At 54.8% G+C, this 55,928-nt stretch carries 54 protein-coding genes and 1 tRNA gene (2 of these 55 only partly in view); 25 read left to right on the top strand and 30 right to left on the bottom strand.

The window, feature by feature from the left end:
- Nucleotides 1-1,144 carry the 3' portion of an MFS transporter gene (locus ACIP6T_RS16620; protein ID WP_400458142.1) on the top strand. The gene continues 68 nt to the left of window position 1, outside the view, so only the last 1,144 of its 1,212 coding nucleotides appear in the window; its start codon lies off the left edge, out of view; it ends in the stop codon at nt 1,142-1,144.
- Nucleotides 1,145-1,286: 142 nt separating this feature from the next.
- On the opposite strand, the gene ACIP6T_RS16615 is transcribed toward ACIP6T_RS16620, so the two are convergent.
- Nucleotides 1,287-3,677, bottom strand: coding sequence for a glucose/quinate/shikimate family membrane-bound PQQ-dependent dehydrogenase (locus ACIP6T_RS16615; protein ID WP_400458199.1), 2,391 nt, complete (start codon nt 3,675-3,677; stop codon nt 1,287-1,289).
- 285 nt (nt 3,678-3,962) lie between these two features.
- Nucleotides 3,963-4,562, bottom strand: coding sequence for a hypothetical protein (locus ACIP6T_RS16610; protein ID WP_400458141.1), 600 nt, complete (start codon nt 4,560-4,562; stop codon nt 3,963-3,965).
- Nucleotides 4,563-4,980: 418 nt separating this feature from the next.
- Between ACIP6T_RS16610 and ACIP6T_RS16605 the strand changes: the two genes are divergently transcribed.
- A complete protein-coding gene (locus ACIP6T_RS16605) occupies nt 4,981-6,207 on the top strand; it encodes an MFS transporter (RefSeq protein WP_097095166.1) in 1,227 nt (408 codons plus the stop codon).
- A gap of 146 nt (nt 6,208-6,353) precedes the next feature.
- Here the strand turns inward: ACIP6T_RS16605 and ACIP6T_RS16600 are convergent, their stop codons facing one another.
- Nucleotides 6,354-8,309 (bottom strand): sigma-54-dependent Fis family transcriptional regulator, encoded by a 1,956-nt coding sequence (locus ACIP6T_RS16600; RefSeq protein WP_400458139.1) that lies wholly within the window; start codon nt 8,307-8,309, stop codon nt 6,354-6,356.
- A gap of 197 nt (nt 8,310-8,506) precedes the next feature.
- Here ACIP6T_RS16600 and ACIP6T_RS16595 point away from each other — a divergent pair, with 197 nt between their 5' ends.
- The 5 genes from ACIP6T_RS16595 to ACIP6T_RS16575 all read left to right on the top strand — a co-directional run bounded on the left by ACIP6T_RS16595 (nt 8,507) and on the right by ACIP6T_RS16575 (nt 13,557).
- Nucleotides 8,507-9,526 carry a Gfo/Idh/MocA family oxidoreductase gene (locus tag ACIP6T_RS16595; RefSeq protein WP_400458138.1) on the top strand — a complete coding sequence of 340 codons (1,020 nt, stop codon included), beginning with the start codon at nt 8,507-8,509 and terminating at the stop codon, nt 9,524-9,526.
- Complete coding sequence (locus ACIP6T_RS16590) at nt 9,526-10,305, top strand: TIM barrel protein (protein WP_400458137.1); 780 nt, start codon at nt 9,526-9,528, stop codon at nt 10,303-10,305. The genes ACIP6T_RS16595 and ACIP6T_RS16590 overlap by 1 nt, the downstream gene beginning before the upstream one ends.
- A gap of 89 nt (nt 10,306-10,394) precedes the next feature.
- A complete protein-coding gene (locus tag ACIP6T_RS16585) occupies nt 10,395-11,309 on the top strand; it encodes a substrate-binding domain-containing protein (RefSeq protein WP_400458136.1) in 915 nt (304 codons plus the stop codon).
- A gap of 232 nt (nt 11,310-11,541) precedes the next feature.
- Nucleotides 11,542-12,306 carry a glycosyltransferase family 25 protein gene (locus ACIP6T_RS16580; protein WP_400458135.1) on the top strand — a complete coding sequence of 255 codons (765 nt, stop codon included), beginning with the start codon at nt 11,542-11,544 and terminating at the stop codon, nt 12,304-12,306.
- 9 nt (nt 12,307-12,315) lie between these two features.
- Entirely contained in the window at nt 12,316-13,557 is a 1,242-nt protein-coding gene (locus tag ACIP6T_RS16575; protein WP_400458134.1) for an O-antigen ligase family protein, read from the top strand.
- Between the two features lie 38 nt (nt 13,558-13,595).
- Here the strand turns inward: ACIP6T_RS16575 and ACIP6T_RS16570 are convergent, their stop codons facing one another.
- A complete protein-coding gene (locus tag ACIP6T_RS16570; protein ID WP_400458133.1) occupies nt 13,596-14,522 on the bottom strand; it encodes a glycosyltransferase family 2 protein in 927 nt (308 codons plus the stop codon).
- A gap of 241 nt (nt 14,523-14,763) precedes the next feature.
- On the opposite strand from ACIP6T_RS16570, the gene ACIP6T_RS16565 reads away from it, so the two are divergent.
- On the top strand, nt 14,764-16,215 hold the full coding sequence (locus ACIP6T_RS16565) for a methyl-accepting chemotaxis protein (RefSeq protein ID WP_400458132.1): 1,452 nt from the start codon (nt 14,764-14,766) through the stop codon (nt 16,213-16,215).
- A 90-nt stretch (nt 16,216-16,305) separates the two neighbouring features.
- On the opposite strand, the gene ACIP6T_RS16560 is transcribed toward ACIP6T_RS16565, so the two are convergent.
- The 3 genes from ACIP6T_RS16560 to ACIP6T_RS16550 form a co-directional block, all read right to left on the bottom strand.
- Complete coding sequence (locus ACIP6T_RS16560) at nt 16,306-16,596, bottom strand: DUF1330 domain-containing protein (protein WP_097095157.1); 291 nt, start codon at nt 16,594-16,596, stop codon at nt 16,306-16,308.
- On the bottom strand, nt 16,596-17,477 hold the full coding sequence (gene yghU / locus ACIP6T_RS16555) for a glutathione-dependent disulfide-bond oxidoreductase (RefSeq protein WP_400458131.1): 882 nt from the start codon (nt 17,475-17,477) through the stop codon (nt 16,596-16,598). The genes ACIP6T_RS16560 and yghU overlap by 1 nt, the downstream gene beginning before the upstream one ends.
- A gap of 150 nt (nt 17,478-17,627) precedes the next feature.
- Complete coding sequence (locus ACIP6T_RS16550; RefSeq protein ID WP_345827393.1) at nt 17,628-18,521, bottom strand: sugar phosphate isomerase/epimerase; 894 nt, start codon at nt 18,519-18,521, stop codon at nt 17,628-17,630.
- Nucleotides 18,522-18,780: 259 nt separating this feature from the next.
- Between ACIP6T_RS16550 and ACIP6T_RS16545 the strand changes: the two genes are divergently transcribed.
- From ACIP6T_RS16545 to ACIP6T_RS16535, 3 genes are all read left to right on the top strand, one after another.
- The gene (locus tag ACIP6T_RS16545) at nt 18,781-19,809 is read left to right on the top strand and encodes a LacI family DNA-binding transcriptional regulator (RefSeq protein WP_400458130.1); all 1,029 of its coding nucleotides are present in this window, start codon (nt 18,781-18,783) and stop codon (nt 19,807-19,809) included.
- Between the two features lie 147 nt (nt 19,810-19,956).
- On the top strand, nt 19,957-20,880 hold the full coding sequence (locus ACIP6T_RS16540) for a TIM barrel protein (RefSeq protein WP_097095153.1): 924 nt from the start codon (nt 19,957-19,959) through the stop codon (nt 20,878-20,880).
- A 10-nt stretch (nt 20,881-20,890) separates the two neighbouring features.
- Nucleotides 20,891-22,060, top strand: a complete 1,170-nt coding sequence (locus ACIP6T_RS16535; protein WP_400458129.1) for a Gfo/Idh/MocA family protein — start codon at nt 20,891-20,893, stop codon at nt 22,058-22,060.
- Between the two features lie 64 nt (nt 22,061-22,124).
- Here the strand turns inward: ACIP6T_RS16535 and ACIP6T_RS16530 are convergent, their stop codons facing one another.
- From ACIP6T_RS16530 to nac, 6 genes are all read right to left on the bottom strand, one after another.
- Complete coding sequence (locus ACIP6T_RS16530) at nt 22,125-22,862, bottom strand: amino acid ABC transporter ATP-binding protein (protein WP_345827390.1); 738 nt, start codon at nt 22,860-22,862, stop codon at nt 22,125-22,127.
- 9 nt (nt 22,863-22,871) lie between these two features.
- Nucleotides 22,872-23,627, bottom strand: a complete 756-nt coding sequence (locus tag ACIP6T_RS16525; protein ID WP_097095150.1) for an amino acid ABC transporter permease — start codon at nt 23,625-23,627, stop codon at nt 22,872-22,874.
- 5 nt (nt 23,628-23,632) lie between these two features.
- A complete protein-coding gene (locus ACIP6T_RS16520) occupies nt 23,633-24,328 on the bottom strand; it encodes an amino acid ABC transporter permease (RefSeq protein ID WP_400458128.1) in 696 nt (231 codons plus the stop codon).
- Nucleotides 24,329-24,350: 22 nt separating this feature from the next.
- A complete protein-coding gene (locus tag ACIP6T_RS16515; RefSeq protein WP_097095148.1) occupies nt 24,351-25,103 on the bottom strand; it encodes an SDR family oxidoreductase in 753 nt (250 codons plus the stop codon).
- Nucleotides 25,104-25,256: 153 nt separating this feature from the next.
- Nucleotides 25,257-25,688, bottom strand: a complete 432-nt coding sequence (locus tag ACIP6T_RS16510; protein WP_400458127.1) for an acetyl-CoA carboxylase biotin carboxyl carrier protein — start codon at nt 25,686-25,688, stop codon at nt 25,257-25,259.
- Nucleotides 25,689-25,796: 108 nt separating this feature from the next.
- On the bottom strand, nt 25,797-26,720 hold the full coding sequence (nac, locus tag ACIP6T_RS16505; protein WP_097095146.1) for a nitrogen assimilation transcriptional regulator NAC: 924 nt from the start codon (nt 26,718-26,720) through the stop codon (nt 25,797-25,799).
- A 486-nt stretch (nt 26,721-27,206) separates the two neighbouring features.
- On the opposite strand from nac, the gene ACIP6T_RS16500 reads away from it, so the two are divergent.
- Nucleotides 27,207-28,409 carry a pyridoxal phosphate-dependent aminotransferase gene (locus tag ACIP6T_RS16500; protein WP_400458126.1) on the top strand — a complete coding sequence of 401 codons (1,203 nt, stop codon included), beginning with the start codon at nt 27,207-27,209 and terminating at the stop codon, nt 28,407-28,409.
- 113 nt (nt 28,410-28,522) lie between these two features.
- On the opposite strand, the gene ACIP6T_RS16495 is transcribed toward ACIP6T_RS16500, so the two are convergent.
- The 4 genes from ACIP6T_RS16495 to ACIP6T_RS16480 are packed head-to-tail and all read right to left on the bottom strand — an operon-like array spanning nt 28,523 to nt 31,850.
- On the bottom strand, nt 28,523-29,293 hold the full coding sequence (locus tag ACIP6T_RS16495; RefSeq protein WP_400458124.1) for a 5-oxoprolinase subunit PxpA: 771 nt from the start codon (nt 29,291-29,293) through the stop codon (nt 28,523-28,525).
- A gap of 21 nt (nt 29,294-29,314) precedes the next feature.
- Nucleotides 29,315-30,301, bottom strand: coding sequence for a biotin-dependent carboxyltransferase family protein (locus ACIP6T_RS16490; RefSeq protein WP_400458123.1), 987 nt, complete (start codon nt 30,299-30,301; stop codon nt 29,315-29,317).
- Nucleotides 30,298-31,008, bottom strand: a complete 711-nt coding sequence (gene pxpB, locus ACIP6T_RS16485; RefSeq protein WP_400458122.1) for a 5-oxoprolinase subunit PxpB — start codon at nt 31,006-31,008, stop codon at nt 30,298-30,300. The genes ACIP6T_RS16490 and pxpB overlap by 4 nt, the downstream gene beginning before the upstream one ends.
- Nucleotides 31,009-31,010: 2 nt before the next feature.
- Nucleotides 31,011-31,850, bottom strand: coding sequence for a transporter substrate-binding domain-containing protein (locus ACIP6T_RS16480; protein WP_097095141.1), 840 nt, complete (start codon nt 31,848-31,850; stop codon nt 31,011-31,013).
- Nucleotides 31,851-32,118: 268 nt separating this feature from the next.
- On the opposite strand from ACIP6T_RS16480, the gene ACIP6T_RS16475 reads away from it, so the two are divergent.
- Nucleotides 32,119-33,039, top strand: coding sequence for a DMT family transporter (locus ACIP6T_RS16475; RefSeq protein ID WP_345827384.1), 921 nt, complete (start codon nt 32,119-32,121; stop codon nt 33,037-33,039).
- Nucleotides 33,040-33,106: 67 nt separating this feature from the next.
- Here ACIP6T_RS16475 and ACIP6T_RS16470 read toward each other — a convergent pair whose 3' ends face one another.
- The 6 genes from ACIP6T_RS16470 to aspA form a co-directional block, all read right to left on the bottom strand.
- On the bottom strand, nt 33,107-33,802 hold the full coding sequence (locus tag ACIP6T_RS16470) for an RraA family protein (RefSeq protein ID WP_345827383.1): 696 nt from the start codon (nt 33,800-33,802) through the stop codon (nt 33,107-33,109).
- Between the two features lie 406 nt (nt 33,803-34,208).
- Nucleotides 34,209-34,284: transfer RNA gene (locus ACIP6T_RS16465), tRNA-Phe, on the bottom strand.
- Between the two features lie 108 nt (nt 34,285-34,392).
- Nucleotides 34,393-34,971, bottom strand: coding sequence for a transcriptional regulator (locus tag ACIP6T_RS16460; protein WP_097095136.1), 579 nt, complete (start codon nt 34,969-34,971; stop codon nt 34,393-34,395).
- A gap of 66 nt (nt 34,972-35,037) precedes the next feature.
- Nucleotides 35,038-36,738, bottom strand: a complete 1,701-nt coding sequence (locus ACIP6T_RS16455) for a protein-disulfide reductase DsbD (RefSeq protein WP_345827381.1) — start codon at nt 36,736-36,738, stop codon at nt 35,038-35,040.
- Nucleotides 36,739-36,821: 83 nt separating this feature from the next.
- Complete coding sequence (locus tag ACIP6T_RS16450) at nt 36,822-38,123, bottom strand: anaerobic C4-dicarboxylate transporter (RefSeq protein WP_400458121.1); 1,302 nt, start codon at nt 38,121-38,123, stop codon at nt 36,822-36,824.
- A gap of 107 nt (nt 38,124-38,230) precedes the next feature.
- On the bottom strand, nt 38,231-39,667 hold the full coding sequence (gene aspA / locus ACIP6T_RS16445) for an aspartate ammonia-lyase (protein ID WP_097095133.1): 1,437 nt from the start codon (nt 39,665-39,667) through the stop codon (nt 38,231-38,233).
- A gap of 375 nt (nt 39,668-40,042) precedes the next feature.
- Between aspA and ACIP6T_RS16440 the strand changes: the two genes are divergently transcribed.
- From ACIP6T_RS16440 to ACIP6T_RS16425, 4 genes are all read left to right on the top strand, one after another.
- The gene (locus ACIP6T_RS16440; RefSeq protein ID WP_176519199.1) at nt 40,043-40,495 is read left to right on the top strand and encodes an FxsA family protein; all 453 of its coding nucleotides are present in this window, start codon (nt 40,043-40,045) and stop codon (nt 40,493-40,495) included.
- A 193-nt stretch (nt 40,496-40,688) separates the two neighbouring features.
- A complete protein-coding gene (locus ACIP6T_RS16435) occupies nt 40,689-40,982 on the top strand; it encodes a co-chaperone GroES (RefSeq protein ID WP_008104420.1) in 294 nt (97 codons plus the stop codon).
- Between the two features lie 46 nt (nt 40,983-41,028).
- Nucleotides 41,029-42,681 (top strand): chaperonin GroEL, encoded by a 1,653-nt coding sequence (groL, locus tag ACIP6T_RS16430; protein ID WP_097095131.1) that lies wholly within the window; start codon nt 41,029-41,031, stop codon nt 42,679-42,681.
- Nucleotides 42,682-42,878: 197 nt separating this feature from the next.
- Nucleotides 42,879-43,226 (top strand): DUF4156 domain-containing protein, encoded by a 348-nt coding sequence (locus ACIP6T_RS16425; protein ID WP_097095130.1) that lies wholly within the window; start codon nt 42,879-42,881, stop codon nt 43,224-43,226.
- Between the two features lie 37 nt (nt 43,227-43,263).
- Here the strand turns inward: ACIP6T_RS16425 and epmB are convergent, their stop codons facing one another.
- Nucleotides 43,264-44,292 (bottom strand): EF-P beta-lysylation protein EpmB, encoded by a 1,029-nt coding sequence (gene epmB / locus ACIP6T_RS16420; RefSeq protein ID WP_097095129.1) that lies wholly within the window; start codon nt 44,290-44,292, stop codon nt 43,264-43,266.
- A gap of 42 nt (nt 44,293-44,334) precedes the next feature.
- Between epmB and efp the strand changes: the two genes are divergently transcribed.
- Together efp and ACIP6T_RS16410 are read left to right on the top strand one after the other, a co-directional pair.
- Nucleotides 44,335-44,901 carry an elongation factor P gene (gene efp / locus ACIP6T_RS16415; RefSeq protein ID WP_034826669.1) on the top strand — a complete coding sequence of 189 codons (567 nt, stop codon included), beginning with the start codon at nt 44,335-44,337 and terminating at the stop codon, nt 44,899-44,901.
- 146 nt (nt 44,902-45,047) lie between these two features.
- The gene (locus tag ACIP6T_RS16410) at nt 45,048-45,182 is read left to right on the top strand and encodes an entericidin A/B family lipoprotein (protein ID WP_007886592.1); all 135 of its coding nucleotides are present in this window, start codon (nt 45,048-45,050) and stop codon (nt 45,180-45,182) included.
- A 37-nt stretch (nt 45,183-45,219) separates the two neighbouring features.
- On the opposite strand, the gene ACIP6T_RS16405 is transcribed toward ACIP6T_RS16410, so the two are convergent.
- Entirely contained in the window at nt 45,220-45,744 is a 525-nt protein-coding gene (locus ACIP6T_RS16405) for a lipocalin family protein (RefSeq protein ID WP_097095128.1), read from the bottom strand.
- 147 nt (nt 45,745-45,891) lie between these two features.
- Between ACIP6T_RS16405 and epmA the strand changes: the two genes are divergently transcribed.
- Nucleotides 45,892-46,869, top strand: a complete 978-nt coding sequence (gene epmA / locus ACIP6T_RS16400; RefSeq protein WP_400458120.1) for an elongation factor P--(R)-beta-lysine ligase — start codon at nt 45,892-45,894, stop codon at nt 46,867-46,869.
- Nucleotides 46,870-46,892: 23 nt separating this feature from the next.
- On the opposite strand, the gene degS is transcribed toward epmA, so the two are convergent.
- From degS to zapG, 3 genes are all read right to left on the bottom strand, one after another.
- Nucleotides 46,893-47,969 carry an outer membrane-stress sensor serine endopeptidase DegS gene (gene degS, locus ACIP6T_RS16395; RefSeq protein ID WP_097095126.1) on the bottom strand — a complete coding sequence of 359 codons (1,077 nt, stop codon included), beginning with the start codon at nt 47,967-47,969 and terminating at the stop codon, nt 46,893-46,895.
- Nucleotides 47,970-48,055: 86 nt separating this feature from the next.
- Nucleotides 48,056-49,426, bottom strand: a complete 1,371-nt coding sequence (degQ, locus tag ACIP6T_RS16390; protein WP_097095125.1) for a serine endoprotease DegQ — start codon at nt 49,424-49,426, stop codon at nt 48,056-48,058.
- 111 nt (nt 49,427-49,537) lie between these two features.
- Nucleotides 49,538-49,942 (bottom strand): Z-ring associated protein ZapG, encoded by a 405-nt coding sequence (gene zapG, locus ACIP6T_RS16385; RefSeq protein WP_097095124.1) that lies wholly within the window; start codon nt 49,940-49,942, stop codon nt 49,538-49,540.
- A 190-nt stretch (nt 49,943-50,132) separates the two neighbouring features.
- Between zapG and zapE the strand changes: the two genes are divergently transcribed.
- The 5 genes from zapE (at nt 50,133) to sspB (ending at nt 53,801) form a co-directional block, all read left to right on the top strand.
- Nucleotides 50,133-51,260 carry a cell division protein ZapE gene (gene zapE / locus ACIP6T_RS16380; RefSeq protein WP_400458119.1) on the top strand — a complete coding sequence of 376 codons (1,128 nt, stop codon included), beginning with the start codon at nt 50,133-50,135 and terminating at the stop codon, nt 51,258-51,260.
- 238 nt (nt 51,261-51,498) lie between these two features.
- Nucleotides 51,499-51,927, top strand: coding sequence for a 50S ribosomal protein L13 (gene rplM, locus ACIP6T_RS16375; protein WP_007886599.1), 429 nt, complete (start codon nt 51,499-51,501; stop codon nt 51,925-51,927).
- Between the two features lie 15 nt (nt 51,928-51,942).
- Nucleotides 51,943-52,335, top strand: a complete 393-nt coding sequence (rpsI, locus tag ACIP6T_RS16370; protein ID WP_007886600.1) for a 30S ribosomal protein S9 — start codon at nt 51,943-51,945, stop codon at nt 52,333-52,335.
- A gap of 328 nt (nt 52,336-52,663) precedes the next feature.
- Nucleotides 52,664-53,305 carry a stringent starvation protein SspA gene (gene sspA, locus ACIP6T_RS16365; protein WP_008104394.1) on the top strand — a complete coding sequence of 214 codons (642 nt, stop codon included), beginning with the start codon at nt 52,664-52,666 and terminating at the stop codon, nt 53,303-53,305.
- A 4-nt stretch (nt 53,306-53,309) separates the two neighbouring features.
- On the top strand, nt 53,310-53,801 hold the full coding sequence (gene sspB / locus ACIP6T_RS16360) for a ClpXP protease specificity-enhancing factor (protein WP_345827378.1): 492 nt from the start codon (nt 53,310-53,312) through the stop codon (nt 53,799-53,801).
- 64 nt (nt 53,802-53,865) lie between these two features.
- Here sspB and ACIP6T_RS16355 read toward each other — a convergent pair whose 3' ends face one another.
- Together ACIP6T_RS16355 and ACIP6T_RS16350 are read right to left on the bottom strand one after the other, a co-directional pair.
- Nucleotides 53,866-55,614, bottom strand: coding sequence for a sulfite reductase subunit alpha (locus ACIP6T_RS16355; protein WP_400458118.1), 1,749 nt, complete (start codon nt 55,612-55,614; stop codon nt 53,866-53,868).
- Between the two features lie 69 nt (nt 55,615-55,683).
- Nucleotides 55,684-55,928, bottom strand: partial view of a glutamate synthase-related protein gene (locus tag ACIP6T_RS16350; protein ID WP_400458117.1) — the 3' portion only. 5,287 nt of this gene lie beyond the right edge of the window; only the last 245 of its 5,532 coding nucleotides appear in the window; its start codon lies beyond the right edge, outside the window; it ends in the stop codon at nt 55,684-55,686.

Here is a 55,928-nt window from a genome sequence, read left to right as displayed (position 1 = left end):
GCTGGGTTCATTCAGCACCATCGTGGCGATGACGCTGCTGTTGCCGTTTCTGCCGCTCTACGTGCAACAACTCGGCGTGCAGGAGCCGGCGGCGATTGCGCGCTGGTCAGGTGCGGCCTATGGCGCCACCTTCCTCAGCGCCGCGTTGACCGCGCCGCTGTGGGGCAAGCTGGCCGATCGCTATGGTCGCAAACTGATGTTAATCCGCGCCAGCCTTGGCATGGCGATTGCCATGTCGCTGATTGGCATGGCCACCGCGCCGTGGCAGCTGGTGGCGCTGCGTTTGCTGGCGGGATTACTTGGCGGCTACGCCTCAGGATCGACCATTCTGGTGGCGGCGCAAACGCCGAAAGAGCAAACCGGCTGGGCGCTCGGTATTTTATCGTCCGGCATTATGGCCGGTAACGTGGTGGGACCGCTGCTGGGCGGGGTATTGCCGCCGCTGATTGGCATTCGCCATACTTTCTGGTTGACGGGCGCGGTGATTTTCCTCGCCTTCCTGGCGACCACCTTTTTGCTGAAAGAGGTGCCACGTGCTGCTGGCAAAAAAACACAGCAGAGCGCAGCCGACGATGAAAAGTCGCTGAATCTGCCCGTAGTGCGCTTGATGTGGCTGTCGGGTATGTTGCTGATTTTCGCCAATATGTCGATTGAACCGATTATCACGCTGTACATCGGCCAGTTTGTCAGCGGCGATCACGCGGTAACGGTCACTGCCGGATTGGTGATGGCGGCAGCGGCGCTCGGCAGCATTCTTTCCGCGCCACGTTTAGGAAAGCTGGCCGACCGGGTTGGACATGGCTGCGTGCTGGTGTATGGATTAATAGCGTGCGCGCTGTTGCTGATCCCGCAGGCATTTATCAGTGAAGCCTGGCAACTGGTGGTGCTGCGTTTTCTGATGGGCATGGCGCTGGGTGGCTTGATGCCGTGCGTCACGGCGCTGATTCGCCACAGCGTACCGCAGTCGCAGGTGGGGAAGATGCTGGGCTATGCCACCTCGGCGCAGTATGTCGGCCAGGTTTCAGGTCCGCTGTTCGGCGGTTTTATCGGTGGTGCATTTGGCATGCGCCCGGTGTTCCTGGCGACCTGCGTAATCATGGCGCTGTGTGCGCTGTTAAACGCACGGGTGCTGCGTAAACGTTAACCGTAGGGTCGCCATTTATGGCGATCGTTATGATGGGTGCACCGCAAGTTTGTGCGGTTTTTGCAAAGGTCACCATCAATGGCGACCCTACAAAAAAGGCGGACTTCACAGTCCGCCTTTCTCATTACTTCAATGCGAAAACTTACTTCGCATCTGGCAGTGCATAGGCAATCACATAATCACCCAGCTTGGTGCCAAACGAACCGTGACCGCCGGCAGCGATAACAACGTACTGCTTGCCATCTACTTCATAGGTCATCGGCGTTGCCTGGCCGCCCGCTGGCAGACGCGCCTGCCACAGCATTTCACCGGTGTTGGTATCGAACGCACGCAGGTAGTTATCTGCGGTAGCACCGATGAAGAACACGTTACCAGCTGTGGTGATTGGGCCGCCCAGCATTGGCATACCCATTTTGAACGGTACTGGCACTGGCGCACTATCGCGTACCGTACCAATGCGTTTTTTCCACACGGTTTCGTTAGTTTTCAGGTCAACCGCTGAGACATAGCCCCACGCCGGTTGCTTACACGGCAGGCCAAACGGTGACAGGAACGGATTCAGCTCCACGCCGTACGGAACGCCGTACTGTGGCTGGATACCGGTTTCAGTACCTGAACCGCCTTTGTCGTCAGCCGGCGGCTCGATCGGGTTGCCCGGACCGCGCGGAACCAGCTTAGAGACAAACGGCAGCGCCATTGGGTTAGCAATCGCAATCTGACGATGTGGATCAACCGCGATACCGCCCCATTCGAACATGCCCAGGTTACCCGGGAACACCAGCGTACCCTGCTCAGATGGCGGAGTGAACGGACCTTCATAGCGCAGACGCTTGAAGATCACGCGGCACACCAGCTGGTCATACATCGTCGCGCCCCACATGTCCTTGTCCGTCAGATTATTTTTCGGACGGAAGGTCAGTTCGGAGTACGGCTGCGTAGGCGCTACGTGGTCGCCTTTAGCGGCGCCCTGTGGAACCGGGGTTTCCGGTGCAGGGACAACCGGCTCACCGGTACGGCGATCCAGCACAAAGATGTTACCGGTTTTCGCCGGAGCATAAATGACCGGGACGGTTTTGCCATCTTTATCGGTGATATCGGCCAGCGTCGGTTGAGACGGCAGGTCCATATCCCACAGATCGTGATGCACGGTCTGATACGACCACACCAGCTTACCGGTGGTGGCATTCAGTGCCAGCACGCTGCTCGCATAACGCTCCTGCTCTGGAGTACGGTTGCCGCCCCAGATATCTGGCGTTGACACACCCATTGGCAGGTAAACGATATCCAGTTTCGGATCGTATACCGCCGGCGCCCACGAGTTCGGCGAGTTCATGGTGAAGGTGTGTTCATCACCTGGAATCGCGTTAGGATCTTTCGCGCCCGGATCGAATACCCACAGCAGTTTACCGGTGTTAACGTCAAAACCACGAATGGCGCCAGACGGCTCACGGGTTGAGTAGTTATCGGTCACCGCACCGGCCACCACGATGGTGGTATCGGTAATCACTGGCGGAGAGGTCGGCTCATATTGACCTGGGGTCAATACTGGCTGCTTGTGCTGCAGATCCAGTTCACCGTTGTTGCCAAAGGCGGCACAACGTTCACCGGTTTCCGCATCCAGCGCAAACATACGACCGTCGTTTACCGGCAGGTAAATGCGGCGTGAGCACAGCGCAGGTTGGGTGTTAGACGCATCGGCCGCAGCAGGCACTTCGTGGTAAGAAACGCCACGGCAGGTAACGTGCTGGAAGGTTGGATTTGGCTTCAGGCCCGGATCAAATTTCCACTTCTGCTTACCGCTTTTCGCATCCAGCGCAAACAGAATCTGGTGTGGCGAGCACAGGTAAAGCGTGTCGCGGATTTTAATTGGCGTGACTTCGTCGGTAATCTCACCCGGATCGTTCGGGGTTTTCATATCGCCGGTTTGGAACTGCCAGGCAACCTGCAGTTCTTTCACGTTGCCGCTATTAATCTGCTTCAGCGGTGAGAAACGCGTGCCTTGCTGATCGCGTGCATAAGCAGGCCAGTCAGCATCATCGATTTTGCTTAACGGCTGCGCCTGCGGGGCATTGGCTGCCGCTGCTGGGATTTCACCGTTCAGCTCTTGCGGATCGTGGAACACCGCCCACGCCAGCACCAGTGCGCTGGCAATCAGTGCGACGGCCATCAGACCCAATGCACCTTTGCTCGGCTGGTTCAAACCGCGATAAACAAACGGCAGAATCAGCCAGATGCCGAAGATCACCAGCACATCGGTACGCGGCGCCAGCGCCCAGAAGTCGAAGCCGACTTCCCATACGCCCCACACCAGCGTTGCCAACAGCAGCAATGCGTACAGCAGAAGTGCTGAGCCGCTACGGCGCCACAGCAGAACAGCGGTGATCAACATGATCACACCGCCAATAACGTAGTACCAGGAACCTCCAATGGCGGCTAACCAAACGCCACCAACCAGCATAAACGCGCCTGTCAGCAGTGCAAAAAGCACTGTGAGAAAACGGATTACGCCAAAAGATGAGGAAGCTTTCCCCATAATATTGACCTCTTTCTTTGCCATAAAAAACCAAAAAGGAAACAACGCGTTGGGCTGCTTCCCGACATAGAGTACGAAATAACGAAACCTGTTCGATCGGCGCTTTCCGTGCGGCGATATGATCCCTTTGCGTTAAATTTTATCTTAAAAACGTTAATGGGTTTGATATTTTTAGTGCTTTGCACTCGTAGAGGGCAAGTAGTACGACATTTTATGAGGGAATTGAGACGCTATGTCCGGGGAAGTAGGGCCATAACGCCTCAGGGCAAAATTTTGTGTAAACGTTTACCCTTCAAACAGTGTGCTGCTGGTACGTTGTTCCTGCCAGCCGCTCACATTCAGCTCTCTATAGCGCACCGCAGGCAGCATGAGTTGCGGCGCGCGTAATATCACTTCTGCTTCTCTTTCACGAAACGATTCCAGCAGGAATGGGAAGCTGAACTTGAGATAATTATCGTTAAAAAATTCCTCAGTGAGTACAACGCCGCTAAAAGGAAAGGCGGCGATATTCTTCCAGCAGGTGCCGGGTGGCGCCAAATCATAAAGCCAGAAAGAGAAACGTTCACTTACTTGCCGCAGTTCACTATCTCTTTGAACTAAATCAGCGTAATTGATTGCCAGTCGTACATTTTTAGCGTGCAGGCTGGAATCAATTTGTGGCGATTGTAAAAAACTCTGCAGGTTATTTCCGGTTAACGGGATAATTATTAATTCGGGCGTATCCGGCAACTGATTATGCAGCGAAATTATGTTATGTCCGTTAAGTGATGCTGTGCTTTCCTGTTCGCAATGCATAAAGGGTGCTGAATAACACACGCCAGTCAGCGCGCCGTCAAAACGACGGATACGCTCAGTAACATAAGGATTATAAGAACTGTTTTCCATTTATCTCTGTGAATAAATTAATTAGCTGGAACGTCTTATCTATTATAAGGACGGGAGTCGGTAGAAATCATAGCGCTGACAATATAAACCGTTTAGTTTATAAAGTTCAGCTTTTTTAACTGTCACTGATAGAGAGATATACAGGTCGTGATAGCGCTAATAATAGCGTTATTGGAATATCTGGAATTTTTTGGATATTTTCAGTTGAAAACCATCAGTGTGCTAATATTGTGGCCTCTATGCTTAGTTAATTTAGCGGTAACCTTCTGTTTTTAAACAGCACGGCTAGCCATTGCCTGGCTGAGGAAGATGCCGCACTCTGTGCCCTGAAAAATAAAGCGGAAGCCATTCTGTGGCTTTTCATCAGGTTGGTGCAACGACGCTAACCGACGTCATTATTTAGGATGGGATAATATCTATGAGTTCAGCAGAGGATTCGTTGCTGCGGCACAGGTCTTTTGTCGCCTTTTGGCTGGCACGCACCTGTTCATCTTTCGGTTTTCAAATGTTCTCGGTGGCGGTCAGCTGGCAAATCTATGCCTTAACCCACAGTGCAATGGCGCTGGGGATGATCGGCCTGATGCAGTTTCTTCCCTCTGTGCTACTGGCGTTGCCCGCGGGTCATCTGGCCGATCAGCACGATCGCCGCCGAATTGTGTTGCTCGGACAATTCATTGAGTGGCTGGCCCTGCTTGGGCTTGTTGCGTTAACCCTCATTAACTGGGCAGGGAAGTTTGAGATTTGGGGATTGGTGTTCCTGATCTCAGTGGCGAAGGCACTGGAGTGGCCGGCCATCACCTCAATGCTGCCCGCGCTGGTGCCGCCGCCGATCCTGGCGCGCGCAATGGCCGCCAGTTCGGTGGGTGGCCAGGCCGCGGTGATTATCGGCCCAACGCTCGGAGGCTTCCTTTATGTAGCTGGACCGGAAGTGGTCTATGGCGTCTCGGCGTTGTTCTATCTCTTCTCGATTGTGCTGGTGAGCCGACTGCGCTATGAACGTCCACCGCAGGCGCGTTTACCGATGAACCTGCCAAATCTGTTTGCCGGCGTGCGCTTTATCCGCGATCGCAAAGATGTGCTCGGCGTGATTTCACTCGATCTGTTTGCTGTGTTGCTGGGCGGTGCCACCGCGCTGTTGCCGATTTTCGCGCAGGACATTCTGCACACCGGGCCGTGGGGATTGGGCATCCTGCGCGGTGCGCCATCAGTCGGCGCGCTGCTGGTGGGCGTTTGGCTCAGTCGTCACAAGCTGGAAAAGCATGTCGGCATGATTATGTTCGGCTCGGTGGCCGGTTTTGGCGTAGCCACGCTGGTGTTTGCGCTTTCGACGCAGCTGTGGCTATCAGTGATCGCCCTGGCGGCGCTGGGCGGCTTCGATATGGTAAGCATGGTGATTCGCGGTGCGCTGGTGCAGCTGGATACGCCAGATGAGATGCGCGGTCGTGTTAACGCGGTCAATGCCATTTTCATTAATACCTCGAACCAACTCGGCGAGTTTGAATCGGGTTTGCTGGCGGCCTTTTTTGGCGCGGTGCCTGCGGCCGCGATTGGCGGCATCGGCACGCTGGTGGTGGTGGGCGTATGGATGACGATTTTCCCGCACCTGCGCAAACGGCAGAAGCTGGAAAACGAAACTGCGATTTAATGGGATGTGTGCGGCCTGTCAAAGGGTGCGCAGTAATGTGCACCCTACGCAAAACGGATCGGTTTTTGTCAGGGGCGCATTGATGCGCCCCGGAAAAACGTTGGTCGCCGCTGTAACAGTTATTGCTTTTCCCTCACCTCAGCGCCTTACCCGCGCCGCAACCCAGCGACATCTACCTGCCAGTGATGCAGTTTGTTATACAGCGCGGTACGCGAAATCCCCAGCAGCTGGGCCGACTGGCGCAGGTTGCCCTTCTGCTCACGCACCACCTGCAGCACATGCTGGCGCTCATTCTCCTGTAGCGAGCTCAATTCACTTATCGGAGGCACGCCGTGCTGCATCATCTCTTCCGGCAGATCGCGGCGATCAATCTCCAGGCCCTCGCACAAGTTCACCATGCGTTCCACCAGATTCTCCAGCTCGCGCACGTTGCCGGGCCAATGCCATGCCTGTAAGCAGGCCATGGCTTGCGTAGAAAGCTGCGGCGCAATACGTTTCATGCGGGTACAAAGCGCCTGAATAAAGGTATTCACCAGCCCGGGAATGTCCTCCTGACGCTCACGCAGCGGCGGGATCTCCAGAGAGATCACGTTCAGGCGATAGTAGAGATCGCGGCGAAAGGCGCCTTTCTCCACCGCATCCAGCAGATTGCAGTGGGTGGCGGCGATTATGCGCACGTTGACTTTGAGCGGGTGCGCCGCACCGATGCGCACCACTTCACCCTCCTGCAATACGCGCAGCAGGCTGGTTTGCGCCTCCAGCGGCATCTCGCCAATCTCATCGAGGAACAAAGTGCCGCCATCCGCCAGCTCAAACTTGCCTGCGGATCCCCCGCGTCGCGAGCCGGTAAACGCCCCATCGACATAGCCGAACAGTTCACTCTGCACCAAATCTCGCGGCAGTGCGCCGCAGTTCAGCGCGATAAACGGTTCCTGCTGGCGCGGGCTGGCGTTATGGATCGCTTGGGCAAACAGCTCTTTGCCGGTGCCGCTTTCGCCGGTTAGCAACACGGTGCTGTCGGTGCGGCTGCTGGCGCGCGCTTTGTGAATCGCTTGCTGCACGCGCGGCGCATGGCCGCGAATCATTTCAAATGTGTAGCTGGCCCTCACACCCATCACGCGGCGCGTAATGGCGCGAATACGTTGATTTTCGCGCAGCGACAGCACGCGGCCGCCATCGGGGGCCGGCATCAGCGAAATCAGGCAGGAAATCGGGTTTGCGCCGTCCGGGATAAATTGTAGCTCGCGGTCATTGCAGAAAGGCATGGTAAGCAGCGATCCCCCCTGCGGCTGTAAAAGCGCATCGATGGTGCCCGCTTGCGGATCGAGGCCGCTGAAGATCTGCCGCGCATAGCGATTCAGGGTTTTAATGCGGCCATGACGATCGCAGACGATCACGCCTTCATTCAGCGTTTCGAGGATCGACTGCTGTTCAGCCAGCAAGCGCCGCAGTATCAATTGCTGACCTACCGCCTCCGCTGCGGCCTGCACGGTACCCAGCGTGTGCGCGTTGAAATTGTCGGGCGTGGCGGTGAGCGTTAATACGCCCAGCAGCTGGCCGCTGGCATCGCGCACCGGTGCGGCAGCACATTGGCGATGACGTTTGCGCAGGTCGAGCTTCCAGTTTTCACCGCCCAGTACATACACCAGACGCTGTTCGATCAGGCAGCGCGCGGTGCAGTTGGTGCCAAGCACCTCTTCGCGCAGGATGCTGCCGACCGGCGTAAGATCTGCGCCGCAAAAATGCAGCGTTACGCCCTGCGCATCGGTTAGGTTAATGTGCCCGTCTGGGTTATATGCCAGCAGGTTCTCCATAATGCTGCGTGCTGCGAGGATCAACTCGGCGTTGTGCTCAAGGATTGCCGCCAGCTCGTCAGCAGGCGGAGAGGTGTAGCTAAACGTGGCAGGATCGATGGCGCGCTGACGCGATCGTTGCCACGACTGCAAAATACTATGCCGCATCCAACCTGGCTGTTCACCGCGCTCAAAGCTGTGCCAGCCCTGCCATAGCAAGGTATCCCACTCCCCAACCTCCGCGCTGTCCGGCAAGCTGAAGATCGGGTCGCTTTCATCTTTGAAAGGTAAACGCTCACTAGCACGCATGCGGCATCCTCCTCTATTTCGGAATGTCCATTTTATTGACATGTGAAGTTGACATGTAAATTTTGTTGCCAGTTTGTGAGCTCTATCTGTGTTACGTCTCACATAATCAGCCCTGTTCCAGTTGGCATTGCCTTTGCAGTACATAACGCACATCCCTGCGCTCGAATGAGCTCCTCCAAAATAAAAAGGAATAGGTTATGACATTTCATCTTAAACCCGTGCGCGTAGGACTGATTGGCGCCGGACGCATGGGCAGCTTCCACGCAGAAAACCTTGCCTGGCGCGTGCCGGGGGCGATTCTGGCAGCGGTAGGCGATCCGCAACCTGGCGCGGCTGAAGCCCTGACTCGCAAACTCGGCGTAGCGAAAGCGTATAGCGATCTCCATGCGCTATTACAGGACCCGGAGATTGATGCGGTCGCTATTGCCGCCCCGGCGCGCACCCACGCTGAATGGGTGATCGCGGCAGCTGAAGCGGGCAAGCATGTCTTTTGTGAGAAGCCGATGGCGGTAACGCTGGATGAGGCCGACCGCGCCATTGCTGCCGCGAAAAGTGCTGGCGTGGTGCTGCAAGTCGGTTTCAACCGTCGCTTTGATTCGGGCTTTGCCGCAGCGATCGCGGCCGTGAAAGCGGGTGAGAATGGCACCACGCAGCTGAGCCGATCGCTAACGCGCGATCCGGGTCTGCACGATCCTTCTCGCATCCCGCAGTGGACGATCTTCCTCGAAACGTTGATCCATGATTTTGACACGCTGCTGCACTTTAATCCGGGGGCGAAACCGGTGGAAGTGTATGCGCTGGCCGATGCGCTGGTGCGTCCGGATTTTAAAGAGAAAGGCTTGCTAGATACTTCGGTGGTCACCATCCGCTTCGATAACGGCGCAATTGCCACCGCCGAAGCCAACTTCCAGGCGGTGTACGGCTACGACGTGCGCGGCGAAGTGTTTGGCAGCAAAGGCATGTTGCAGGCTGGGCATATCAACGCCAATCACTGTGTACGTTATCACCAGGATGGCATCGCCATCGAAACGTCTCGCATGGATTCAGATCTGTTGCGCGAGGCCTATGTTGCAGAGATGACGGAGTTTGCCCGCTGCATTCGCCAGGGTGAAACACCCCGCGCCACCGGTGAAGATGCGCGTAACGCGCTGATTATTGCGCTGGCCTGTATCGAGTCAGTGCAACAGCAGCAGCCGATCATGTTGGGAGGTCGCTAATGGCAGGTTATCAATTGTCGGTGTGTGCCGAAATGGTGTTTCTCGATCTGCCGTTCATTGCGCGCGTGCAGCGTATTCATGAACTGGGCTTTGGCGTTGAAATCTGGGGCTGGGCTAATAAAGACATTGATGCGCTAGCGGCGACTGGCGCACGTTTCACCTCAATGACCGGCTATCTCAGCGGCAACCTGACCGATGACGATGAAATCCAGCAGCTGCTGCAAAGCGCTGAAGCATCGCTGGCGGTGGCCGAGCGTCTGAATTGTCCGGTGCTGAACCTGCACGGTACCGGGCTGGATGATAAAGGATTGCCGGTTAAACCGGTCGACGTGGTCACCGGCGCCATGTGGCTGAAAGCGGCGGATACGCTGCGCCAGGTGGCGCAATTGGGGGAACGTGCCGGACGCGTTTTCACGCTGGAGAACCTCAATTTACCGCTTGATCATCCCGGCACGCCGTTCGCGCTGGCAGCCGATACGCTGGCGCTGGTGGAGGCCGTTAACAGTCCGGCGCTGAAGATGAATCTTGACCTGTATCACGCGCAGATCGGCGAGGGGAATTTGATTGCGTTAATTCGCCGTTGTGGCGCGGCGATTGGCGAGATTCAGGTGGCGGATGTGCCAGGACGCCAGCAGCCGGGCACCGGTGAGATTAACTACCGCGCCATCGCCCAAGCGCTGCGCGCTGAAGGCTATGAAGGCACCGTGGCGCTGGAAGGGTGGGCGAGCGGCGACAGCACCGCTGCGCTACAGCAGTTCCGCGATCACTTTTCCCTTTAAGTGTTCCAGCGCCGGGTATTTGCCTGTTACCCGGCGTGAAGCAAACCGTTGAAAGCAAAAATAATATCTCAACCCTACAGGACTATCCCATGAACATCAGAAATGTGATTCTTTGTGTGTGCTCGCTGTTGCTCAGTATGAGCGTTAGCGCCAAAACCTTTACCGTTGGCGTGGCGCTGGCCAACTTCGATCTCAACTTTGTCTCGATTCTGCGTACCCAGATGGAGGCGGAACTGAAAGCTAACCAGCTTAAGAGCCAATTTGTGGATGCCAAAGGCGATGTGGCGCTACAAGTGCAGCAAGTGGATGATTTTATTAACCAGGGCGTCGACGCCATTATTCTCAATCCGGTGGATACGCAGGGCGTGCTGCCGATGATCACCGCCGCGAAAAATGCCGGTATCCCGCTGATATTTGTCAACCGTAAGCCGGAAGTGAAGCTGCCGGCTGATATGGCGTATGTGGGTTCTGACTCGGCGCTGGGCGGTGAAATGCAGATGGAAGCGCTGGCGAAGAAGATGAATTACAAAGGCAACGTGGCGATTCTAATGGGCGCGCTGTCAAATGAAGAAGCGCGTGAGCGTACCCGCGCGGTGGAAGCGGTGATCGCCAAATACAAAGATATGAAGGTGATTGAGAAGCAGAGCGCCAAATGGCAGCGCAACGAAGCGGTGGATGTGGTGTCGAGTTGGCTACTGAACCAGCGGCCGATTGACGCCATCGCGGCGAATAACGATGAGATGGCGATTGGCGCGATCATGGCCCTCAATCAGGCGAAGAATGAGAAGATATTGGTCGCCGGCATCGATGGCACGCCAGATGGACAGCAGTTTGTGAAGAGCGGCAAAATGGCGCTGACCATTTTCCAGGATGCCAAAGGACAGGCAACGGGCGCGGTGCAGGTGACCAAGGCGCTGCTGGAGAAGCAAAAGGTGCAGACGTTTAATTGGGTGCCCTATCAAACCATTACGCCTGATAACTACGCGCAGTTCGCGACGAAATAACCCTTCTCTTTACCCCTCTCTCGTCAGGGAGAGGGGCCACATGTCTGGCTTTCGCTAAAAAGCCAACCCGCCTCCGTAAACTTCTACGAAAATCCGCTTTTTTCTTACATCATTTGGCGAATGGTTTTAGCAAAATGAGCTGAAAATCGTTGTGTTTCGTGTAAAATTCCCTTCTTAAAAAAATAAATCAATGTATGTACTTGTAATTTATCATCATGTTTCTGAGGATTAGATGAAAGTTTTTATCATCAATTTAGAAAAATATGCAGCAAGAAAGAACCATGCTTTGAATCAGTGCCAGAATATCGGTCTGCAGGCAGAAGTATTCAATGCAATTGATGGCCGCTTACTCTCTCCTCAGGATATTAAGGATCAGACACATCCAGAATTATCTGCTGGATTAACGGAAAGTGAGATCGGATGTGCATTAAGTCATCAAGGTGTATACCAAAAAATGCTAAGCGAAAATATCGATGTCGCATTAGTGTTAGAAGATGACGTTCAGTTTGATGATAACTCATGTGATATTATTAGTTATCTAGTAGCAAACATACCTAAACATCCAACACTGTATCTTTTAAGTGACGTGAGAAAATATTTACGTGGTGGTAAAAAAATCTCTGCCAGTGAACACAAATTAGTGACGGTCAGTCAGGCTGCCCTTGCTCATGCTTATATCATTAATCTTTCTGCAGCAAAAAAATTATATGATTTTATGAATCCAGTGTGGCTCGAAGCCGATCGCTGGACTTACCTGATTGAATGTGGCGTTGTCGATATTAAAGCGGTAGTGCCTGCAGTCGGTCATTTATCAGAATTAAGCCATGAGTCGACAATCTGGCATTGTGAAGCAGAATTAGAGCGTAAAAAAATTATAAGGGAATTACGAAAAGTAACAGTGAATAAGATCAGGAAAAAAAGACCTTTGCTGATCAAAGTTAAAAATTCGATGTGGCGAATTTTCATGCGACCATTTTTTGAAATCAAACGGGACTAAAGGATATTAATGTCAGTTTCTAAAATGAAAAGTATCAGCATGTTGCTGCCTTGGTTGGCATTTGCCTCGCTGATCGCAATCCTTCCTATCGCCTTTCTTTATGAAAAAGGCGGGCGTTATCTCTTCTATTATTGCGCCTACTTTTCATTGACGGGCTTGGCTTTGGAAGTGTTTAAAAAAAGAGCCATTCACTTTACCGAAAGAAAATCACTTGCCATGTTAATGCTTGGCTTAGTCTTTATTGGTTGGTCATTATATGCAAAATATATGCATGGCGAGCAAGGTGAGCTTTACTTTACGGCAGGTAAAAGGTGCCTTCTTGCCTTCTTGATTATGACCTATATTTTTCATGTCTATCGTGAGAAATATATTAATCAATCTTTAGTGATAAGATATTGCATACTGTCACTCGCCTTAGCTTTTGTTACAGCAAGTTCGTTCGCTTTCTTACAGACGTTCACCTCTGCGGATCGCGTGGTATTGGGTATAAATCGCGCTACGCTCACTGCCTATGCTTACTCCGCCGTGACGTTAGCATTAATCGCCTTTATTCTTTACTCGAAAGAAAATAAGTTTAAGAAGTTATATTTCTTAGCGGTTTCTATTATCTCACTATATGTGATTATGCTGACGCAAACTCGTTCTGCAATGGTAATACATACATTGTTTTTAGCTTATATGACATTTCGCCTGTTTGCCGTGACGCGCAACGTTAAGTTTATCAGCTTTGTCGCGATGTTAATGTTGGTGGCAGCCGGGCTCAGTTATAAAGTCATTGAAACGCGTTTCGATACGACAGTGCAAGAGTATCGTGATTATGAACATGGCAACGACAGAACGTCGCTGGGATCGCGTTTTACCATGTGGAAAACCGGAATATTGTCCTTTGAGAAGGCTCCTTTCGGGCAGACGCAAGTCGAGCGCAACAATTTTATAACCACCTATCTTGATGCGCACAATCAGAAGGACTCATGGGCGTTAATTTACATTAATGTTCATCTGCATAATGAATTTATTCAGTATGCTTCTTTGTTTGGGGTGCTCGGTATAGGGGTTCTGCTCTATTTCTTCTATATCTTTATCATTGCCGAGTTTAGGGCGGCGCGAAGATTAACGCCGCTTGCTGCAGCCGGTATTGCAACGCTGCTATATGGCATGACTGATGTTGTACTAACATCAATTGAGTTTATTGCAATATTCAGCATTCTGGTGGTTCTCTTGTCTCTGATTGAAAAGAGAAGTGAACCATGAAAAAAAGGCTCCGATGAGGAGCCTTTTTTATGACGCATCTATTGAAAACCCCTGAGCTTCATTTTAAGAAACTTTTTCTTGAGGCTAAATCTCACTTTTACATCCGCCATAAATGAAACGGCAGGTATTTGGTCTATCGCCTTTTTCACCACGCCTTGCTCATGTTCATCGCTAATCAATGGATAAAACTTATGTGCCAGATTAATCCAGTGGCATGAGAGCAGATTGCGATAGCGCTCTCCCAGTACAGCATCCATTTGCTGTGTCGCTTTAATGAGCATGGATATTTTATGCGCATCAAGCGCGCTGGACAGGCTCTGTCCTCTTTTAAAGTAAAGGTAAGGGCCTTGTGCAGCAAAAAATATTTTATGGCTAGCTTTGAGGATCGATGGGAATAAATACGCATCCTCATAGCAGGTGAAATCGGGGAAATGATGGTCCGCAAACAGCGATTTTTTTATGTATTGCCCAATAAAGTGGGCTTGAATTTCTCGGTGGATGAGGAATTTTTCAATCACCTGATGTTGCGTCAGCGCGGTGGTTTTCAAACCCTGCCACTGTTGAGGTGTTGATTTACCCGCATACACCTCATTAAGGGAAGTGAGAAGAATATCCGGTTGCTCTACCTGCAAAAAATGCACAATATCAGAAAACGAATTTTGCAATAGCTGGTCGTCACCATCGAGCATGGTGATATATTGACCGCTGGCTTGGCTGACAGCGAAATTCCTGACTTTGCCAATATTACGGAACATCACGTCAACGATTTTTACATGGCTACATGAAGCGGCAAATGCATGCAGCATCTCGCTGGTATTATCCGAAGAAGAGTCATTCACCAAAACAATTTCAATCTGCTCTTCAACGCCAGTACAGGCATTTTTTAAACTGTTTAACGTCTCGGTAATAAATTTTTCGCAGTTATGCGCCGTAACCAGAACGCTAAGCGTGTAAGGTGAATCCATAATAAGTCTCTTTCCGTTACCGTATCGAGGTGCATCAATTACAAATAGTACACTAGCTTTCTTCCACGCTGCGAATGAATTCGTTTCCCTCGGCCAGCGTGACAATCATCACATCGCCACATATAAGCTATTACAAAAGCTAAACTTTCATTTTCCTACGCCGATAATTTTTCACTGAATCCGTGCGCTTTGCCCCGTGCGTTTGGGGCTCTTTGATCAACTTCTGGTGTGGAAAATTGCCATGATCGCAACGCCCTTGTCAGGCCCGGACGCCGTGCCGGTAGAAATGGTTTCGCTCAAGCGTATCGCACAGCGGGCTGATAGTCTGGCGGTAATCCTCAGCTGGGCATTGTGGCCAATGGCGATCGGCGTTGGCTGGCTCAATGACAACCTTCTGGTGGCGCTGATTGGCGGTGTGGTGCTGGCGCTGTTGGCAACCTTTATTGGTACCGCACTGCGCGGCACGCTGTTTTCGCGTTTGGTTTTGTCCACGCTGTTAATTGGCTGGGCGGGTTTGCTGATTCAACTCGGCGCTGGCGAGACTGAATACCATTTTTCGGTGTTTGTGCTGATGTCGGCGCTGTTAGCATGGCGCGATATTCGTCCGATACTGATGGGCGCGGCTGCGGCGGCGACGCATCACATCTTGTTCAATTATCTGCAAGAAAATGACCTGTTTGGCGTGGTGGTGTTCCATCATCCTGGCTGGGATATGGTGCTGTTCCACGCGCTGTTTGTGGTGGCGCAAACGGCCATGCTGCTGGTGATTGCGCGCCAGATGGCGGCCGATGCGCGCTCTGCCAGCGAAGTGGCTGAGCTGGCGGCACAGATCAATCAGCAAGCCGGTTATCTTACATTGCGCGCCGATACTCAGCAGAGCGCGACGCCCTTTGCCCGCACCTTTAGCACCACGCTCGGCACCATGCACGGCACGTTACATCAGGTTAGCGATGGCGTTGCTCTGCTACTGACCGAGTCCGATAGCATTCTTGCGCGTAACGCCGCGCTCTCTACGCGTACGGATGAGCAGGCGCAGGCGCTGGAGGTGGCAGCCAGTGCGATGACCGAAATCAGCATCGCCGCCAGCTTAACCCGTGACAAAGCGCAGAGCGCACGCCAACTGGCGAGTGAGACCCGCGCCGTTGCCACGCGTGGCGAGGAGAATATTCAGTCGGCAATGCGCTCGATGGAAAAAATTAGCGAAGAGTCGAGGCGAGTGAAAATCATTCTGGAGCTGATCGACGGTATCGCATTTCAAACCAATATCCTGTCGCTAAATGCCTCGGTGGAAGCGGCGCGTGCCGGTAATCAGGGGCGCGGTTTTGCCGTGGTCGCCAGTGAAGTGCGCACTCTGGCGATGCGCAGCGAGAGTGCGGCGCGGGAAATTCGTCAGCTGATGGATGCCAGTGCTATCAGCACCGAGCATGGCAGCGTGCAGGTGGAACACGCGGCGCAAACTATGCGCGAGATTCATAGCAGTATTAGCGGATTATCGCAGCTGGTGACGGAGCTGTCGGAGATGAGTGAGCAGCAGAATCTGAGTATTGAGCAGATTCAGCAGAGCATTAATAGTATCGATCACAGTGTGCATCATAACGTGCAGCACGTGGCTGAAACACTGCAGGTGGCGCAGCAGCAACAGCAGCAGGCGAATGCGCTTAAGCAGGCGATTGCGTTATTCAGGTTGGGATAAGTTGGAAGCGAGGTCGCCATGAATGGCGACCTTACGGGCTTGTAGGGTCGGCAATCATGCCGACCAGGCCAATTACCGCACCATTGCGCGTTATTCCACGCCGTTAACCAGCAATACGCGGTACTTCGCCCCTTTGAGACGATGCGCTTTGGCTTCCTGATACGCCGGGCTGTAATACCAGCCCTTCGCCGCCTCAGCGTCCGGGAACTGCAGCACGACCACGCCTTCGGCTTGTGGCCCTTCCAGCGTTTCCAGCGCACCGTAAAAAGCCAGTGGGGTAATGGGGTGGTCGCCACGCGCCTGGCCTGCTTTTTCTGCGTAAGTTGCCAGCTCGTCTTTGTCTAAGGTTTCATCCTTAATAAACACCACATAAGCCGCCATTATTTCTCACCTCGCGCCTGACGTTTGTCTTCCGTATTGTTATCAAAATCAGCGGCATCGTGACGTTCCAGCAGCTGATCCTGCGGCTCGGCGCCAAACGCACGATTGACTTTACGACCCCGAATCACCGCCGGACGCTCGGCAATCTCTTTCGCCCAACGCACCACATTTTTATACGACTGCGCATCCAGGAATTCGCTGCCGCCATACTGATTATTCAGTACCAGATTGCCGTACCACGGCCAGGTGGCGATGTCGGCGATGGTGTATTCGTCACCGGCGAGGAAGCGATTATCCGCCAGCTGGCGATCCAGTACGTCAAGCTGACGCTTGGCTTCCAGCGTGAAGCGGTTAATGGCGTATTCGATTTTTTCCGGCGCGTAGTGATAGAAGTGACCGAAGCCGCCGCCAAGGTAAGGGGCAGAACCTTGCAGCCAGAACAGCCAGTTGAGCGTTTCCGTGCGTCCTGCCAGCGAGGTCGGCAGGAAGTGGCCAAATTTCTCTGCCAGATAGAGCAGAATGTTGCCCGATTCAAACACGCGCTGCGGTGGGCTAACCGAGTGATCGCTGAGCGCCGGAATTTTTGAGTTCGGGTTCACATCAACAAAACCGCTGGAGAACTGATCGCCATCGCCGATACGAATCAGCCAGGCATCGTACTCGGCGTCTTTCGCCCCGACGGCAAGCAGCTCTTCCAGCAGGATGGTAATTTTCTGGCCGTTTGGCGTGCCGAGCGAGTAAAGCTGCAGCGGATGTTTGCCAACCGGCAGGGTTTTCTCATGCGTCGGCCCGGCGGTTGGACGGTTGGTTTTCGCGCCGTTACCTTTGGCTTCCGGGTCCCAGGTCCAGACTTTCGCGGGCTGATATTGATGTTCCGACATAATGGTTTCGCCTTGTTGTGTTTGTATTTTTGCTGCTACTGAGTGTAGCAGCCAGTAATACAGGCGATTTAACCGCGCTGGCGGTGGGATACAAAGTCGGATTATGTAACGTTCTCTTGCATAAACAGCATAAGCTCGACATTGGCGACCTTAAGCTCCTTCATTTCCCAGCAGCTCACGCTCGATCAGCTCGCGCGTTTCAACTGCCTGATACTTCATCTTTTCCGGATAACCGAACAGCGCCGCAGAGATAATCGACTCGCCGCCAACCTTGAACGTGCGATGGGCAAAATTCATCTCGCGCAGTGCTTCAAACAGCGCATCGAAATTCACTTCACCTTCCCCAACTGCCACGTGCTGGTGGATAGTGGCATCTACGCCCGGCGGGTTAACAATGTAGCGGCAGTGTTTGGTGTGGTTCATGGTATCGGCAATCAGCATATGCGACAGATCGTCTCCGGCGTAATGCAGCATATTCTTCACATCGCCGACGCCTTTGTCGTAATAGAAGGTGTGCGGTGCGCTGTAGATATACTTCACGTTCTCGCTGCGGAACGACTTCACGATGTCGGCGGTTTCGTTACTTTGCTCGCAGAAATCCCACGGATGTGCCTGAATTTCGACGCGGATACCCTCACGTTCGAAGATCGGTAACAGTTCTTCCATCGAGCGATAAAACATCTCTTCACATATTTCGGGCTCGTTCGGATTACCGGAAAGCTCGGTGTTGATGACCTGAACGTTCATTTCCACGGCAATCTCGATCATGCGTTTCCAGTTCTTCACCGCAGCCTGACGCCGCAGTTCATCCGGACCAGACCAGCGATAAACGGTAATGAACGAAGAGATTTCCAGCCCGGTGGCGTTTAGCGCATTTTTGTATTCGCGCATGATTTCACGGCTGGCTTTCGGATGTTTATAGAACGGATTGATCTGTGGATGCGGCGACTGCTCGATGTACTTGTAGCCCCATTCAGCCACCTGATGCACCATGCGCGTGATGCCAAGATCTCGGATTACATCCACATCAAAAGCGATTTTCATTCTCTTCTCCTGAGCGTTAAAAGCGCACCGCATACGCTGAGTGGTGGTTCTTAAGAAAACTGATATCAAAAATTCATTCTTAATGATATTGAAATGAAATCATCAGTTTTATATTTGCGAGAACGATCAAAATAATGAGAGAGAAAGTATCAAGTAATGAAATTTTTCACTGATGAGATGAGCAAGGTATTGGTGATTTTCGAGAAATAAGGGCATTATTTTTGATAGTTTATTATCCTTTTTCTATGGGAATCGCTGAATGAGTAAAATCACTCTGAACGTCATCGCCGCCGCCGCAGGCGTGGGGGTGGCAACGGTTGATCGCGTATTAAACCGGCGCGCGCCGGTGCGTCCTGCCACCGAGCAGAAAGTACTGGAAGCGGCCAGTCGCCTTGGTTACCGCATCGGCCACGCGCCGCTGCGGCAGGAGGCACTGCCTGCATCCAGCGTGACGCTGCGCATGGGGTTCATCCTGCTAGCAAAATCCTACTCGTTCTATCATTCGCTCACCGATGCGCTGCGGCAGCAGACACAACTCTTCCATCCAGCCGGCAGCGAACCGCTGTTTGCCTGGCATGATATTCATGATGTTGAGGCTGTCGTGGCGTCGCTGTACGCGCTGGCTGAGCAGGTGGATGCCATTGGTGTCGTGGCGCTGGACCACCCGCTGATTCGCCACGCGATTGAAACCGTGTCGCGCCAGGGAGTGCGCGTTTATGCGCTGTTTTCCAATTTCTCGCCGTGCGGCCACGCCGGTTATATCGGTTTGGATAATCAGAAAGCTGGCCGCACTGCCGGCTGGGTGGCATCGCATCTGTTGCACCAGCTTGGCTCGGTGGGCGTGCTGGTGGGCGACCATCGCTTTATCTGCCAGGAAACCAATGAAATCGGCTTCCGATCCTATCTGCGTGAGCAGGACAGTACCCGACGCGTGCTGGAGCCGCTGAAAACCAATGAAACCATTGATGGTGGCTACCAGGCAACGCGTCAGTTACTCGATGACAACCCTGATTTAGCGCTGATTTTTGCACCCTGTGGTGGCATTGAAGGCGTCATTCACGCGCTGCGTCAGCAGCCACAGCGCAAGGTGGCGTTGATCTGCCATGGTCCGGTGCAGGAGGGCGAGCTGGCGCTGATTGACGGGACCATCACGGTAATGATCCGCAATCGTATCGATGAGATGGTGGCGCGCCTGACGCAAATGGTGCAGCAGCATCATGCTGCACCTGGCGAGCATTTCACACAAATCACCCTGCCGTTCGATATTGTCACGCGTGAAAACCTGTAAACCGCGCCATTGCTGACTTTGATATTTTTTCTATCATTTTAATGATGCGAAATAGTATGATCGCTATCAAAAAATGAATGTTTCATGGTTGTTTGTGATGAAATATTTATTTGATACTTGCGCCATCCACTACCGCAAGGAACGATCATGTCTATTCATATTGCTAACGCGCCCTGTAGCTGGGGCGTTGATGATCCGAACAACCCTTTCCTGCCGCCGTGGCAGAAAGTGCTGAGTGAAGCGTCGCAGGCCGGTTATAAAAGTATTGAGCTGGGACCGTGGAGCTATCTGCCGGTGGATCCTGCCGAGCTGCGTCAGCAGCTGGAAGCGCACGATCTGTCGCTGGTGGCGGGCACCCTTTTTGATGATTTGGTGAGTGAAGCCAATTTCCCAGCGATGGTTGAACTGACGCACAACATTTGCCGTAACCTGTCGCTGGTGCCCACCGCTAGCAAAATTCACGCCGACAACATACCTGCGCCTTATCTGGTGATTATCGACTTCGGCAATCCAGAACGCGCTAAATACGCGGGTCAGTCTGATAAAGCGCCGCGCCTGTCAAACGCTGACTGGCAGCGCATGATGCAGCACATCACCTCGCTGAGCCAGATCGCCTGGAACGAATATGGTGTGCGCGCGGTCATCCACCCGCATGCCGGTGGTTGCATTGAGTTTGCCGACGAGCTGCAGCAGCTGGTGGAGGACATCCCGCACGACGTGGCCGGTTTGTGCCTCGACACCGGTCATTTGTACTACTCCGGCATGGATCCCATTCCCTACCTCAGCCGCTACTGGCATCGCATTGATTACCTGCACTTTAAAGACGTCAACGACGCGGTATGGCGCGACGTGATTGCGCGCGGCGTGGATTTCTTTGCCGCCTGCGCGGAAGGCGTCATGTGCCCGATCGGCAAAGGGGCAATTGATTATCCAGCGGTGCGCGCTTTCCTCGCAGCGCGCCATTATCAGGGCTGGATCACCATCGAACAGGAGCGCGATCCGCGAGATGCCGAGACCAGCCTGCGCGACGTCACCGCCAGCCTGCACTATTTGCAATCGATTGGATTCTGAGGAGATCAGCATGATCAACGGTATTAACGTTCTGAATCGCTCGCTACGCTGGGGCATGGTGGGCGGCGGCGGTACCAGCCAGATTGGTTACATCCACCGTTCGGCGGCGACGCGCGACAACAACTTTACGCTGCTGGCGGGGGCCTTCGATATCAACGCCGAACGCGGCCGCGCCTTTGGCACCTCGCTGGGCATCGATGCCATGCGCTGCTACGCGGATTATGAAACGATGTTTGCGGCTGAGGCGGCGCGCGCGGACGGCATCGAAGCGGTATCGATCGCCACGCCGAACAACACGCATTTCAGCATCTGCCGTGCGGCGCTAAATGCGGGTTTGCATGTGGTGTGTGAGAAGCCGTTGTGTTTTACCGCCGCCGAAGCCGATGAACTGGAAAAGCTGTGCATCGAGAAGAAGAAAATTATCGGTGTGACTTACGGTTACGCCGGGCATCAGCTGATTCATCAGGCGCGCGAGATGATCGCCGCAGGTTTGCTCGGTGAGATTCGCATCATCAATATGCAGTTCGCGCACGGTTTCCATAACGAAGCGGTGGAGCTGCAGAATGAAAGCACCAAATGGCGCGTCGATCCGCGCTTCGTCGGGCCAAGCTACGTGCTGGGCGATTTGGCAACGCATCCGCTATTTATTGCTGAAACGATGGTGCCGCATTTGCAGGTGAAGCGCCTGCTGTGCAGTCGCCAGAGCTTTGTCAAAACCCGTGCGCCGCTGGAAGATAATGCCTTCGTGATGATGGAGTATGATAACGGCGCGGTCGGCACCATGTGGGCGTCGGCGGTGAATAGCGGTTCGATGCACGGCCAGAAAGTCCGCGTGATTGGTGAGAAAGCCAGTATCGAATGGTGGGACGAACAGCCGAATCAGCTGCGTTATGAAGTGCAGGGCGAGCCGGTGCAGATTCTGGAGCGCGGCATGGGTTATCTGCATCAAAGCGCGCTGGCTGACGACCGTATCGGTGCGGGACATCCGGAAGGCTTGTTTGAGGCCTGGTCAAATCTCTATCGCCGCTTCGCGCTGGCGATGGATGCCAGCGATCGCGGCGATGCGGCTTTCCTGCGAGATTTCTGGTATCCCGGCGCGCATGCTGGCTTGATGGGCGTGCGCTGGGTGGAGCAGTGCGTGAAATCCGCCGATGCGGGCGCGGTGTGGGTGGATTGTTGAATCCAGTGCGGTGATGGACCAGATCGGCATGAATGCCGACCCTACAAGGATGCCGACCAGCAACTCAATGCGATCGCAAATCACTTAAGAACCGCTGCGCGCGCGGATGCTGCGGCTGGGTGAAAAACTGCTCCGGTTGCGATTTCTCCAGAATCTGCCCCTGATCCATAAACCAGATGGTGTCTGCCACGTCACGTGCAAAATTCATCTCGTGGGTGACGCACATCATCGTCATCCCTTCCTGCGCCAGACCGCGCATCACCGACAACACTTCGCCGACCATTTCCGGATCGAGCGCTGAGGTGGGTTCATCAAACAGCATCACCGGTGGTTTCATCGCCAGCGCCCGCGCAATGGCTACGCGCTGCTGCTGACCGCCGGAAAGCTGCGCCGGATAGGCATCGGCTTTATGCGATAATCCTACGCGCTCCAGCAATTCGCCCGCCTGGCGCCGCGCCTCCGTGCGCTTCACGCCGAGTACTTTCATCGGCGACATCATGATGTTCTCGGCCACGGAAACATGCGGGAACAGGTTGAAGCTCTGAAACACAAAGCCGATGCGCGTGCGCAGTTGATTGAGGCGCGTGCTGCTGCCGTGAATATCGATGCCGTCAAACACGATCTGGCCGTCATCGATTGGCTCAAGGCGATTAACGGTACGAATCAGCGTGGATTTGCCGGAGCCAGAAGGGCCGCACACTACCACGACTTCGCCGGTATTGATCTCGGCGCTCAGGTTGGTGAGCGCCTGATAGGCGCCGTACCATTTGTTGACCTGATTAAACATGATCATCGGTCCCATGGTGTTTCCTTATTGCGAAGAGGGTTTAGTCAGCATCACCGCCGGCGCTACGCTGGCGGGCTGCGGTGGAGCCTGACGGCGTTTCTGCGCAATATGCGCTTCAAGTTTATTGGCGAGCCAGGTGAGGCTGAAGCAGATGAGGTAGTAGCTCAGCGCCACAATCGCGAACACCTGAAACGGTTTGGTCAGCAGCTGATTGCTCACCTGATTGGCGGCAAACGTCAGTTCCGGTACGTTAATCACGTAGCCCAGCGTGCTGTCCTTGATGATCGACACCAGCTGGCTCACCAGGCTGGGCAGCGTGTTGAACAGCGCCTGCGGCAGAATCACCAGGCGCAGAGTTTTGAGATGGCTCATGCCCAGCGCGCGTGACGCTTCATATTGCCCGTGCGGCAGCGCCTGAATGCCGCCGCGTACGATCTCGGCGATATAGGCGCTCTCATAAATCACCAGCGTACACAGCATGGTGGCGAATCCGCTGATGTTGTGGCCAATCAGCAATGGCACACAGAAGTAAGTCCAGAACACCACCATCATCAGCGGAATGCCGCGCAGCAGGTAAACCCAGCCGGTAGCGGGCCAGCTCAGCCAGCGCCACGGCGACAGACGCGCCAGGCCCAGCAGCACACCAATCGGAAACGCCAGCAGCACGGCCAGCACCGAGATCAGCAGCGTACAGAGCACGCCGCCAATCGGCCCATTGGGATATTGCCCCATTAACAGCAGCATGCCGTTGTCATGCAAAATGGTGAAAATCTCAAACATCGCCATTACCTCGCATAGACGCGGTGGAAGCGGCGGGCCAGCAGCGCGCCAAGACCCATCAGCAGCAGGGAGAAGAACAGATAGCCTACGGTCGCCACGATGTAGGATTCGAAGGTGCGGAATGTCTGGTTCTCAATATCACGCGTGACATAGGTGAGATCCGCCACGCCGATCACCATCGCCAGACTGGTATTTTTAAACAGCAGCACCGTGTGGTTGATCATCGCCGGCAGCGCATTGCGAACGCCCTGCGGCAGAATCACCGCGTGCATGGCGCGCACATAACTCATCCCCAGCGCGCGCGCCGCTTCGTTCTGCCCATCGGGAATGGCGCGCAGGCCGCTGCGGATATCTTCAGAGAAGTAGGCGGCCTGGCACAGGCCAAGCGCGGTGAGGGAAAACAGAAACTCGGCGTTGAAGTTATTGATCCACATCTGCAACGCCTCTGGCAGCAAGGTGGGGATCGCGAAGTACCACATCATCAGTTGAATCAGCGTCGGTACGTTTCGGTGGTAAGAGACGTAAGCTTTTACCAGGCCGACGGCGATACGGTTTTCAGTCAGGCGGATCACCACCAGCAGCAGCGCCAGAACCATTGCCAGTAGCCAGGCACCCAACGCCAGTTCAAGGGTGATCACCGTTCCGTCAACGATCATCTGGCCGTATTGGCCGGTTATCACACTGCTGAAATCGAGAGCCATACTGTTACCTCATCATCGCAGGCTAGGCGCTGTGGTCGCCCGGTCGCATAGTGGAAAGGCCGCCCGGCACCTGCAGCGTGGGGGTGATTTCGATATTGCCGATATTCACCGCCAGCGGTGCGGCGAGCGCGAAAGCGACGCAATCGGCGATATCTTTCGCCTGCGGCAGCTCAAAGCCATCAATAAAGCGGCGACGCGCCTCTTCATGATCGCCGGATACATTGCCGAAAATATCAGTGGCGACGCGGCCCGGACAGATTTCGGTGATGCGCACGCGTTTGCCGTAGCAATCCACGCGCAGCTGGCGCGAAAGGGCGTGCACACCGGCTTTGGTGGCGTGATAGACCGAGTTGCCGTTGAAGTTGTAGATGGCGGCAATCGAGGTGATGTTGAAAACGTGGCCACGATCGCGCGCTACCATGCCCGGCACCAGCAGACGGCACAGATGCAGTACCGCGCGCAAATTGACGTCGACCTGGGTTTCAATCACGTTCTCGTCCGCCTCGAGGATGGAACCTGGGTGCGATAAGCCCGCGTTGTTGACCAAAATGTCGATTTCAAGATCGTTGCAGAGTGCGGTGAGCGCGCTGACGTCGCTGACGTCGATGGCGTGTGGGATGCAACCGGTACGATCGGCCAGGGCCGCCAGCTGCTCTTTACGGCGCGCCACCGCGTGTACGGTAATACCCTCCTGGCACAAACGCTCAACAATCGCTTCGCCCATTCCGGCAGATGCACCGGTCACCAGTGCGGTTTTATAATCTGAAAATGGCATCAGCTTCTCCTCGTATTGTCGTCTTTTGACTGTATGCAGTTATGCCGCAAGGGCATAAGACATAAAAATTTTGAGGCGATAAGCGCCCCTTATAACGCTGTGCTGCTGCCCCAGGTGCGCATGAATGCGCACCCTACGTCGTAGGGTCGCCATTCATGGCGACCGATGCGGCTCAAGCGTCAGAATTCCCTCGTCATATTCCACCGCAGAAAGATGCTCAGCCCTGAGCGATCGAATCGTGCCGTTGGCGGGGCTACGTACCGGCACATACAGCGGCCCAACCTGTACCAGCGCCACGATGTCACCGGCCTGCACCCATTGGTCGACCGCCACAAAATCCTGCTGGCTCTGCGGATGGCGGCGCAGCAACGTGCCGGGCATCGGTGCGCCGATGCGTTGTGTTATGAGGGAAATTTCCGGGGAGGGAACCATCGCGGGTACGGGCAACGGCGCGGACGGCGTGGCGGCAAAGGTTAACCGCACCGACCAGTGCTTACCATCGAGCGCCAGGCTGCTCAACCCGGCGGTTTGCATCTTGCGTGCCAGGGCGCGCAGCGTTGGCAGCGGTATTGCGGTTTTATCCATAAACGTCCCGTCAAAGCGAACATGCCCGCCGCTGCGGGCAAAATCGTAATCTAGCGCGTTCGTTCAACGGGCAGTAAGAGGGTTTCGCTTTACGGCAATAAGCGGGTCTTATCCCACCAGCGTCAGCGGATAATTCTCGACGTTGCGGCGTGACATCAGCGACAGCAGGATTGATTTCACCGCTTCAGCCGGTTGCGACAGCGGCAGGTGATCCGACATGCAGAACGACAGCGAAACCTGCACATCTGGATCGACGATCTTCGCCATCCACGCATCGCCGCTTTTCAGCATCGCCCGGGCGGCGGATTCCGGCATGATGGTGGTGCCGAGACCGGCGCTGAGCGCGGCATTCAGCGTCGTTTGTGATTCGATCTCGCATTTCACGCGATACTGCAGATTGTTATGCACAAAGGCATCGTCGAGCACTTTGCGCATGATGTTGTAGACGCGCGGCAGGAACAGATCGTACTGCGCTACCTGCGCCAGCGGGATCTCTTTTACCGGCTGCGCGAGGCTGAACGGACAGACGAAGTAGAGATCCTCTTTCATCAGCGGCATAAAGCGCAGCCCGTGGATGGTGCGATGATCGTAAATCACCGCCATGTCCATGCGGCCGTTCATGATCAGCTCGCTCAGCGTGGTGCCGAAGTTCTCATTGAAATAGAGCACAATGCCGGGATGCTGCTGCTGCACTTCCATCATCAGCGGCAGGGCAAGATTTTGCGCAGCGGTGCCCGGCGCTAAGCCGACCGAAACGCTGCCGCTCAGCGACGCGCCCACCAGCTCAATGGCGCTTTGTGCCTGCTCGCACTGGCGCAAAATGGCCTGCGCGTGGGAATAGAGCGTTTTACCCGCTTCGGTCGGCGTCACGCCGCGCTTGGTACGAATGAGCAGTTGCTGATTCACTTCCCCTTCCAGCGTAGCCAGCTGCTGGCTGAGCGCAGGTTGGGCAATATGCAAAATATCGGCGGCCTGAGTCAGGCTGCCTACATCAACAATTTTAACAAAGTACTTGAGGCGACGAAGATTCATGGACACTTCCTCCAACAGAACGCATATCGGTTATTAAGCAAAGTTGATGCCAAAATAAGCTTTCGCGATAGAACTCAGACAGGAGGGTAGAGCCACAGTGCCTCCTAAGGCTGGTGCTGAGTTGACGAGTCGCCGTGACGGCGCGTGCTGAACAGCCACCTGTGCACTGGTATGGTGCGAGTTACCCATTAGATTTGTCGATGATGGGCGGTATCAACATGCCGGTGCGCACGGTAATCAGCCCCTAAAAGTAACACTCTATTAACATTGCGTCAGGCGCTGGCGCGTGACCTGCCGCCCATTTTCCTATCAGACGCACGACCTTTATGGCAAAAGTGTGCGGTCGGTTCAGTCATCGCTTTGTGTTATATCACCACAACAAAGCACTATTAACCGCCGCTTCGGGCAAAAACCTATTCTCTGTTAAACGTCGTGTCTGCGGCTTGCTGCGGACCGTTCATGCTGACACTGAGCCAGGATTAACTCATGCCCGAGATAGCCGATAGATTAAAGAATGTCACCGTTTCTGCCTCCGTTGCCATGACCCAAAAAGCGCGCGATCTCGCCGCGCAGGGGATTGATGTGGTGGCGCTTTCCACTGGCGAACCCGATTTCCCCACGCCGCCGCATGCGATTGACGCGGCTTACGCCGCTGCGCGCGGCGGCGATACGCGCTATCCGCCCACGGATGGCACCCCTGCGCTGCGCAAGGCGATCCAGCTGAAATTCAAACGCGATAATCAGCTGGATTATGACGTCAGCCAGATCCTCACCGCCGGTGGCGCCAAGCAGATCATCTTTAACGCCATCATGGCGACCATCAATCCGGGCGACGAAGTGGTGATCCCCACGCCGTCATGGATCAGCTATGCCGATATCGTCAAATTCGCTGGTGGCATTCCGGTGGCGCTGCCGTGTGCGCAGGAGAATGGCTTTAAACCGCTGCCTGCCGATCTCGATGCCGCCATCACCGACAAGACCAAATGGCTGCTGCTCAACTATCCGAGTAATCCAACCGGTTCGGTGGCGACCAAAGCGGAGCTGCAAGCGCTGGGCGAGGTGCTGCTGCGCCATCCGCAGGTGTGGATCATGACCGACGATATCTATGAGCACCTGATTTATGACGAGGTGCGCTTCTACACGCTGGCGCAGGTTGAGCCGCGCCTGTTTGACCGCGTGCTGACGGTGAATGGTGTGTCGAAAGCCTATTCGATGACCGGCTGGCGCCTGGGCTTCTGTGGCGGTCCGGCGCCGTTGATTAACGCGATGAGCAACGTTAATACGCAGAACAGCGGTGGCGTCTGTACCTTAACGCAGGCGGCAGCGGTGGCGGTGCTGGCAGGTCCACAGGATCTGTTGCAGGAGCGTGCACATATCTATCGTGAGCGCCGTGACTACGTGCTGGAGCGTCTGACCTCGATTGATGGTCTGCGCTGCCACAAGCCGCAGGGGGCGTTTTATCTGTTCGTCAATATCGCCGGATACCTTGGCAAAACCAGCGCCGGTGGTCGGCTGATCGCGAATGACGCGGATTTTGTGCTGGCGTTAATTGAGGAGCAGCACGTGGTGACAGTGCAGGGCGCGGCGTACGGTATGAGTCCGTTTATTCGGTTGTCGTATGCAACGAGCATGGAACGATTAGAGACGGGATGCGATCGCATAGCGGCGTTTTGCGAAGGTTGCGTTTAATGTCCTGGTCGTCATGTATGACGACACTACCTATCACCTCGTAGGGTCGCCATTCATGGCGACCAGGTGCGCATAAATGCGCACCCTACGAAATACCATGTACAAATTTCGGGTTATTGCGCTAACACTTGCGCGGCCGGGGCGACCTGATGGCCGCTGGCTTCAATTTCGCTGCGCACAATGGTGGCGAGCGTCAGTGAACCGGGCGTGTCGCTGTGAACCAGAATCGAACGCGCGCGTATGGCAACCTCCTCGCCTTCTATCGTCGTGACCGTGCCGTGCTGCAAAAACTGACGCACGCGGGCGCGCAGCGCGGCTTCCTCTTTGATCACCGCACCGGCAATGCCGCGTGGCACCAGAAGACCTTGCGCGTCATAAGCGCGGTCCGCCAGAAATAGCGTGAGCGTTTTCAGGCCTGCGGCCTGCGCGGCGGCTTCGATGAGCGTATCAGGTTGAGCAAAGACGATCAGATCGCTATTGATGCGCGCCACTAATTCCATCACCTGTTGCGCCAGCGCGGCGTCGCGGTTGACGAGGTTGCCCATCGCGGCGTGGAAGCTTAGGTGCGACACGTGCGTGCCTTCCGCGCGGGCAATCGCCGTAAGTGCACCGAGCTGATACGCCACCTGCTGGCAAATCTCTTCGCTGCTAAATGGCAGCTCGCGGCGGCCAAAACCCTGACGATCGGGCAGCCCTGGATGTGCGCCAATGCCGACGCCATGCTGTTTCGCCAGCCGCACCATGTTGGTCATGATCGCCGGATCGCCTGCGTGGAAGCCGCAGGCAATATTGGCCGATGACACCACTTGCATCAGCGCGGCGTCATCGCACAGCTGATAAACGCCGAAGCCTTCACCCATATCGGAATTGACATCAATCTTCATGCTTAGGGTTCCTTGTGCGGATTAAACGGTTAGCGCTCTACGCAGTGGCTGGCAGCTGAGGCGCAGCCGATTCAGCCAGCGTGCCACTTCCTGTTCGATGGCGATCGCTTCGCGCGCATCGCTCTGGATCAGCTGGATCGATTGACCCGGCAGCACCTGGCCCAGTCGCCACAGATCCTGCTCGATCACTCCGGCGATCTTCGGATAACCGCCAGCGGTGTTGGCATCGCTCAGCTGGATAATCGGTTCTCCCCCCGGCGGCACCTGCACAATGCCGGGGATCAGCCCATAGGATCGCATCTCAATGGTTTCAGAAGGGAAAATGGGCGCGCCCGCCAGCCGATAGCCGGTGCGATTGCTTTGATTGGAGACTTGCCACGACTGCTGCCAGAAACGTGCGGCATCGGCGGCAAACAGCGCATATTCGCCGGACGGAATGGCGCGCAGCTGAATGTCACCGGCGCTGTTACGCGGAAAATGCGCATGCAGCGCGCTGTCCGGCGGCTCAATTCCGATGCCGCTTACCGGCAGCGGCGGGACGCGGCTTTCGCCCAGCGCCAGCCGATCGCCACGCTGCAGCGGGCGTCCATCAACACCCCCGAAACCGCCGCGCAGCGCGGTACTGCGCGAGCCGAGCACCAGCGGCACATCAATCCCGCCGGCGACACACACATAGCCCCGCGCGCCGCTGCGTGGATAGCGCAGCTCCAGTACCTGTCCGGCGCGCACGCCGCAGCCCCACCATGGCGGCAGCGGCGTAGCATCCAGCGTGGCGCGGCAATCGGCACCGGTCACCGCGATGCTGCTGTCCTGCAGAAAACGCATGCGAAAGGGGAACAGCTGCACCTCAAGCGCCGCTGCGTTCTCATCGTTGCCCAGTAACAGATTGCCAGCGCGCAGCGCCAGCGCATCCATGGCGCCGCTCACCGATACGCCCATGTGGCGGAAGTTGAAGCGTCCAAGATCCTGGACTGTATTGAGCGCACCGCTCTGTTCGATCTCAATCACAGCTCAATCCTCTGCGGCAGAAAACGGATACGATCGCCCGGCGCCATCAGCGCAGGGGAATCCGCCAGCGGATCAAATACCGTTAACTCGGCAAACCCAATGGCGTTCCAGCCGTTTGGGCCGGTCAACGCCGAGACGCCCGCCTGCGCGCCGCCGATGGTGACGGTGCCTTTCAACATGCTCAGCGACGGTACTTTCTTGCGCGGCGTCGCCAGCTGCGGATCTAAGCCATGCAGATAGCCAAAGCCCGGTGCGCTGCCCAGTGCAAACACCGTATATTCGCTCTGGTGATGCAGGCGCACCACCTCACGGGGGGATAATCCGGTGTGATGACACACGGCAGCAAGATCGGTGGCGTGTTCACCGCCGTAATGCACCGGAATTTCAATCAGTTTTCCCTGCGGGCTAATGGCCTGCGCCTGATCCCAGGCGGCGTGCAACTGCATGCGCACGGCGTTTTCATCAAGGGGAATATGGCGGAACAGCACCAGCAGATTGGTGACGCCGGGAATCAGCGCTTCAATCGCTTCATCGGCGTGCAGCAGACGCGCCAGTGACCAGATGCGGCGCTGTGCCGGAAGATCGAATCCACCCGGCGCTTCCACCAGCCAGGCGCGTGCGCCAATGGTCGAGAGCTTAATGTCAGAGGAGCAAGCCAACGCAGGGGCGCTGGCGGACGGGACCGCAGAGTGCGACATCACGGGCATGGTTATTCCAGCGGTTCAAATTTCAGACTGGCGAGCGGCTGCACGCGCTCTTCGCGCACCATTTTGTACTCCGTATTCGGACCGATCCAGGTGTCCCAAATCTTGTCGATGGTGCCATCATCGTCCATCGCCTTCAGGCTGCTGTTGACGCTGGCCAGCAACGCCGGTTCGTCACGCTTCATGCCGATACCAATCGGCTCCAGCGCCATCGGTTCCTTGATCATCGCCAGATTGATACCGTCCTTTTTCGCCTGCGCAATGGTTTTGATACCGGTCATGGTGTTGGTGACGAAGCCCACTGATTTATTCTGCTCGAGCGCGAGGAAGGCAGACGCCGAATCCTGGAAGGTGACGGCTTTGCCGCCTTTGATATGGATCGACTGCTCAGAGGTGGTGCCTTTGGTGGCGCTGATACGTTTGCCCTGGAAGTAGCTCAGCGGCTTATCGGCCAAAGGCGCTTTGACCAGCAGCATCTCTTTGGCGACGTAATAGGGATCGCTGAACTGAATCTGGTTGCCGCGCGTTTTGGTGTAGGCAAGGTTGGCGATCAGCACATCGGCGCGGCCAGTGGCGATTACCGCAATGCGCGCTTCAACTGAGGTGGGCACCAGCGTCAGCTTGACGTTCATCTGCTTCGCCAGCGCGTTACACAGATCGATATCCATCCCCGCCAGCTGACGCGTTTTCGGGTCCGGAGAAGAGAAGGGCGGGACGTCTGAATAGACGGCGCACTTCAGCTCGCCGCTGGATTTGATGTTCGCCATCATGTCTGCATGCGCAGCCGAAATAGCCAGCAGCGGCAGCAGTGCCAGCCCGATGGTGGTAGGTCTTTTCATGGTCATGTGAACTTCCTCAATGATGAATACCACGGCGTCACCGGGACGGAGCGCCTGCGTTCTCGCTGTTCTGGACTATATCGGCTTTGTTTTCAGACGAAAAAGAGGGAAACCCTGTTATGCGATAGCGAAAAAATATGACCACGGGGACATAAGTTCTTTCTATTCAGGCAGAGCGAAAAAGTGTTATCCAGCGCACACTTTTCTCGCCACGCTGCACGCATGTCCTCTCGGCAGTCCCGCCGATTGCACGTGGTAGAGAGAATAGAGAAGCATGAATGCCCGATTAGGCGTGTTACTGAAGATTTTGGCTGCGCTGTGCGCCACATTGATGCTGGCGTGTGTAAAAGGATTGAACGGCGCGATCCCTACCGGTGAAGTGATTTTTTTCCGCAGTTTTATCGCCCTGTTTCCGCTGTTGATATGGCTAAAAGCGCAGGGTAAGGTGCTGGAAAATCTCAAAACGCGTAACCTGTTTGGCCACTTTATTCGCGGTTTCTCCGGCACCGGCGGCATGTATTTTAACTATCTGGCGCTGGTGTATATCTCGCTGGCCGATGCGACGGCGCTGAGCTACGCAGCACCGCTGTTTACGGTCATTTTGGCGGCGATGCTGCTTAAAGAGCGGGTGCGGATGTCGCGCTGGGTAGCGGTGGTGGTGGGGTTATCAGGCATTGTGATCATGCTCTCATCAAGTTTGAGTGCCAGCGGGGCACTCTTCTCTGGCGGCACCCGCGACGCAACAGCCAGCCTCGGCGTGGCGTTTGCATTGCTTGCGGCCCTCTGTTCGGCCACCTCTAACGTGCAGATCCGTTTTCTCAACGGCATTGAGAAGCCCGGTGCGATTGTGTTCTATTTCTCGCTGATGACCACCCTTATCGGCCTGGCAACGGCGCTGTTCGGCTGGACCACACCCAATGCGTTGCAGCTGTTATTGCTGGTGGGCTGCGGCTTGTTTGGTGGCCTGGCGCAGATCCTGGTCACGCTGAGCCTGCGCTACGCTGATGCCTCGCTGCTGGCGCCGTTCGATTACACCACGCTGGTGTGGTCGATGCTGATTGGCTATCTTTTTCTGCATAGTTTACCGGGCAGCACGACCTTGTTGGGGGCGTCAGTGGTGGCGCTGGCCGGCATTTTCGCGGTGTGGCGTGAGAATCGCCAGCGTAAATTGGCGATGGTGAGCAGTACGCCTTAGCAAGGTGCGTATTGCGGCAGGGTGCGCAGGAATGCGCACCCTACAAGGGGGAAACATTGGCATTGCGTTAACGAAACACATCATCAATGATTTCAACCTGCTTGCTGCGCAGCGTTTCCGCCAGCCAGCTGCGCTCCAGCGCGCCGGTTTTCGCCAGTTCAAAGTTCTGTTCATCAACAATGAGATAAGCCTGCGCGGCTTCGAGAATGCGCGCCGCATCCTGGCGTGGAATGACAATCACGCCATCTGCGTCGCCCAGCACAATATCGCCTGGGGAGACGTGGATTTTGCCGCAGGCAATTGGCACGTTGATTTCCCCCGGGCCATCCTTGAACGGACCGCCCGGCGTGTGGCCTGCGGCGTAGATCGGGAAATCCATGCGGGATAACCCTTCGATATCGCGTACCGGACCATCCAAGACAATGCCTTCCATGCCGCGTTGTTTGGCGTAGGTCGCCATTACTTCACCCATCAATGACTGGCTGCGATCGCCTTCATTCGACAGGATGATCACATCGTTACGGCCCGCCATGTCTAACGCTTTGTGCAGCATCAGGTTGTCGCCAGAGCGGGCTTTGACCGTAACGGCCAGGCCGCACATCACTGGCTGGCGCGGCGCGGTTTTCAGACTGATCTCGGCCGAGAGTGCGGGTAAGCGGCTCATGCAATCGGCTACCACCGCAGCCGGTAAACAACGGAATGCTTCCAGCAGCGGTTCGGCATCGGTGGGACGACGTAAATAGATTCGGTTTCCTGCGCTCATATTTATTCTCCTGTTAGAAACGTGTTTGGCGATATTTAACGGGTAATTTAAATGGAAAATAAAATTGCTTATTATTTTATTTTTTAGAGGACGTGTCGGGCGCTAACACGCTGAATCAGCGGGTTAATGAAAAGCTTATGTGATTGGGTGAGAGATGGCTATCGCATGTTACGGCTAACAAAATCAGGATCACGAATTAATATTTTAGTGTTATTTAACCTGCTGATAATTAATTTTATTGGATTTTATTATGGTCAGATAGATTAAAAATATTGGCAGAGTGAAAATATAGAAATAATTAATGCCGAATGATGGAATGTTTTAAGAGAGAGGGGAAGAGTTGTCGAGAAAAACTGGCAGGCGCAGAAAAGCAAAAACCCAGCCATAAGCTGGGTTTTCTAAATGTTGGTGCCCGGACGCGGAATCGAACCACGGACACGGGGATTTTCAATCCCCTGCTCTACCGACTGAGCTATCCGGGCAACGGGGCGCATTAAACCCTAATGGCTCACAGCCGTCAACGGCTTTCGTCAAAAAAACGTAGCAATCGTGATTGATTGCTGGCTTTTCAGACAAGATGGATAAAAAGGCTACGCCAGTGCGCCATTCTGACGACACAGCGCAATGCCGAGCACATCTTCCGCTAAGCGGCGCGCCGTTTCCACATCCTGTACGTTGCGTTTCACCAGCAGTTTGCTCAGGCAACCTTCCAGAATCAACTCCATCTGATCGGCCACCATGGTGGGATTATCCAGCGCTAAATCGACCAGAATTTCATGGGTAAACTGCCAGGAGCTGCGTTTTTGCTGTTCGGCTAACTGATGGACGGGCTGATCGGGCTGCGGGTAGAAACTACAGGCGGCGATAAACAAACAGCCCGGAAAGCGGCCTTTGCTAACGTATTCGCTTAGCACTTCGTAGCGCGCCAACAGCTTTTGTTCGGCGCTGAGATGGTCATTGAGTTGAACCTGGCGGCGCCAGCTATCAATTTGCTGGCCGTGATAGCGCAATGCGTCGTAGAGCAGGGCGTCACGATCGGGCCAGAAGCGCGTGAGCTGCTCCGCTTCAAGGCCGCTTTCGCCCGCCAGCTGCGCTAAGGACGTGGTGGCGGCCAGGCCGCTCTGTTCGAGCACATTCAGCGCATGCTCGAGTATTTGTTCACGTTGCAAGTGACTCTCCTCTGGAATGCGGGCCCGCTCGAGGACGAACGGGCAGTGTCCTGCAGACAGTGTCGTTTAACGCGACACATTGTGCAAATGCGCACGGAAATCGGCGGCGTTAAGGAAGCCGGTAACACGCGAATCGGGAATCTCGTTGCCTTGCGCATCGAAGAACAGAATGGTCGGCAAGCCTAACACCTGCAGATGCTGAAGCAGCGCATTGTCCTGCGCGTTGTTGGCGGTGACATTGGCCTGCAGCAGCTGCACCTGGCTCAGCGCGCTACGCACGCCATCGTCGCTAAAGGTGTATTTCTCGAACTCCTTGCAGGCGACGCACCAGTCGGCATACAAATCGACCATGGTGATGCGGCCCTGCGCCTGCTGTAGCGCGCTCTCGAGCTGATCGCTGCTGCTGATGGTGTGGAACGGCAGATGCGCCACGGCTTGCGCGCTACTGCCGCTGCCAAATGCCCAATCCTGTAAGGGGCGAGCGCTGACGAGCGCAGCGGCCAGCATGATGATCTGCAGCACCCGCCATTTGCCGGTCGCCCGCAGGCTGAGGCTGAATGCCCAGGCGAAAAACGCCACGCCGAGCAGGCTCCACAGACGTAAGCCCCACATATCGCCAATGACTCGTTCCAGCAGAAAAACCGGCAGCGCCAGAATCACAAAGCCAAAGCCCTCTTTCACCGTTTGCATCCACGGCCCACTTTTCGGCAGCAGCTTGTTGCCAAACATCGTCACGGCAATCAGCGGCAGGCCCATGCCGAAGGCGTAAAGCCACAGCGTGCCGGCACCGGCCCACAGATTTCCGCTCTGTGCGATATACAGCAGAATGGCGCTAAGCGGCGCGGTGGTGCAGGGCGAACAGATCAAACCTGCCAAAGCCCCCATCATAAACACGCCCGGCAGCGACCCGCCTTGCTGACGATTGCTCCACAGGGTGAGGCGGGTTTGCAGGCTGGAAGGCAACTGCAGCGAGAACAAGCCAAACATCGACAGCGCCAGCACGATGAACAGCGCCGATAAGCCAATCAAGACGTAAGGATGCTGTAGCGCCGCCTGGAAGCGTAACCCCGCTGCCGCGACCACCATGCCGAGCACGGTGTACGTCAGCGCCATGCCCTGCACGTAGACCATCGCCAGCGCAAACAGCCGTCCCATGGAATAACGGCGCGGGCCACCCAAAATGATGCTGGAGATCAGCGGATACATCGGCAGCACGCACGGCGTGAAGGCCACGCCAACACCAATCAACAGCGCCCACAGCGGGGAGAACGGCAGCGGCGTGCTGTGATTCGTTGGCTGCGCGCTGGCTGCGGGCGCATCCTGATTGGCGGCCACTGCACTTAGCGGCACACTGCGGGTTTCGGGGGGATAACAAAATCCAGCGGCAGCGCAGCCTTGATACGTCACGGTGACGGTCGCACCTGCATCGGCCTGGCGCAGGGTGATCGGCAGCTGCAGATCCTGCGGATAGATTTCACTTTTGCCGTAGAACTCATCTTCGTGCGGCTGGCCCGGCGGCAAGCTAAGGGGAGAAATCTGCGCCTTGTGCGGCGTGACGTGGATTTGCTGGCGATAAAGATAGTAGCCATCCTTCACCTTCCAGCTTAGCGTCAACTGATTTCCCTGCTGGCTGAAATCAAAGGCAAAGGCCTGATCGACCGGTACAAAGCGGCTGTTGTTGTTGGATGGGAAGAGTGAGGCTTGTGCCGGAAGGCAGAAGACCAGCGCCAGGCAAAAGCCGGCAAGGCGAAAGAGTCGTGCAGCCATAACGAATGAATCAGCTCCGGTGGCGAATAAGCCGCGATGATAGCACGGCCGCCTCGCCACGAGGTTTTCAGGATGTAACGGCGCTACAGGATCAGGCTGCCGAACAGGAAGCCAAACGCCACCGAGAAGGCAATCGCCAACACGCCGGGGATAATAAAGGAGTGATTGAACACAAACTTGCCGATACGGGTTGAGCCCGTGTCATCCATTTCCACCGCCGCCAGCAGCGTCGGGTAGGTTGGCAGCACGAACAGCGCGGATACCGCAGCAAACGAAGCCACCGCCGCCAGCGGCGACACACCAAGCATCAGCGCGGCGGGCATTAAGGCTTTGGTGGTCGCGGCTTGCGAATAGAGCAGCGTGGCGGCAAAGAACAGCACCAGCGCCAGCATCCACGGATAACTTTGCAACATATCGCCGGCCAGGGTTTGGATATCGGCCAAATGCGCTTTAACAAAGGTATCGCCCAGCCAGGCCACACCCATCACGCAGATACAGGCGCTCATGCCGGATTTAAAGGTGCTGGCGCTGAGAATTTCACCGGTATCGACTTTGCAGGTCAGGCAAATCAGCGTGGCAACGGTGAGCATAAATACCACGATAGCTTCGTTGCGCGGCAGCACGGGATTGCTGATCAGCCCAACGCTGTCGCTGATCGCCGTGGCATACAGTACCACCGCGGCGATACCGATCAGGAACAATAGCACTGCGCGTTTCGCCCCGGGTTTGATGTGGTAAACCTGCTCACCGCGTAGCTTTACCTCGCCTTTTGCTAAACGCGCCTGATACACCTCATCCTCTTTGAGCTCTTTGCCAAGGAAGCTGGTGATGACGGCAGCACAGAAGATTGCCGCCATGGTTGACGGCAGCGCTACGCCGAGCAGCGCCAGATAACTCACGCCGTGTGGCTCGAGGACAGAAGCGAAAAACACCACCGCAGCCGAAAGCGGCGAGGCGGTGATGGCGATTTGCGAAGCAACGACGGCAATCGATAACGGACGGGAAGGGCGCACGCCTTGCTCTTTTGCTACTTCGGCAATCACCGGCAAGGTGGAGAAAGCGGTGTGGCCGGTGCCTGCCAGCAGCGTCATGATATAGGTCACCAGCGGCGCAAGGAAGGTAACGTAGCGGGGATGGCGACGCAGCAGGCGTTCTGCTAATCCCACCAGATAATCCAGGCCGCCGGCGATCTGCATCGCCGCGATCGCCGCGATGACTGCCATAATTATTTCAATCACATCAAACGGGATGGCACCGGGTTTAAGGCCGCAAAACAGCGTCAGCGCCAGCACACCCAAGCCGCCCGCGAAACCAATGCCGATGCCGCCCAGTCGCGCACCGAGCCAGATCGCCAGCAGCACAATCATCAACTCTACTATTACCATTCATTCCACTCCCTGAGCCGCGGACACACCGAAGTGTTGCCGCCAAAATGAAAAAAGCACGCCGCATTGTATACGGGCGTGCTTTTGGCAACGTGATCTGGAGCGGATTACTGTTCGTTTTCGTCGGTGTAACGTTTCGCTTTATAAACCGGATACATCAGGTTCTGGATAGAGAAAATATCGTCCAGCTCCGCTTCGGTCAGCAGGCCGCGCTCCAGCACCACTTCCCGCACGCTTTTACCGGTTTCGGCACAAATCTTACCCACGATATCGCCGTTATGGTGGCCAATATACGGGTTGAGGTAAGTAACAATACCGATTGAGTTAAACACGTAGGCTTCACATACCGCTTTGTTCGCGGTGATGCCGTTAACGCATTTTTCCAGCAGGTTGAAACAGGCGTTGGTCAGAATGCTGATCGATTCGAACAAGGCCTGGCCAATGACCGGCTCCATCACGTTCAGCTGCAGCTGACCGGCTTCAGATGCCATGGTGACCGTGATGTCGTTACCAATCACTTTAAAGCACACCTGATTCACTACTTCTGGTACGACCGGGTTCACTTTGGCGGGCATGATGGAAGAACCGGCCTGCAGTTCGGGCAGGTTGATTTCATTCAGGCCAGCGCGTGGACCGGAGGAGAGCAGGCGCAGGTCGTTACAGATTTTCGACAGTTTCACCGCCAGACGTTTCAGCGCAGAGTGGACCATCACATAGGCACCGCAGTCGGAGGTGGCTTCAATCAGATCTTCTGCCGGCACCACCGGCAGATTGCTCACTTCCGCCAGACGCTGTACCGCCAGCTGCTGATAGCCATCCGGCGTGTTCAGACGGGTACCGATTGCCGTTGCGCCAAGGTTCACTTCCAGCAACAGTTCGGCGGTACGCAGAATACTGCGCGTCTCTTCATTCAGCAGCACGTTAAACGCGTGGAACTCCTGGCCCAGCGTCATCGGCACCGCATCCTGCAACTGGGTGCGGCCCATTTTCAGGATGTTTTCGAATTCGACGGCCTTACGCTGGAAGCCTTCGCTCAGCTGGTTGATGCCATCGAGCAGTTTCAGGATCGAAGCATAAACCGCGATGCGGAAACCGGTTGGATAAGCATCATTGGTCGATTGACACTTATTCACGTGATCGTTGGGATTAAGATACTGATATTCACCCTTTTGGTGGCCCATCAGCTCCAGACCGATGTTGGCCAGCACTTCATTGGTGTTCATGTTAACCGAGGTGCCCGCGCCGCCCTGATAGACGTCAACCGGGAACTGATCCATGCATTTGCCGTTATTCAGCACCTCATCACACGCCTGGATAATGGTGTTTGCGATGTTGCGGGGAATGGTTTGCAGCTCTTTGTTGGCGAGCGCGGCTGCTTTCTTCACCATGACCATACCGCGAACAAATTCCGGTATGTCACTGATTTTATTATTACTAATATAGAAGTTTTCAATCGCACGCAGAGTATGAACACCGTAGTAAGCATCTGCTGGAACTTCGCGCATGCCTAACAGGTCTTCTTCGATACGAATGTTGTTCGCCATGATTACCTTCTTATTATTGCTGCCTTGTTACTACCGGGCGTCCGGTTGGACGGGCGGCAAATAACGTGCAGGTGAAGCGATTATATTGTCGTGGAATGTCAGCGCCGACATATTATCCATCTTCGCGCTGACGGGCACGATCATATTCTGATGTTACAGAATTGTTTGTGCACAGATCACTTTACGGGCATTTGCAGGCCCAGCGGTAATAACGATATGTGATGTACTTCGCAATTTTAAGTCAGTGGGAAAAAAATGGCAGGTTCGGTTGAAATTGCCCGTTCAGATGCCCATCTCTATCCATACGGTCTTGCAGACCAACCCTTTCTGCTGCCTGGCGATTTGCGGGGCAGCTCCAACTCACAGGAGAATTCGGTGCGCTGGTTACCGTTATTGATTTTTTTCGTATTAGCCTGGATTGAAATCTCAATCTTCATTCAGGTCGCGCATGCGCTGGGCGTGCTGCTCACCATGCTGCTGGTGATTTTTACCTCGGCGATTGGCGTTTCGCTGGTGAAGAATCAGGGCATGAAGAACTTCCGGCTGATGCAGGAGAAGCTGGCGCGCAATGAAAGCCCGGCGGCAGAGATGACCAAGAGCGTTTCGTTAATCATCTCCGGCTTCCTGCTGCTGTTGCCTGGTTTCTTCACCGACTTCCTCGGATTATTGCTGCTGCTACCACCGGTGCAGAAGCATCTGACGCTGAAGCTGATGCCGCATCTGCGCGTATGGCGCGGCCCGGGCGCCGGTCCCGATGCGGGATTCACTGTGGACGGTGAATACGAGCGTAAGGATCAAGATCGGATTGGTCACGATAAAGACCAATAAGCGAAAGAAGGCGGCGCAAGCCGCCTTTTTGCTGCATTTTTCGCCATCTGTTGCAGAAACGAAAATATTTATATTTTTTGCCCTTGAAAGCCCACTTATTGCCCCTATCTCTTCCAGCACGAGGCCGGAAGCCAAGCAGTCCGGTTCTAACCCAAAAAATGAATGATTGGACTTCTCAAAGGAGAGCTATCAAATGAAAATTCGTCCATTGCACGATCGCGTCATCGTCAAGCGTAAAGAAGTTGAAGCTAAATCAGCGGGCGGCATCGTGCTGACCGGTTCAGCTGCCGGTAAATCTACCCGCGGTGAAGTCCTGGCTGTTGGCAAAGGCCGCATCCTGGAAAACGGTGAAGTTAAGCCTTTGGACGTGAAAGTGGGTGATCTGGTGATTTTCAGCGAAGGCTACGGTGCTAAGACCGAGAAAATCGACAACGAAGAAGTTCTGATCATCTCCGAAAGCGACATCCTTGCGGTTGTTGAAGCGTAATTTACGCGTAATTCACTGAACGAAACGAATTTAAGGGATATTTGAAATGGCAGCTAAAGACGTAAAATTCGGTAATGACGCACGCGTAAAAATGCTGCGTGGCGTAAACGTACTGGCAGATGCAGTAAAAGTTACCCTGGGCCCGAAAGGCCGTAACGTGGTTCTGGATAAATCTTTTGGTGCACCGACCATCACTAAAGATGGTGTTTCTGTGGCGCGTGAAATCGAGCTGGAAGACAAGTTCGAGAACATGGGCGCGCAGATGGTGAAAGAAGTGGCCTCTAAAGCGAACGACGCAGCAGGCGACGGCACCACCACCGCAACCGTATTGGCTCAGGCGATCATCACTGAAGGCCTGAAAGCCGTGGCTGCGGGCATGAACCCGATGGATCTGAAGCGCGGTATCGATAAAGCGGTTATCGCTGCGGTTGAAGAACTGAAAACCCTGTCTGTGCCTTGCCAGGATTCACGCGCCATTGCTCAGGTAGGTACCATCTCTGCTAACTCCGATGAAACCGTGGGCACGCTGATTGCTGACGCAATGGATAAAGTGGGCAAAGAAGGCGTTATCACCGTTGAAGAAGGTACCGGCCTGCAAGACGAGCTGGACGTGGTTGAAGGTATGCAGTTTGACCGTGGCTACCTGTCGCCGTACTTCATCAACAAGCCAGAAACGGGTGCCGTTGAGCTGGAAAGCCCGTTCATCCTGCTGGCTGATAAGAAAATCTCTAACATCCGCGAAATGCTGCCAGTGCTGGAAGCCGTTGCGAAAGCCGGTAAGCCACTGCTGATCATTGCAGAAGACGTGGAAGGTGAAGCACTGGCAACGCTGGTGGTTAACACCATGCGCGGTATCGTTAAAGTGGCTGCGGTTAAAGCACCTGGCTTCGGCGACCGTCGTAAAGCGATGCTGCAGGATATCGCTATCCTGACCGGCGGTACCGTTATCTCTGAAGAGATCGGTATGGAGCTGGAGAAAGCGACCCTGGAAGATCTGGGTCAGGCAAAACGTGTTGTCATCAACAAAGACACCACCACCATCATCGATGGCGTGGGCGATCAAGGCGCGATCTCTGGCCGCGTAACGCAGATTCGTCAGCAGATCGAAGAAGCGACTTCTGATTACGACAAAGAAAAACTGCAGGAGCGCGTAGCGAAACTGGCAGGCGGCGTTGCCGTGCTGAAAGTGGGCGCAGCGACTGAAGTTGAAATGAAAGAGAAGAAAGCGCGCGTTGAAGATGCCCTGCACGCGACCCGTGCTGCGGTTGAAGAAGGTGTGGTTGCGGGTGGTGGTGTGGCGCTGGTTCGCGTTGCTGCGAAAATCGCCGCATCTGGCCTGAAAGGTGATAACGAAGATCAGAACGTAGGTATTAAAGTTGCGCTGCGCGCAATGGAAGCACCTCTGCGTCAGATCGTCTCTAACGCCGGTGAAGAGCCTTCAGTTGTGGCTAACAACGTGAAAGCAGGCGACGGTAACTACGGTTACAACGCGCAGACTGAAGAGTACGGCAACATGATCGACTTCGGTATCCTGGATCCAACTAAAGTGACCCGTTCTGCGCTGCAGTACGCTTCATCGGTTGCGGGCCTGATGATCACCACCGAAGCGATGGTGACTGATCTGCCGAAAAGCGACGCACCTGATTTAGGTGGCGCTGGCGGTATGGGTGGCATGGGCGGAATGGGCGGCATGATGTAATTGCCCCTGACGGCTTAAGCCATCTGAAAAACCCTCGATCGGAAACGGTCGGGGGTTTTTCTTTTGCGGGCGAACAAGGTATAAGTAAGGGCGCAATACTTCGGCTTTACGGGTTTAGGGCAATGAATGTTCAGAAAAAAAGTGCGCTTTTCTGCTACGCTGCCGCCCGACACTGATGATAATAAATGGGGATTACAATGCGGATTAACCTCTTGCTCGGACTGGCAGTGGGAACTTTACTGCTGGCGGGTTGCAGCAGCTCCAATCAACTGAGTGCCGGCGGCGAACGCGTGACCTTCGTCGACCAACAGCCAGCCAGCCAATGTCAGCTGCTGGGAACGCTCACCGGCTCACAGAGCAACTGGCTGAGCGGTTCTGGCGGGGAAGGCAGTTCACTGCGCGGCGCGGCAAACGACCTGCGCAATCGCGCGGCGGAAATGGGCGGCAACGTGATTTATGGCGCCACCAGCCCGACGCAAAATCTGCTGTCAGCTTTCGCTCCCCTCGACAGCAAAATGTCCGGCCAGGTGTATAAGTGTCCGTAATGTGCCGTCGTAAAAAAAGCCGCGAATGCGGCTTTTTTTATTCCTGGCGCAGCTGTAAATCCAGCGGCGTTTTGCTTGGCTCGCCACCAATTTCTCGTGCCAGTTTCGGTACCATATAGCCAGAGACTTTCGCCAGCAGCTGGCGAACCAGGGTGCGTGCTTCCTCATCAGAAACAAAGAAATGTGCCGCGCCCTGTACCTTATCCAGCACGTGCAGGTAGTAGGGCAGAATGCCGGCGTCAAACAGTGCGTTGCTGAGATTTGCCAGAATCTGGGCGTTGTCATTCACTCCGCGCAGTAGCACGCTCTGATTGAGCAGCATAACGCCCGCCCGCTTCAGCATCTGCATGCCGTGACGTAGCTCATCGTCAATCTCCTGCGCATGATTGATATGGCTTACCATCAATACTTGCAGACGCGTTTCCGCCAGAATCTGACACAAACCTTCGGTAATACGTGCGGGGATCACCACCGGCAGGCGGCTGTGAATGCGCAGGCGCTTCAGGTGGGGAATTTTTTCCAGCGCCGTAACCAGCCATGCCAGCTCGTGATCTTTGGCCATCAGCGGATCGCCGCCCGAAAAAATGATCTCGTCCAACTCGGGATGCGCGGCGATGTAATCAATGGCCGCTTGCCAGTTGCGCTTGTTGCCCTGGTTATCCTGATAGGGGAAATGACGGCGGAAACAGTAGCGACAATTGACCGCACAACCGCCTTTTACCAGCAGTAGCGCACGATTTCGGTATTTATGCAGTAAACCGGGCACAACACTGCTTTGTTCGTCCAGTGGATCGGTGCTATAACCCGGCGCATCAATAAATTCCTGACGGCTGGTCAATACTTGCAGCAGCAGCGGGTCGGTGGCATCGCCTGGTTTCATGCGTGCGATGAAGGCCCGAGGTACGCGTAAGGCGAAAAGCTTGCGCGCATCAGCGCCTGCGGCCAGATTTGCATGCTGATCCAGAGATAAAAGTTGCAGTAATTCAGCAGGTTCGGTGACAACATCAGCGAGTTGCTGTAACCAATCTTCTCTGACAGGGGGATTTAGGGTTACAATGTGTGCCATTTTTTTGGCTATTTACCAGTTCAATATTTACAGAGGGCCTTTATGGCGACTTATCTTAGCAACGATTTCCGTCCCGGTCTTAAAATCATGTTCGAAGGCGAGCCATATGCCATCGAAGCCAGTGAGTTTGTTAAGCCGGGTAAAGGCCAGGCATTCGCACGCGTTAAAATGCGTCGTCTGCTGACCGGTTCTCGCGTTGAGAAGACCTTCAAATCCACTGACTCTGCCGAAGGCGCAGATGTTCGTGATATGACGCTGCAATATTCTTACAACGACGGCGACTTCTACTACTTCATGCACCCGGAATCTTTCGAGCAGTATCAGATCGAATCTAAAGTGCTGGATGACGTGACCAAGTGGTTGCAGGACAATGCGGATTGTATCGTTACCCTGTGGAACGATAAAGCGATCGCTGTTCAGCCACCGAACTTCATCGAAGCGGAAGTGATCGAAACCGATCCAGGCTTGAAAGGTGATACCGCAGGTACCGGCGGCAAGCCAGCAACCCTTTCAACGGGCGCAGTGATCAAAGTGCCACTGTTCGTGCAGATTGGCGAAGTGGTAAAAGTTGATACCCGCTCTGGCGAATACGTTTCTCGCGTAAAATAATCGTCAAATCAGGCGCATCGGTGATGCGCCTTTTTTCTTCGCTGTGCCTCTGCTTCACTCTTTTCCTGCCGTTGAATCCGCATTTTTCCAAATCAAGACTATGCTTTAAGAGCTGTACTTTTACTGCAACCAAAAAGGATATGGCTATGTTAAAGAAAAGTATTGTCGCGATTTTTTCCGTGCTGGTGCTCTCTTCCGTTCTGACCGCCTGTAACACCACGCGTGGTGTCGGCGAAGATGTTTCGGCGGGCGGTAAGGCAATTCAGCGCAGCGCACAGTAAGATACCCCGGTGTGAAAGCTGCTTTCACACCGGATCTCTATTTCTGTTCAACCCAAATCAGCTCATCTACCGGGAATCCGGCACTTCTGGCCTGTTCGACCAGGCGCTTTTTAACACCTTCATCTAATTGTGGCGTGCGTGAGAGAATCCATAAGTAGCTACGATTCGGGCCGCATACCAGCGCATAGCGATAGTCCGGATCCAGCGCTATCACGTTGTAGCCACCATAGAACGGACCAAAGAACGAGACTTTCAGCGCAGCGCGCTGTTTATCGCCGGTGAAATAGGCTTTGCCAACGCTCTCTTGCCAGCGTTGCTTCTGCTGGTTGAAACCACGATTAACCACTTTCAGGCCACCATCATCGCGCGGGCTATAATTGGCCGTGACCTGCTGTAAACCACGTTCAAAGCGGTGATTAAGACGAGCGATTTCATACCATTGGCCGAGATAGCGCTGACTGTCGAATCCCTCGACCACCGTAACGCCTTTTGGCGGCGTGGTTGAGCATGCAACTGAGAGGAACGCGCTGAGGCTGGCGACGAGAGTTTTCCATGGAGACATTAGGGGATTCCTTCACAATTTTAATGAGTTAAGTATAGCTGCCCGTTACTAAATTGCTGCTGGCATCCGCTGGCGCTGCGGCGTCGTTGTTTGCCATCGCCAATGCGGGTAGACTTCCACCCCTTATTTGTATGAGGAGTCATCAACATGAGCGAAACGGCAAGCTGGCAGCCAAGCGCACCCATTGCCAATTTGTTGAAACGCGCCGCCATTATGGCGGAAATTCGTCGTTTCTTTGCCGATCGCGGCGTGCTGGAGGTGGATACTCCGGCGATGAGCCAGGCGACTATCACGGACATTCATTTGGTCCCGTTCCAGACGCGTTTTGTTGGGCCGGGCGCCGCTGAAGGGCGCGATCTGTGGCTGATGACCAGTCCGGAATATCATATGAAGCGCCTGCTGGCAGCGGGTAGCGGACCGATTTATCAAATGGGCCGCAGCTTCCGTAACGAGGAAGCGGGACGTCACCATAATCCTGAATTTACCATGCTGGAGTGGTATCGCCCGCACTACGATATGTACCGCCTGATGAATGAGGTGGACGATCTGATGCAGCAGGTGCTGGAGTGCGATAGCGCCGAGTCATTGTCATATCAGCAGGCGTTTATTCGTCATCTGGAGATCGACCCGCTGTCAGCCGATAAAGCGCAGCTGCGTGAAGTGGCGCAGAAGCTGGGCGAGGGCGAGTTAGCGAACCGTGAGGAAGACCGCGATACGCTGCTGCAGCTGCTGTTTATGCTGGGCGTTGAGCCGAAGATTGGTAATGATAAGCCCTGCTTTGTTTATCACTTTCCGGCAACGCAGGCGGCATTAGCGGAAATCAGCACCGAAGATCATCGCGTCGCCGAACGCTTTGAGGTCTATTACAAAGGTATTGAGCTGGCGAATGGTTTCCGTGAGCTGACCGATAGCCGTGAACAGCGTCAACGCTTTGAGCAGGACAATCGTCGCCGTGCCGCGCGTGGCCTGCCGCAGCATCCTATCGATATCAACCTGCTGGACGCGTTGGCACACGGCATGCCTGCCTGCTCTGGCGTGGCGCTAGGTGTTGATCGTTTGATTATGCTGGCGCTGAAAGCCAGCGCGTTGAGCGAAGTGATCGCCTTCCCGGTTGACCGCAGCTAATCCATGGGGGCGCGAAAGCGCCCTTATTGGGTGGTGACTGGGGCGGTGACTTCCGGGAATTCCTGAATGGTAACCGGCAGCGTCATCTTCTTTTCATTGCGTAAGATCTGCACGTCAATGACTGAACCCGGGCGAATTTCAGCCACCTGATCCATCGTTTCCTGCGCTGAAATCGCGGTTCTGCCATTCACCTGCAGCAATACATCATTAGCCTGAATACCGGCGCTATCGGCCGGCCCGCCAGGCGTGACGTTACTGACAATAATGCCTTGAACGCGGTCAAGGTTACTGCCCTGACCGTGCAGCGGCGGCAATTCACGCCCGGTAATGCCGATATACCCGCGAATCACCCGGCCATCACGAATCAGCTTATCCATGATTTTGCTCGCCAGCGCAGTTGGAATGGCGAAACCAATCCCTTCCGGCGTTTCGCCATCGCTGCTTTTATCAAAGGTTAGGGTGTTGATGCCCATCAACTCGCCGAGGGAGTTAATCAGCGCGCCGCCTGAATTGCCCTGGTTGATCGAAGCATCGGTTTGCAGGAAGTTTTGCCGTCCGGAAGAGCTCAGGCCAACGCGCCCGGTGGCGCTTATAATGCCCTGCGTAACGGTTTGGCCCAGGTTGTAGGGATTACCGATGGCCATCACTACGTCGCCAATGTGCGCTATGCGTCTGGCATTGATGGGAATGACGGGCAGGTTCGCGGCGCTGATTTTCAGTACCGCCAAATCGGTCATCGCATCGGAACCCACCAGGTTAGCTTCGAAGAAGCGTCCATCCTGCAGCGCCACGATGATTTGGTCGGCATTATTGATAACGTGTTTGTTAGTAAGAATGTAACCTTTGCCGTTCATGATTACGCCGGAACCGAGCGTGGTGATGCCGCGATTATTGTTGCCGTGAGCACTGCGGTTATAGACATTCACGACCGCGGGCACGGCACGGCGCACACCCTGATTGAAACTGACGGGTGCTTCATCATTGCTATTGTCATGATCAAAGGTGATATCGCTGCCGATACGTAGCGCAGGGATCGCGACAAGCAGTAAGCCAGCCACAATCAGGCCCATCACCACAGAACGCAAAAGTTTAAGAAACATGGTGTTATTTCAGGCAAGGGTTAATCGCAGGGCAGAATAGCATGAGAAAGGCGGACAAACACCTGCTTGTCCGCCTGATGCGAGGATTATCGCAGAAGCAGGTAAATACTCTCGTCGCCGCGCACTATGTTCAGTGCCAGCACCGGCGGTTTCCCTTCCAGCACTTTGCGCATTTCGGCCAGCGAGGTGACGTGATTGCGGTTTACGCCGACAATCACATCGTCCTTCTGCAAACCAACCTGCTCGGCCGGCGTTCCTTTTTCAATCGCATCGACTTTCACGCCCTTATCACCGGCTTTGGTCGCACCGTCGCTCAGTGTGGCGCCCTGCAGCGCAGGCGACATGAGCTGTGCGCTGGCGGTGGTTTGCGCGCTCTGCTCCAGCGTGACGTTAACGGTAATCGGTTTGCCTTCACGTAACAGGCCGATTTTCACACTCTGTCCTGGCGGTGTGGTACCCACTTTCACGCGCAGTTCGGCAAAGCTGGTAATGGCTTTGTCATTGATGGAGGTGATGATATCGCCGGCTTTGATGCCCGCTTTCTCGGCGGCCGATTTCGGCAGCACTTCAGAGACAAAGGCTCCACGCTGCGCGTCGACATTAAAAGCTTTAGCAATATCGGCGGTCATCTCAGTGCCTTTAATGCCCAACTGACCGCGCTTCACTTCACCAAACTGAATCAACTGCTGCGCGAGATTCATCGCCATATTGGCGGGGATCGCGAAGCCAATACCGATATTGCCGCCGCTGGATGCCAGAATCGCCGTGTTGATACCGATCAGCTCACCATTCAGATTGACCAGCGCACCGCCGGAGTTGCCGCGGTTGATCGCCGCATCGGTCTGAATAAAGTTTTCCAGCCCTTCCAGGTTCAGGCCGCTACGTCCCAGCGCAGAGATGATGCCGGAAGTGGCCGTTTGGCCGAGGCCGAAGGGATTGCCGATAGCAACGGCGAAATCACCCACTTTTAGCGAATCGGAATCGGCAATTTTTACCTGGGTGAGGTTTTTCGCGCCCTCAATTTGAATCAACGCGATGTCGGTTTGCTCATCGTGACCAATAAGCTTAGCGTCGTATTCGTTGCCATCACTCAACTGCACGCTGATTTTATCTGCACCGTTCACCACGTGATTGTTGGTCAGGACGTAGCCTTTCGCGGCATCGATGATCACGCCAGAGCCCAACCCTTCAAAAGGCTGAGGCTGAGATTGTCCGGGTGCCTGGCCGAAGAAGCGTTTCAGCGGCTCCGGAATATCCTGCGCCTGCTGGCCGGAATCTGTGCCTTCTACATGCACGCTGACTACCGCAGGCAGAACTTTCTCCAGCATCGGCGCCAGGCTTGGCAATGCTTGTCCTTGAATCTGGGCCGGCAGGGTTGCCAACGCGCCAGGGGCGGCGGCCAGACCCATTCCAATGCTCAAGGCTAATGCGCTCAACAGTCGTGCTTGTTTTTTCATTGCTACAACGCTCTCGCTGCGAAAAGAAAAGGGGATGAAAAAGTGTGACAGTTGTTTGGGGCAAGGGTTCGACAAACAAAAAGGGCACAGCCAAGCTGTGCCCCAAAAGGATTATTTACGCGGTGTGCGATCGCTACCCCGTAACAGGCCGGAAGCACCTTCAGAGTAATCGCGCGGCATTTGTACCGGCGCCTGATCGTTATCCGCTTCGGCTTCCGTTAGCTGGTAGGCAAACGGGTTTTTCTCGCCCGGCAGATTTGGCAGCAGATCGTTAGATCCCTTCGCCATGTGCTGATACAGCTGGCGGTAATCATGCGCCATGTTGTCCAGCAGCTCGGCGCTGCGTGCAAAGTGGTTGGTGAGCTCCTCGCGGTAATCCGCCAGCTCAGCCTTCGATTTTTCCAGCTCATACTGCATGCTACGCTGCTCACGCAGCTTCTTGTTGCCAAAACGCATCACTACCGCGCCGACAATAATGCCAATCACTAAACCAATCAGCCCGTATTCCCAGGTCATAATGACTCCCGTGTAATTTCCGTTGTTTCGTAGGGCATTGCTTCTGTTTCAACATCAACTTCAATAGCAGTCACTATACCCAATAATCTCATGGAAGTGGAACTATCGGGCTGCATCGCTTAGTGTAGAGCGGCCTATTTTTCGTCAACCGACCCGTGAATCGGACTTTTTCAGGGATTCTGAGAGAACCATGCAAACCTCATCTCCGCTTGCACGCTATGAGCAAGCGCTGTCGCAGGGCGAGTTTCGCCCGGATGACGTACAACGAGAAGCGATTACCCGCTTAGATGCCATCCAGCAAGGATTGATTGCTCGCCAGCAACATGTTGAACCGGCAGCAAAAGGCCTGTTTGGACGTCTGTCTAAGATAATGAATAAAGAGAAAAGTGCGAGTGATGCTCCGGTGCGCGGCCTCTATATGTGGGGTGGTGTAGGACGCGGTAAAACCTGGGTGATGGATCTGTTTTTTCAGTCAATTCCTGGCGAGCGCAAACTGCGTCTGCATTTTCACCGCTTTATGCTGCGCGTCCATCAGGAGTTGACGCAGCTGCAGGGCCACAGCGATCCGCTGCTGATTGTCGCTGACCGCTTTAAAGCTGAAACCGACATTCTCTGTTTTGATGAGTTTTTTGTTTCTGATATCACCGATGCCATGCTGCTCGGCACGCTGATGGAGGCACTGTTTGCCCGCGGCATCTCGCTGGTGGCAACCTCAAATATTCCGCCGGATGAACTCTATCGCAATGGCTTGCAGCGGGCGCGCTTCCTGCCCGCCATTGAACAAATCAAGCGTCATTGCGAAGTGATGAACGTTGATGCCGGTATCGATTACCGTTTGCGTACTCTGACTTCAGCGCACTTGTGGAATTTCCCGCTAAGCGATGCCACCCATGCTGAAATGGAGCGCATGTTCCGTGCGCTGTCCGGTAAAGCGCGTGAGGATGCGCCGGTGCTGGAGATTAATCATCGCCAGATGCCGACGCTCGGCGTGCATGACGGCGTGCTGGCGATTAATTTCCTGACTCTCTGTGGCGAAGGGCGCAGCCAACACGACTATATTGAGCTCTCGCGCCGATTTCACAGCGTCTTGCTGTATGATGTGCCGGTGATGATTTATAAGACCGAAGATCAGGCGCGTCGCTTCCTCGCGCTGGTTGATGAATTCTATGAACGCCACGTGAAACTGGTCGTGGCGGCGGAAACGTCGCTGTTTGAAATTTATCAGGGCACACGCTTGAAGTTCGAGTATCAACGCTGCTTGTCGCGTTTGCAGGAGATGCAGAGCGAAGAGTATTTGCGTCTGCCGCATCTGCCCTGATGACGTGGCAGAAATCGCAGGATTTAGATGCAAAAAGGTTCGATCTTTGGGTTCGACTTCTCTATAATCTTGCGACCCCACGTTACAGCATCGGTTTTCTTTCCCAAGAACTCGATGTGATCCGGTAACTCACTTGAAGGGGTGGCTTGCTGGGCAAAATGGTCGTGTGAGCCTCAATCGTTTACTTAGCGTTTGGGATTTCACCAACGTGTAACTTTTTATTTGGGTAAGCTTTTCAATGAAAACTTTTACAGCTAAACCAGAAACCGTACAGCGTGACTGGTATGTTGTTGACGCAACGGGCAAAACCTTGGGTCGCCTGGCGACTGAACTGGCGCGCCGTCTGCGTGGTAAGCACAAAGCGGAATACACTCCGCACGTTGATACCGGTGATTACATCATCGTTCTGAACGCAGAAAAAGTTGCTGTAACCGGCAACAAGCGTACTGACAAGATTTACTATCACCACACTGGCCACATCGGTGGTATCAAGCAAGCGACCTTTGCAGAGATGATCGAGCGCCGTCCTGAGCGTGTGATTGAAATCGCGGTTAAAGGCATGCTGCCGAAAGGCCCACTGGGTCGTGCTATGTACCGTAAACTGAAAGTTTACGCAGGCAACGAGCACAACCACGCGGCGCAGCAACCGCAAGTTCTTGACATTTAATCGGGATTATAGGCAATGGCTGAAACTCAAAACTACGGCACTGGTCGCCGCAAAAGCTCTGCCGCTCGCGTCTTCATCAAGCCGGGTAGCGGTAACATCGTAATTAACCAGCGCTCTTTGGAGCAGTATTTCGGTCGCGAGACTGCACGCATGGTCGTGCGTCAGCCGCTGGAACTGGTTGATATGGTTGGTAAATTTGACCTGTACATCACCGTTAAAGGTGGTGGTATTTCTGGTCAGGCTGGTGCGATCCGTCACGGTATCACACGCGCTCTGATGGAGTACGACGAGTCTCTGCGTTCTGAACTGCGTAAAGCGGGCTTCGTTACCCGTGATGCACGTGAAGTTGAACGTAAGAAAGTCGGCCTGCGTAAAGCACGTCGTCGTCCACAGTTCTCCAAGCGTTAATTGTTTGCTGCTTTGGCAGCGGCAATTGGCTCAAAAAACCCGCTTCGGCGGGTTTTTTATTCCCTTTTTTACCAATTATTACCACCAAAAACGCGAGCTTTACCCGCATTTTGCCCGCAAATCATTACGCCTGCCCCACAAGCTGCTTAAAATCTGGTAAACTCACTGTCACTTTGCGCCTGCGAGAAGCAGCGTTGTGCTTGTCGTTCCTGTCGGGAAGGCTGGGCGATGCTTCTAACGCTGACGGTAGGCGAATCTGATGAGCCGGTGAGTCGCCGTGTGGTTGGCTATTCGCAGTATCTTTTTGTGAACAAACTTGGAGGTTTTCATGGCTGTCGCTGCCAACAAACGTTCGGTAATGACGCTGTTTTCTGGTCCGACTGACATTTTCAGCCATCAAGTACGCATTGTACTGGCTGAGAAAGGCGTCAGCGTGGAGATCGAGCAGGTTGAAACGGATAACCTGCCGCAGGATCTGATTGACCTCAACCCGTATCGCACAGTACCTACGCTGGTCGACCGTGAACTGACGCTGTACGAATCACGCATCATCATGGAATACCTCGATGAGCGTTTCCCGCATCCACCGCTGATGCCGGTTTATCCGGTTGCGCGTGGTGAAAGTCGTCTGATGATGCACCGCATTGAGCAGGATTGGTATAGCCTGATGCGCACCATCGAAACTGCCAATGGTGCAGAAGCCGATGCAGCGCGTAAGCAACTGCGTGAAGAGCTGCTGGCAATTGCGCCACTGTTTGCACGTACGCCTTTCTTCATGAGCGAAGAGTTCAGCCTGGTGGATTGCTATCTGGCACCGCTGCTGTGGCGTCTGCCGCAGATGGGTGTGGATCTGTCTGGCGCAGGTTCTAAAGAGCTGAAAGGCTACATGACGCGCGTATTTGAACGTGACTCTTTCCTTGCGTCACTGACAGAAGCAGAACGTGAAATGCGCCTGCAAGCTCGGGGCTAATAGTATGGAAATGTCGCAACTAACGGCGCGTCGTCCCTATCTGCTGCGTGCATTCTATGACTGGTTGCTTGATAACCAGCTGACGCCGCATTTGGTGGTCGACATTAATCTGCCTGGTGTGCAGGTGCCGCTGGAATATGCGCGCGATGGGCAGATTGTTCTGAACATCGCGCCACGTGCGGTAGGTAATCTTGACCTCGCCAATGATGAAGTGCGTTTCAATGCGCGCTTTGGTGGCGTACCGCGTCAGGTCTCTGTGCCGATGGCTGCGGTTCTGGCAATTTACGCCCGTGAAAACGGTGCTGGCACCATGTTCGAACCGGAACCGGCTTATGAGCTGGCGACGGAAGATCAGGATGGTAGTGGTCAGGAAGAGACGATGATGTCTGTGATTGATGGCGATCGTCCGGATGATGCGACTGACGACGATCACTCGCCAGACGATGAGCCGCCGCCGCCGCGTGGCGGACGACCTTCACTCCGCGTAGTGAAATAAAGCGTCTGAGAGTGTGAAATAAAAACGGGCCGATGATTGGCCCGTTTTTTTATGTCTGCGCGTCTTAGTAGACGTCACGCAGGTAGCGTTTATCTTTCTTCAGCTGATCAATGTAGGCTGCCGCACGCTCGCTGGACAAGCCGCCGAACTGACGAACCACTTCATACAGCGCGGCATCCACATCTTTCGCCATACGTGAGGCATCGCCACACACGTAGAAGTAGGCGCCATCCTGCAGCCAGGCGTATAGCTCCGCGCCTTTCTCCAGCATGCGATTCTGCACGTAAATCTTCTCTTCCTGATCGCGTGAGAAGGCGAGATCGAGGTTTGTCAGCAGGCCATTCTCCTGCCACGCACTCAGCTCTTCTTCATAGATGTAATCATGTGCCTGATGCTGGTCGCCGAAGAACAACCAGTTTTTACCTTGCGCGCCGGTTGCCTGACGTTCCTGCAGGAACGCGCGGAACGGGGCGATGCCGGTGCCTGGACCCACCATGATCAGCGGAGCATTGCCATTTGCCGGCACGCGGAACGCTTTGTTGGGCGAAATGAAGATCGCCGGCTTTTCGCCACGACGAACACGTTCAGCCAGGTAGGTTGAGCACACGCCTTTACGCTCACGGCCGCCGCTGTGATAGCGCACGGAAGCGATGGTCAGATGCACCTGATTTGGATGCGCTTTCGAGCTCGACGAGATGGAGTACGCACGGTGCTGCAGTGGGCGCAGCATGGCAACGAATTCCGGCACTGAGAGGCTGCGCGTCAGCTCAAGCTGCAGCAGATCCAGCGTATCTTTGCCCCACAGCCAAACGGCGAGAGTATCTTTGTCGTCGTGCTGCAAAACGTGACGCAATTCCTGGTTGGTGGTGTGCTGTCCAACCCACTCAATCAGTTTGCGTGATGGCTCAGAGATTTCGAACTGGTGCGTCAGCAGATCGCCAAGGTTGCGATCAAAGCCTGGCACCGGCGTTTCGTAATCCGCTTTCAGTTCGGCCAGCAGCAGTGAAACCAACGCCGCGTCGTTCACCGGGATCACACCCAGCGCATCGCCGGCTTCATATTTCAAACCACTGTCGGTGAGATCGAATTCAAAGTGACGAATATCTTTAGCCGACTCCTCAGCCGACAGGCGCTTATTGGTCGCCAATGCGGCAGCATAAGGGTTCTGCTTATTGCTGCCCGGAATGACCGGTGCTTCAGGTGCGCTCTCAAGTGCAGTTCCGCTGCTGCCTGCGCTGGCGGCAAACTGCGGCATTGCCGTGCCAATCCACTCGCTGGACGGCTCTTCGAAATCAATATCGCAGTCGATACGATCGGCCACGCGTTTCGCACCGAGCTGTTCCAGACGCATATCGATGAATTTACCCGCCTGGCAGAAACCGTCGTAGCCGGTGTCGCCAATCGCCAGTACTGCAAAGTGCATCTGCTCCAGACGCGGTGCGGTGCTGGCTGAAATCGCCTGCCAAAACAGCTGGGCGTTGTCCGGCATTTCGCCTTCGCCGTAAGTCGAGGTGACGATCAGCACGTGACGCATGGTGGCGAACACATCCAGATCCACTTCGCCCAGAGCCTGAACCACCGGCACTAAACCTTTGGCACGCGCGGCTTTAGCGGCAGTTTGCGACAGCGCTTCGGCATTACCGGTTTGTGAACCGAACAGGATATGTAGCTGCGTGTTGGCACCGGCAGCCGGTGCGCTCTGCTTGTCTTCTAATACCAGCAGGCGCGAGTGGAGACCGGCGAGAAAACCCGCCAGCCAATATTTCTGCTCACCGTTAAACGGTGCATCTTCAGGAATGTAAGGAATTTTCATCGGTAAGGCGCTCAATCCTGTTCAATCAAAATATAAAGTCTAAATTACACATGTTCCGTAAAGCTATAATCAGGAAAGTTTCCCGACCGCAGCAGCGATTTCTGGCAGTGCAGCACGTGCAAACAGCTCTTCGAAATCAGGTAGATGGCCAAGAACCTCGCGGTTGCAGGCATCCTGATAAATGATCCAGCCATACGTCGCCAGGCTGTCCATGGAGCGAATGTTACGTTGCGTTAATGCCGCTTTATAATCCGCCATACGTTTAGCGGCGATCAGGCTTGCCAGCTCGTCATCGCTATAGCTTTCAATCGCAG

Source organism: Pantoea sp. NPDC088449 (assembly GCF_044753225.1).
Taxonomy (GTDB): Bacteria; Pseudomonadota; Gammaproteobacteria; order Enterobacterales; family Enterobacteriaceae; genus Pantoea; species Pantoea floridensis.
Note: the sequence above shows the minus strand (reverse complement) of the source record. Positions and strands in the feature narration are given on the sequence as shown.

Excerpts from the sequence above, each read along its gene's own strand:
- ACIP6T_RS16425 (WP_097095130.1), top strand. The coding sequence starts at position 42,879 with ATGCGGATTAACCTCTTGCTCGGACTGGCAGTGGGAACTTTACTGCTG.
- ACIP6T_RS16435 (WP_008104420.1), top strand. The coding sequence starts at position 40,689 with ATGAAAATTCGTCCATTGCACGATCGCGTCATCGTCAAGCGTAAAGAA.
- ACIP6T_RS16600 (WP_400458139.1), bottom strand. The coding sequence starts at position 8,309 with ATGCGTGCTAGTGAGCGTTTACCTTTCAAAGATGAAAGCGACCCGATC.
- ACIP6T_RS16535 (WP_400458129.1), top strand. The coding sequence starts at position 20,891 with ATGATCAACGGTATTAACGTTCTGAATCGCTCGCTACGCTGGGGCATG.
- ACIP6T_RS16520 (WP_400458128.1), bottom strand. The coding sequence starts at position 24,328 with ATGGCTCTCGATTTCAGCAGTGTGATAACCGGCCAATACGGCCAGATG.
- ACIP6T_RS16550 (WP_345827393.1), bottom strand. The coding sequence starts at position 18,521 with ATGAAAATCGCTTTTGATGTGGATGTAATCCGAGATCTTGGCATCACG.
- zapE (WP_400458119.1), top strand. The coding sequence starts at position 50,133 with ATGCAAACCTCATCTCCGCTTGCACGCTATGAGCAAGCGCTGTCGCAG.
- degQ (WP_097095125.1), bottom strand. The coding sequence starts at position 49,426 with ATGAAAAAACAAGCACGACTGTTGAGCGCATTAGCCTTGAGCATTGGA.
- ACIP6T_RS16615 (WP_400458199.1), bottom strand. The coding sequence starts at position 3,677 with ATGGGGAAAGCTTCCTCATCTTTTGGCGTAATCCGTTTTCTCACAGTG.
- ACIP6T_RS16560 (WP_097095157.1), bottom strand. The coding sequence starts at position 16,596 with ATGGCGGCTTATGTGGTGTTTATTAAGGATGAAACCTTAGACAAAGAC.
- ACIP6T_RS16450 (WP_400458121.1), bottom strand. The coding sequence starts at position 38,123 with ATGGTAATAGTAGAGTTGATGATTGTGCTGCTGGCGATCTGGCTCGGT.
- rplM (WP_007886599.1), top strand. The coding sequence starts at position 51,499 with ATGAAAACTTTTACAGCTAAACCAGAAACCGTACAGCGTGACTGGTAT.
- ACIP6T_RS16475 (WP_345827384.1), top strand. The coding sequence starts at position 32,119 with ATGAATGCCCGATTAGGCGTGTTACTGAAGATTTTGGCTGCGCTGTGC.
- ACIP6T_RS16515 (WP_097095148.1), bottom strand. The coding sequence starts at position 25,103 with ATGCCATTTTCAGATTATAAAACCGCACTGGTGACCGGTGCATCTGCC.
- ACIP6T_RS16590 (WP_400458137.1), top strand. The coding sequence starts at position 9,526 with ATGGCAGGTTATCAATTGTCGGTGTGTGCCGAAATGGTGTTTCTCGAT.
- ACIP6T_RS16570 (WP_400458133.1), bottom strand. The coding sequence starts at position 14,522 with ATGGATTCACCTTACACGCTTAGCGTTCTGGTTACGGCGCATAACTGC.
- ACIP6T_RS16500 (WP_400458126.1), top strand. The coding sequence starts at position 27,207 with ATGCCCGAGATAGCCGATAGATTAAAGAATGTCACCGTTTCTGCCTCC.
- ACIP6T_RS16530 (WP_345827390.1), bottom strand. The coding sequence starts at position 22,862 with ATGGGACCGATGATCATGTTTAATCAGGTCAACAAATGGTACGGCGCC.
- pxpB (WP_400458122.1), bottom strand. The coding sequence starts at position 31,008 with ATGCCCGTGATGTCGCACTCTGCGGTCCCGTCCGCCAGCGCCCCTGCG.
- ACIP6T_RS16610 (WP_400458141.1), bottom strand. The coding sequence starts at position 4,562 with ATGGAAAACAGTTCTTATAATCCTTATGTTACTGAGCGTATCCGTCGT.
- zapG (WP_097095124.1), bottom strand. The coding sequence starts at position 49,942 with ATGACCTGGGAATACGGGCTGATTGGTTTAGTGATTGGCATTATTGTC.
- sspB (WP_345827378.1), top strand. The coding sequence starts at position 53,310 with ATGGAAATGTCGCAACTAACGGCGCGTCGTCCCTATCTGCTGCGTGCA.
- ACIP6T_RS16480 (WP_097095141.1), bottom strand. The coding sequence starts at position 31,850 with ATGACCATGAAAAGACCTACCACCATCGGGCTGGCACTGCTGCCGCTG.
- ACIP6T_RS16510 (WP_400458127.1), bottom strand. The coding sequence starts at position 25,688 with ATGGATAAAACCGCAATACCGCTGCCAACGCTGCGCGCCCTGGCACGC.
- ACIP6T_RS16470 (WP_345827383.1), bottom strand. The coding sequence starts at position 33,802 with ATGAGCGCAGGAAACCGAATCTATTTACGTCGTCCCACCGATGCCGAA.
- ACIP6T_RS16605 (WP_097095166.1), top strand. The coding sequence starts at position 4,981 with ATGAGTTCAGCAGAGGATTCGTTGCTGCGGCACAGGTCTTTTGTCGCC.
- ACIP6T_RS16575 (WP_400458134.1), top strand. The coding sequence starts at position 12,316 with ATGTCAGTTTCTAAAATGAAAAGTATCAGCATGTTGCTGCCTTGGTTG.
- ACIP6T_RS16545 (WP_400458130.1), top strand. The coding sequence starts at position 18,781 with ATGAGTAAAATCACTCTGAACGTCATCGCCGCCGCCGCAGGCGTGGGG.
- ACIP6T_RS16405 (WP_097095128.1), bottom strand. The coding sequence starts at position 45,744 with ATGTCTCCATGGAAAACTCTCGTCGCCAGCCTCAGCGCGTTCCTCTCA.
- ACIP6T_RS16595 (WP_400458138.1), top strand. The coding sequence starts at position 8,507 with ATGACATTTCATCTTAAACCCGTGCGCGTAGGACTGATTGGCGCCGGA.
- degS (WP_097095126.1), bottom strand. The coding sequence starts at position 47,969 with ATGTTTCTTAAACTTTTGCGTTCTGTGGTGATGGGCCTGATTGTGGCT.
- groL (WP_097095131.1), top strand. The coding sequence starts at position 41,029 with ATGGCAGCTAAAGACGTAAAATTCGGTAATGACGCACGCGTAAAAATG.
- ACIP6T_RS16495 (WP_400458124.1), bottom strand. The coding sequence starts at position 29,293 with ATGAAGATTGATGTCAATTCCGATATGGGTGAAGGCTTCGGCGTTTAT.
- ACIP6T_RS16410 (WP_007886592.1), top strand. The coding sequence starts at position 45,048 with ATGTTAAAGAAAAGTATTGTCGCGATTTTTTCCGTGCTGGTGCTCTCT.
- ACIP6T_RS16585 (WP_400458136.1), top strand. The coding sequence starts at position 10,395 with ATGAACATCAGAAATGTGATTCTTTGTGTGTGCTCGCTGTTGCTCAGT.
- ACIP6T_RS16455 (WP_345827381.1), bottom strand. The coding sequence starts at position 36,738 with ATGGCTGCACGACTCTTTCGCCTTGCCGGCTTTTGCCTGGCGCTGGTC.
- ACIP6T_RS16565 (WP_400458132.1), top strand. The coding sequence starts at position 14,764 with ATGATCGCAACGCCCTTGTCAGGCCCGGACGCCGTGCCGGTAGAAATG.
- rpsI (WP_007886600.1), top strand. The coding sequence starts at position 51,943 with ATGGCTGAAACTCAAAACTACGGCACTGGTCGCCGCAAAAGCTCTGCC.
- ACIP6T_RS16580 (WP_400458135.1), top strand. The coding sequence starts at position 11,542 with ATGAAAGTTTTTATCATCAATTTAGAAAAATATGCAGCAAGAAAGAAC.
- nac (WP_097095146.1), bottom strand. The coding sequence starts at position 26,720 with ATGAATCTTCGTCGCCTCAAGTACTTTGTTAAAATTGTTGATGTAGGC.
- yghU (WP_400458131.1), bottom strand. The coding sequence starts at position 17,477 with ATGTCGGAACATCAATATCAGCCCGCGAAAGTCTGGACCTGGGACCCG.
- ACIP6T_RS16525 (WP_097095150.1), bottom strand. The coding sequence starts at position 23,627 with ATGTTTGAGATTTTCACCATTTTGCATGACAACGGCATGCTGCTGTTA.
- efp (WP_034826669.1), top strand. The coding sequence starts at position 44,335 with ATGGCGACTTATCTTAGCAACGATTTCCGTCCCGGTCTTAAAATCATG.
- ACIP6T_RS16355 (WP_400458118.1), bottom strand. The coding sequence starts at position 55,614 with ATGAAAATTCCTTACATTCCTGAAGATGCACCGTTTAACGGTGAGCAG.
- epmB (WP_097095129.1), bottom strand. The coding sequence starts at position 44,292 with ATGGCACACATTGTAACCCTAAATCCCCCTGTCAGAGAAGATTGGTTA.
- sspA (WP_008104394.1), top strand. The coding sequence starts at position 52,664 with ATGGCTGTCGCTGCCAACAAACGTTCGGTAATGACGCTGTTTTCTGGT.
- aspA (WP_097095133.1), bottom strand. The coding sequence starts at position 39,667 with ATGGCGAACAACATTCGTATCGAAGAAGACCTGTTAGGCATGCGCGAA.
- ACIP6T_RS16540 (WP_097095153.1), top strand. The coding sequence starts at position 19,957 with ATGTCTATTCATATTGCTAACGCGCCCTGTAGCTGGGGCGTTGATGAT.
- epmA (WP_400458120.1), top strand. The coding sequence starts at position 45,892 with ATGAGCGAAACGGCAAGCTGGCAGCCAAGCGCACCCATTGCCAATTTG.